Source organism: Rothia sp. HMSC068F09, from assembly GCF_001812775.1.
Lineage (GTDB): Bacteria > Actinomycetota > Actinomycetes > Actinomycetales > Micrococcaceae > Rothia > Rothia mucilaginosa_A.
The window spans coordinates 257,450-305,636 of record NZ_KV810430.1 but is presented as its reverse complement, the minus strand read 5'-3'; the positions used below and the strand labels follow the sequence as shown (position 1 = coordinate 305,636).

At 62.9% G+C, this 48,187-nt stretch carries 40 protein-coding genes and 1 tRNA gene; 21 read left to right on the top strand and 20 right to left on the bottom strand.

Annotation, left to right across the window (positions count from 1 at the left end; genetic code table 11):
* Positions 1-486: 486 nt before the first annotated feature.
* Positions 487-1,035, top strand: a complete 549-nt coding sequence (locus HMPREF2874_RS09540) for a DUF6609 family protein (protein WP_070649912.1) — start codon at positions 487-489, stop codon at positions 1,033-1,035.
* Between the two features lie 74 nt (positions 1,036-1,109).
* On the opposite strand, the gene HMPREF2874_RS08115 is transcribed toward HMPREF2874_RS09540, so the two are convergent.
* Complete coding sequence (locus HMPREF2874_RS08115; protein ID WP_070649911.1) at positions 1,110-2,519, bottom strand: chloride channel protein; 1,410 nt, start codon at positions 2,517-2,519, stop codon at positions 1,110-1,112.
* A gap of 369 nt (positions 2,520-2,888) precedes the next feature.
* Here HMPREF2874_RS08115 and proC point away from each other — a divergent pair, with 369 nt between their 5' ends.
* On the top strand, positions 2,889-3,734 hold the full coding sequence (proC, locus tag HMPREF2874_RS08110) for a pyrroline-5-carboxylate reductase (RefSeq protein ID WP_070649910.1): 846 nt from the start codon (positions 2,889-2,891) through the stop codon (positions 3,732-3,734).
* Positions 3,735-3,872: 138 nt separating this feature from the next.
* On the opposite strand, the gene HMPREF2874_RS08105 is transcribed toward proC, so the two are convergent.
* A complete protein-coding gene (locus HMPREF2874_RS08105) occupies positions 3,873-4,535 on the bottom strand; it encodes a potassium channel family protein (protein WP_049331713.1) in 663 nt (220 codons plus the stop codon).
* The gene (locus HMPREF2874_RS08100; protein WP_049346885.1) at positions 4,528-6,177 is read right to left on the bottom strand and encodes a TrkH family potassium uptake protein; all 1,650 of its coding nucleotides are present in this window, start codon (positions 6,175-6,177) and stop codon (positions 4,528-4,530) included. Before HMPREF2874_RS08100 ends, HMPREF2874_RS08105 begins: the two co-directional genes overlap by 8 nt.
* Positions 6,178-6,680: 503 nt before the next feature.
* On the opposite strand from HMPREF2874_RS08100, the gene HMPREF2874_RS08095 reads away from it, so the two are divergent.
* From HMPREF2874_RS08095 to HMPREF2874_RS08085, 4 genes are all read left to right on the top strand, one after another.
* A complete protein-coding gene (locus HMPREF2874_RS08095; RefSeq protein WP_070649909.1) occupies positions 6,681-7,928 on the top strand; it encodes an ArsR/SmtB family transcription factor in 1,248 nt (415 codons plus the stop codon).
* 85 nt (positions 7,929-8,013) lie between these two features.
* Positions 8,014-10,128, top strand: coding sequence for an FCD domain-containing protein (locus HMPREF2874_RS08090; RefSeq protein WP_070649908.1), 2,115 nt, complete (start codon positions 8,014-8,016; stop codon positions 10,126-10,128).
* Positions 10,129-10,379: 251 nt separating this feature from the next.
* A complete protein-coding gene (locus tag HMPREF2874_RS09070; RefSeq protein ID WP_005504750.1) occupies positions 10,380-10,478 on the top strand; it encodes a 30S ribosomal protein bS22 in 99 nt (32 codons plus the stop codon).
* Between the two features lie 95 nt (positions 10,479-10,573).
* Positions 10,574-11,263, top strand: coding sequence for a histidine phosphatase family protein (locus tag HMPREF2874_RS08085; protein WP_070649907.1), 690 nt, complete (start codon positions 10,574-10,576; stop codon positions 11,261-11,263).
* Positions 11,264-11,361: 98 nt separating this feature from the next.
* Here the strand turns inward: HMPREF2874_RS08085 and HMPREF2874_RS08080 are convergent, their stop codons facing one another.
* The 6 genes from HMPREF2874_RS08080 to gluQRS all read right to left on the bottom strand — a co-directional run bounded on the left by HMPREF2874_RS08080 (position 11,362) and on the right by gluQRS (position 18,483).
* The gene (locus HMPREF2874_RS08080) at positions 11,362-11,814 is read right to left on the bottom strand and encodes a PLD nuclease N-terminal domain-containing protein (protein ID WP_083309873.1); all 453 of its coding nucleotides are present in this window, start codon (positions 11,812-11,814) and stop codon (positions 11,362-11,364) included.
* A 111-nt stretch (positions 11,815-11,925) separates the two neighbouring features.
* Complete coding sequence (locus tag HMPREF2874_RS08075; protein WP_049343217.1) at positions 11,926-12,840, bottom strand: 1,4-dihydroxy-2-naphthoate polyprenyltransferase; 915 nt, start codon at positions 12,838-12,840, stop codon at positions 11,926-11,928.
* A 91-nt stretch (positions 12,841-12,931) separates the two neighbouring features.
* On the bottom strand, positions 12,932-14,257 hold the full coding sequence (locus HMPREF2874_RS08070; protein WP_070649906.1) for an AMP-binding protein: 1,326 nt from the start codon (positions 14,255-14,257) through the stop codon (positions 12,932-12,934).
* Positions 14,258-14,408: 151 nt separating this feature from the next.
* Positions 14,409-15,362 (bottom strand): 1,4-dihydroxy-2-naphthoyl-CoA synthase, encoded by a 954-nt coding sequence (locus HMPREF2874_RS08065; RefSeq protein ID WP_070649905.1) that lies wholly within the window; start codon positions 15,360-15,362, stop codon positions 14,409-14,411.
* A gap of 207 nt (positions 15,363-15,569) precedes the next feature.
* Positions 15,570-17,057 carry a sodium/proline symporter PutP gene (putP, locus tag HMPREF2874_RS08060; RefSeq protein ID WP_070649904.1) on the bottom strand — a complete coding sequence of 496 codons (1,488 nt, stop codon included), beginning with the start codon at positions 17,055-17,057 and terminating at the stop codon, positions 15,570-15,572.
* Between the two features lie 421 nt (positions 17,058-17,478).
* Positions 17,479-18,483 carry a tRNA glutamyl-Q(34) synthetase GluQRS gene (gene gluQRS, locus HMPREF2874_RS08055; protein ID WP_070649903.1) on the bottom strand — a complete coding sequence of 335 codons (1,005 nt, stop codon included), beginning with the start codon at positions 18,481-18,483 and terminating at the stop codon, positions 17,479-17,481.
* A 177-nt stretch (positions 18,484-18,660) separates the two neighbouring features.
* On the opposite strand from gluQRS, the gene HMPREF2874_RS08050 reads away from it, so the two are divergent.
* On the top strand, positions 18,661-19,569 hold the full coding sequence (locus tag HMPREF2874_RS08050; RefSeq protein ID WP_049331743.1) for an MBL fold metallo-hydrolase: 909 nt from the start codon (positions 18,661-18,663) through the stop codon (positions 19,567-19,569).
* A 163-nt stretch (positions 19,570-19,732) separates the two neighbouring features.
* On the opposite strand, the gene HMPREF2874_RS08045 is transcribed toward HMPREF2874_RS08050, so the two are convergent.
* From HMPREF2874_RS08045 to HMPREF2874_RS08035, 3 genes are all read right to left on the bottom strand, one after another.
* Positions 19,733-20,752 (bottom strand): glycosyltransferase, encoded by a 1,020-nt coding sequence (locus HMPREF2874_RS08045; RefSeq protein ID WP_070649902.1) that lies wholly within the window; start codon positions 20,750-20,752, stop codon positions 19,733-19,735.
* Between the two features lie 225 nt (positions 20,753-20,977).
* Complete coding sequence (menD, locus tag HMPREF2874_RS08040; RefSeq protein WP_070649901.1) at positions 20,978-22,870, bottom strand: 2-succinyl-5-enolpyruvyl-6-hydroxy-3-cyclohexene-1-carboxylic-acid synthase; 1,893 nt, start codon at positions 22,868-22,870, stop codon at positions 20,978-20,980.
* Between the two features lie 130 nt (positions 22,871-23,000).
* Positions 23,001-24,038, bottom strand: a complete 1,038-nt coding sequence (locus HMPREF2874_RS08035) for an o-succinylbenzoate synthase (RefSeq protein WP_070650021.1) — start codon at positions 24,036-24,038, stop codon at positions 23,001-23,003.
* Positions 24,039-24,437: 399 nt separating this feature from the next.
* Here HMPREF2874_RS08035 and HMPREF2874_RS08030 point away from each other — a divergent pair, with 399 nt between their 5' ends.
* Together HMPREF2874_RS08030 and HMPREF2874_RS08025 are read left to right on the top strand one after the other, a co-directional pair.
* Positions 24,438-25,862, top strand: a complete 1,425-nt coding sequence (locus tag HMPREF2874_RS08030) for a phosphatase PAP2 family protein (protein ID WP_053088798.1) — start codon at positions 24,438-24,440, stop codon at positions 25,860-25,862.
* Positions 25,863-26,050: 188 nt separating this feature from the next.
* Positions 26,051-26,428, top strand: a complete 378-nt coding sequence (locus HMPREF2874_RS08025; protein ID WP_049331751.1) for a cupin domain-containing protein — start codon at positions 26,051-26,053, stop codon at positions 26,426-26,428.
* Between the two features lie 196 nt (positions 26,429-26,624).
* Here HMPREF2874_RS08025 and HMPREF2874_RS08020 read toward each other — a convergent pair whose 3' ends face one another.
* From HMPREF2874_RS08020 to HMPREF2874_RS08010, 3 genes are all read right to left on the bottom strand, one after another.
* Positions 26,625-27,404 (bottom strand): amino acid ABC transporter ATP-binding protein, encoded by a 780-nt coding sequence (locus tag HMPREF2874_RS08020; RefSeq protein WP_070649900.1) that lies wholly within the window; start codon positions 27,402-27,404, stop codon positions 26,625-26,627.
* A gap of 34 nt (positions 27,405-27,438) precedes the next feature.
* Complete coding sequence (locus HMPREF2874_RS08015; protein ID WP_070649899.1) at positions 27,439-28,242, bottom strand: amino acid ABC transporter permease; 804 nt, start codon at positions 28,240-28,242, stop codon at positions 27,439-27,441.
* A gap of 126 nt (positions 28,243-28,368) precedes the next feature.
* On the bottom strand, positions 28,369-29,208 hold the full coding sequence (locus HMPREF2874_RS08010; protein ID WP_070649898.1) for an ABC transporter substrate-binding protein: 840 nt from the start codon (positions 29,206-29,208) through the stop codon (positions 28,369-28,371).
* 254 nt (positions 29,209-29,462) lie between these two features.
* Between HMPREF2874_RS08010 and HMPREF2874_RS08005 the strand changes: the two genes are divergently transcribed.
* The 4 genes from HMPREF2874_RS08005 to HMPREF2874_RS09065 all read left to right on the top strand — a co-directional run bounded on the left by HMPREF2874_RS08005 (position 29,463) and on the right by HMPREF2874_RS09065 (position 33,475).
* On the top strand, positions 29,463-30,194 hold the full coding sequence (locus HMPREF2874_RS08005; RefSeq protein WP_070649897.1) for a demethylmenaquinone methyltransferase: 732 nt from the start codon (positions 29,463-29,465) through the stop codon (positions 30,192-30,194).
* 104 nt (positions 30,195-30,298) lie between these two features.
* A complete protein-coding gene (locus tag HMPREF2874_RS08000; protein WP_070649896.1) occupies positions 30,299-31,360 on the top strand; it encodes a polyprenyl synthetase family protein in 1,062 nt (353 codons plus the stop codon).
* Between the two features lie 379 nt (positions 31,361-31,739).
* Positions 31,740-33,323: a sodium-dependent transporter gene (locus HMPREF2874_RS07995; RefSeq protein ID WP_070649895.1), complete on the top strand. Its 1,584-nt coding sequence runs from the start codon at positions 31,740-31,742 to the stop codon at positions 33,321-33,323.
* An 8-nt stretch (positions 33,324-33,331) separates the two neighbouring features.
* The gene (locus HMPREF2874_RS09065; protein ID WP_080974908.1) at positions 33,332-33,475 is read left to right on the top strand and encodes a methionine/alanine import family NSS transporter small subunit; all 144 of its coding nucleotides are present in this window, start codon (positions 33,332-33,334) and stop codon (positions 33,473-33,475) included.
* 108 nt (positions 33,476-33,583) lie between these two features.
* Here HMPREF2874_RS09065 and rarD read toward each other — a convergent pair whose 3' ends face one another.
* Positions 33,584-34,609 carry an EamA family transporter RarD gene (rarD, locus tag HMPREF2874_RS07990; protein WP_070649894.1) on the bottom strand — a complete coding sequence of 342 codons (1,026 nt, stop codon included), beginning with the start codon at positions 34,607-34,609 and terminating at the stop codon, positions 33,584-33,586.
* Between the two features lie 180 nt (positions 34,610-34,789).
* Positions 34,790-36,070 carry a DUF6882 domain-containing protein gene (locus HMPREF2874_RS07985; RefSeq protein WP_070649893.1) on the bottom strand — a complete coding sequence of 427 codons (1,281 nt, stop codon included), beginning with the start codon at positions 36,068-36,070 and terminating at the stop codon, positions 34,790-34,792.
* Positions 36,071-36,417: 347 nt separating this feature from the next.
* On the opposite strand from HMPREF2874_RS07985, the gene HMPREF2874_RS07980 reads away from it, so the two are divergent.
* Positions 36,418-37,752, top strand: coding sequence for an SseB family protein (locus HMPREF2874_RS07980; protein ID WP_049331777.1), 1,335 nt, complete (start codon positions 36,418-36,420; stop codon positions 37,750-37,752).
* 133 nt (positions 37,753-37,885) lie between these two features.
* Here the strand turns inward: HMPREF2874_RS07980 and HMPREF2874_RS07975 are convergent, their stop codons facing one another.
* A complete protein-coding gene (locus HMPREF2874_RS07975) occupies positions 37,886-38,482 on the bottom strand; it encodes a Fur family transcriptional regulator (RefSeq protein WP_193389308.1) in 597 nt (198 codons plus the stop codon).
* Between the two features lie 237 nt (positions 38,483-38,719).
* On the opposite strand from HMPREF2874_RS07975, the gene HMPREF2874_RS07970 reads away from it, so the two are divergent.
* Both HMPREF2874_RS07970 and htpX read left to right on the top strand, forming a co-directional pair.
* Positions 38,720-38,983: a hypothetical protein gene (locus tag HMPREF2874_RS07970; RefSeq protein WP_049343231.1), complete on the top strand. Its 264-nt coding sequence runs from the start codon at positions 38,720-38,722 to the stop codon at positions 38,981-38,983.
* Between the two features lie 146 nt (positions 38,984-39,129).
* Positions 39,130-40,014: a zinc metalloprotease HtpX gene (htpX, locus tag HMPREF2874_RS07965; RefSeq protein ID WP_049346850.1), complete on the top strand. Its 885-nt coding sequence runs from the start codon at positions 39,130-39,132 to the stop codon at positions 40,012-40,014.
* 207 nt (positions 40,015-40,221) lie between these two features.
* Here the strand turns inward: htpX and HMPREF2874_RS07960 are convergent, their stop codons facing one another.
* Positions 40,222-40,713, bottom strand: coding sequence for a YajQ family cyclic di-GMP-binding protein (locus tag HMPREF2874_RS07960; protein ID WP_049343233.1), 492 nt, complete (start codon positions 40,711-40,713; stop codon positions 40,222-40,224).
* Positions 40,714-40,853: 140 nt separating this feature from the next.
* Here HMPREF2874_RS07960 and HMPREF2874_RS07955 point away from each other — a divergent pair, with 140 nt between their 5' ends.
* The 3 genes from HMPREF2874_RS07955 (at position 40,854) to HMPREF2874_RS07945 (ending at position 42,184) form a co-directional block, all read left to right on the top strand.
* Positions 40,854-41,243 carry a hypothetical protein gene (locus HMPREF2874_RS07955; RefSeq protein WP_049343234.1) on the top strand — a complete coding sequence of 130 codons (390 nt, stop codon included), beginning with the start codon at positions 40,854-40,856 and terminating at the stop codon, positions 41,241-41,243.
* Positions 41,244-41,420: 177 nt separating this feature from the next.
* A tRNA-Tyr gene (locus tag HMPREF2874_RS07950) sits at positions 41,421-41,502 on the top strand.
* Between the two features lie 304 nt (positions 41,503-41,806).
* Positions 41,807-42,184 (top strand): thioredoxin family protein, encoded by a 378-nt coding sequence (locus HMPREF2874_RS07945; protein WP_049343235.1) that lies wholly within the window; start codon positions 41,807-41,809, stop codon positions 42,182-42,184.
* Between the two features lie 87 nt (positions 42,185-42,271).
* On the opposite strand, the gene HMPREF2874_RS07940 is transcribed toward HMPREF2874_RS07945, so the two are convergent.
* Positions 42,272-43,510 carry a DNA-3-methyladenine glycosylase family protein gene (locus tag HMPREF2874_RS07940; protein WP_083309872.1) on the bottom strand — a complete coding sequence of 413 codons (1,239 nt, stop codon included), beginning with the start codon at positions 43,508-43,510 and terminating at the stop codon, positions 42,272-42,274.
* Positions 43,511-43,679: 169 nt separating this feature from the next.
* On the opposite strand from HMPREF2874_RS07940, the gene HMPREF2874_RS07935 reads away from it, so the two are divergent.
* Together HMPREF2874_RS07935 and HMPREF2874_RS07930 are read left to right on the top strand one after the other, a co-directional pair.
* Positions 43,680-45,467, top strand: a complete 1,788-nt coding sequence (locus tag HMPREF2874_RS07935; protein WP_070649892.1) for a DUF2079 domain-containing protein — start codon at positions 43,680-43,682, stop codon at positions 45,465-45,467.
* Positions 45,468-46,111: 644 nt separating this feature from the next.
* Positions 46,112-48,187, top strand: a 2,076-nt coding sequence (locus tag HMPREF2874_RS07930; protein WP_083309871.1) for a DEAD/DEAH box helicase, incomplete at its 3' end; no start/stop codon positions are given.

Sequence of the window (48,187 nt, the reverse complement as noted above, 5' to 3'; positions counted from 1 at the left end):
CGGAAGTTGAAAGTTGTCCGCCCCAATCGACGGGAATCTTTGCAAAGTAAAAAGGGCTCATTTGTTAGGTGGATTATTCTGCGGATTTCTAAAAAGTGGGAATCCCTGAGCCGTGGTTAACAAATTTTGGCTAGACCCCCGTCCTCTACGGCTTCTCATCGTCAAGGAGCCATAACCCCCTCCAGGATTTGTACCATGGTTTTAGCGTCTTCTGCCATGGCTTTTAACTACGACCAAAGACACTAACCTATGGCACAACTTTCGGCGCAGTACCGCAAAAGAGAGTGGCCCCGGATGCACACGCATCCGGGGCTACCTCTTTCGTTTTTTGAAGGACTGTCTATTGTTATTTTTGATATAATCACAGGGGATGTAATTAACAGACAGAAGGACTGGGCAATATTGATATATTGCAGAATTTTTTCATATTAAAATTTAATGGCGCGACAATAGAAATAATCTCACGAGGGACTACTGGAGGTATCGATGGCTTTTCTAAGCTACAACAAAGACGAAAAGTTAGAATTTAATTACAAGAGGGCATGCGGTCTGTGGTTAATCGTGGTGGCGGCAGTTATAGCAATAGCCACCATGACCGGAGGAAAACAAATAATAAATATGCAAGTATTCAGCATTGGGTACGTCGTCAGCTTTTTCTCAATCAACATGAACAAGAAGGTGCTGAATAGACTAGCCGATGGACCTTCGAGCGAATTTCAAAAGAAAGTATCCTCGCGCGCCGTTATTCTATTATTTGTCTTAATGGTTTTGCTGGGTGGCCCATTCTTCGCAACTGAAAATTGGAGACTGATTTGGCTTGGAGCGCTGATGGCAACCGCGCTACACTTCTTCCCATACTATTTTGTGCATGGAAAGTCAATGATATACCTGGGTCTCGCCTGTGCCATTAACGTGTTTGCGGGATATATTTTTACCAACATTCCGTTAGAGGTAATTGCGTATATCGACGCGGCAATTAAGCTCGTATTCGGAGTCTATCTGCTATTCCTTTCAAAGCCGTCAAAGCAAATTTAAGGCAGTTCTTCGGCACAACAAATCAGGACGGCCCCGGACGCACACGCATCCGGGGCCGCCCCTATTTCTGCAATCTACTTCTTGGCTCCGAACACTCGCATCCACGCCCAGCGGGTCAGCACCGCCGTACCCACCGCAACCGCCATCGGCAGCCACGCACTCGCACCCTGACCCGTAAAACCAATCAACAGAGTCAGCGCAGACAGCGGCGCATTCATCGAAATACCCAAGAACGCCGCCGTACCCGTCAACGCCGCCGCATACAACACCATCGACGCGCCACCAGGCATCCCTCCCAAAGCAGGGAACGCCCACAGTACCAGCGCCGCAACGCTAAACGCGGCCGCCGCCCCCAACGCCAAACCCGGCGTCAGCGTGCCACCGTACGAGCCCGAACGCAGGCTCAACAGCACCACGGCAGCCTTCGCCACGCACAGAGCCACCACATACCAGGCCGCCACCGCAGACAGACCGCCAGCCGCCGCATCCAAAGACACATTAAACGTGTGCTGAGTCAGCAGACGACCATTACCCAGAATCTCCGGAAGCCACAGCGAAACCACCGCGACCAGCACAAACGCCACAGGAATACGCCACAGAAGAGAACGATCCTTCGCCTTCAACTTCTCCGCACGCTGCGATAGCGCCCTAAAACCCAACGCCAACGGAGCCAACACCACACCCGTCAGCGCCGCCACCGTCAGCGTCGTCGCATCCAACGGAAGCTGCGGCACCGGGTACGTCGGCTCATTGACAATCACTAGATTCGCCGTGACCGTCGCCGTCCACACCGTCACCGCACCCACATACAGCGACCGCAGGCTCAGATCCGCGGCCATCGCCTCCACGAGGTACACCAGGCCGCCAATCGGTACCTGATACACCGCCGCCAAGCCAGAGGCCGCACCCGCCGCCACCAGCAGGCGACGCTCGCGATCGCCCAGCAGCAGCGAACCATCCGGACGGGTGCCGCCAATACGCTCCAGCAGACGCGCGCACCGACCCGCGGCCAGGGCGCCCAGCTCACGCGGCGCGACCTCCTTACCCACAGGAGAGCCCGCACCCACAGCAACAATCTGAATCACCGAATGCGAAATCTGCCGCCACAGCGACGGGGTACGGTCCTCCTCGGTAGCACCCGCAATCTGCGCCTTCACGCCGACCACACGCCGCCCACCGGACTGCAGGTAGTACCACACCAGCGCCACAAACGGGCCCAGCGCTGCTAAAACCAGGGCACGACGCGCCGGATCGGCGCCGTCAGTCACCATCGGGTGATGCCCCTCAGACTGACCGAAAGTTAGCTCCTGCATAAAGTCCAGAACATAATGCAGAGCAATCGCACCCAAGCCGCTGAACACGCCCGTGACCAGCGCGGCAAGGGTCAGCCCCAGCAGGAGGCGAAACGAAAAAGAACGGGAACCCGCAGGATTCTGCGGGCTATTCGAGGAAGATTTCGAGGAAGAACCAGTATGAGAAGACATAGAAAAAAAGGGGTTTGCGTGTTGCGTGCTGTGTGGTTTGAAGGCTTCACAACCCGCGCGAACCGCGGCGAAAGCCGTGGCGCAAACCGGATGGAAACCGCAGCGAAATCGGGGGAGACAAAGCCGATTTAATTTTACGCCCGCGCTTTTTGCGCCTCAGCAACGGGGGCAACGCGAAAACCCGGTTTCGGATGGCAACACGAGCCTCGCCCACGGGGTCGGCGCATCAACTCTCGGCTTTCACGCGTTGGTTCGGTGTGCCCCAAACCACCCGCACCCGCTAAGCTGGAAGGGTACGCCTCCATGCGCCCGCCGCACACTGTGCAAAGTAGCCGCCGGGCGCAGGCACCCCATTAGGAAGGATCAACGATGACCGCAACTATTGCTTTTCTCGGCACCGGCTCCATGAACGGCTCCATCGCCGCAGGTCTGCTCGCTGCAGGCCACGACCCCGCCCACATCCGCGCCACCGTGCGTAGCGAAGAATCACGTGCCGCCCTCGCCCAGCGCCTCGGCGACAAGGTAGAAATCATCACCACCGGTGGCGAAGCTGACGGCAACCATAGGGCAACCGCCCACGCAGACGTCGTGCTGCTCGGCGTGAAGCCCTACGGCATCGTTGAGCTTGCCCGCGATATCGCACCCGCCCTCGCGCCGAATGCTGTCGTGGTGTCCGTTGCTGCTGGCGTGACCCTCGAAACCCTCGCCGAGTGCCTTCCCGCAGGTCAGCCCATTGTTCGCTGTATGCCGAACACCCCCTCCTCCGTGGGCAAGGGCGTGCTTGCCATCTCCACCACCGACACCGTGAAGGACGAGCAGAAGAAGCTCGTCGAAGAGGTCCTGGGCACCGTCGGCCTGGTCGTTGAGGTCCGCGAAGATCAGATGGATGCGGTCACCGCCGTCTCCGGTTCCGGCCCGGCATACGCGTTCCTGCTTGCGGAGGCGATGGCAGCCGCCGGTGAGAAGCTCGGCCTGGACGCAGACACCGCCCTCAAGCTGGCCAGCGCAACCGTTGCCGGTGCGGGCTTCCTGCTCGACACCAACCCGGATGCGCCCGCCCTGCGCCGCGCCGTGACCAGTCCGAACGGCACCACCGAGCGTGCGCTGAACACCTTCGTGGACGGCGGCCTCTTCCAGCTGACCGAGCAGGCGATGCGCGCCTGCGCGGCACGTTCGGCGGAAATGAGCAAGCTGTACACCGCTGACGAGGACTAATACCGTTCGGTAGCGCCGCCCGCACTGGGTAAAACTACTGGGGCAAAACTATGAAAACAGCCTCTTCCCGGAACTTCGGGAAGAGGCTGTTTTCTATGTATATTCGCGGGCTCCTCAAAGTAGCGAGGAAAAGTGCTTTTAGGGCCGCGCCGCGAAGCGCTCAATCAGGTCCACCTGACCGGACACAATCAGAATATCGCGCGAGTGAATACGAGTCGTGGCGTCCGCGTAGGTGAAGTCCTCGCCGGGGGACTTGATACCGACCACGGACACGCCGTACTTGGCGCGAATATCCGACTCCGCCAGCGTAAAGCCGTGGGTCTCCTTCGGCGGGCGCATCTTCGCAATCGCGAAGTCGTCGTCGAACTCGATGTAGTCCAGCAGGCGACCTGAGACCAGGTGCGCGGCGCGGCGGCCGGCGTCAGCCTCCGGGTAGACCACGTGGTGCGCGCCGATGCGCTCTAGAATCTTGCCGTGCGCGGGGGTGATGGCCTTCGCCCAGATGCGTTCCACGCCCAGGTCCACGAGGTTTGCGGTAATGAGCACGGACGCCTCAATCGAGGTGCCCACACCCACCACGGCGGACCCGAAATCATCTGCACCCAACTGGTGCAGGGTGTCGATATCGGTCGCGTCTGCAGAGACCACGTGGGTCAGCACGCCCGACCACTTCTGCACCAGCTCGGGGTCCTTCTCAATCGCGAGGACCTCCTTGTTCTGCACGCGCAGCTGGGCGGCCACCGCGGAACCGAAGCGGCCCAGGCCAATCACGAGGACGGGATCGTTATGTGCACTAGCCAATGGTGGGCCTTTCTTCGGGGAACTTGTAGAGGCGGCGGCGTGAACGTAGCGCCAGGCCGGTCGCGGCGGTTGTTGTACCCACACGGCCGATGAGCATCAGCACGCTGAGAACGTAGATGCCCGACGGCGGCAGGTTGGAGGAGAGGCCGTCTGAGAGGCCGCAGGTCGCGAAGGCAGAGATGACCTCGAAGATTACTTCCTTGAGGTCCGCGCCGCTAATAATCAGAATTGCCGCTGAGCCAACACCCACCACGGTAGCACCCATAACAATCACGGAGATAGCAATGCGCAGGGAGGACTCGGGGATGGTGCGGTTGAACGCGACGACCTTCTGATCGCCTCGCGCTTCGGCAAGAATCGACAGGGCAATGACCGCGATGGTGGTGACCTTCACGCCGCCCGCGGTGGAGCCGGAGCCGCCGCCAATGAACATGAGCATATCCGTCAGGAGCGTGGAGACGGGGGCGATACTGCTCATATCGACCAGGTTAAAACCGCCCGAACGCATCATCACGGAGGCGAATATCGCGTTGAGAACCTTCTCTCCGGGGGAGTAGCCGCCGATGGTGGCGGGGTTATTCCACTCGAAAAGACCCCAGAAGAACGCGCCAAAGACGAAAAAGAACAGGGTCGTGACGACGGTCAGCTTAGCCGTGAGCGACCAGTGCCGGGGGCGGAAAGGATTGCGCTGAATCGCAATGAAAACGGGGAAACCGAGCGACCCCAGGAACACGGCAATACAGATGGGTACGAGTAGGAAAAGATCGTGGCCGTAGGGCACAATGCCGTCGGAGTGTGGGGTGAAACCGGCATTGTTGAAGGCCGAGACAGAGTAGAAAATGCTGTGCCAGATGGCTTGAAAGGGGTCTTCACCCAGGGTCAGGAAACGCGGAATCAGCACGAGCGCAATGATCGCCTCAATGGAGAAGGAAGCATAGGAAACGCTCTTGACGATGCCGCCGACCTCGCCGAGACGGCTGATGTTCAGGTCTTCCTGCGCGATGAGCTTGGTGCGCAGGCCCATCTTGCGGCCGATGGCTAGTGCCAGCAGAGAGGTGATGGTCAGAGTACCCAGACCGCCCACCTGGCAGGCCACCAAAATCATGGCCTGTCCGAAGGTTGACCACTGCTCGGCGGTGGAGACGGTGGTCAGACCCGTAACGGTTACCGCGCTGGTAGAGGTAAAGAAGGCATGGTGGAAGGGGGCCGGCTGCCCATCGTTGGAAGAGATGGGCAGCAACAGGGCAAGCGTGAAGAAGATGATGACCAGAAGGAACGCGCCGATTGCGGTACGCGAGGGCGAGGATAGAACGGTTGCGTCAATGAAATCGCGGAAGCGTTCGAGGGTATACCGGTTGAACCCGAGAGGGCCCTTCGGCTGACGGCGGGTACCGGAGTGCTCGTGACGGTCGCGTAACGCGGGCAACCTGTCCAATTTGAGACCCGGGACGCTCGCGAGGACGCTCAGGCCTTCAAGCTCTTCGATGCGCTCGCGGTAGCTCTCGTTATGCTCGCCGGGGCGGTACTTATGCTGAATACCGCTGAGGGAGCTCCAGCGGGGGTTGAGAAGATTCTGCGAGCCGTTGCGACCGCGATAAGGGCGTCGAGGACGGCGCCGGGGGTGACGGAATATGTTTCCCATGCGCCTCCTTCATGAGCTCGTGGACGGGGTGCGCGATGCGGGTGCGAGGATAGAGAAAAGCACAAAATGGTGCCTTCCTAGTGTATCGCGCCGGGCGTTCAGAACCGAGGCGATGGACAGGAGCGAAGGCACACGACGCGGGAACCTTCGTGCGGGGCCGATGGTTCTTCTGCGGGCTTGCCTTCGCACTTTTGGGAATTCGAAGGCTATTGAGCCTCGGAACCTCCAGAAATCCACGGGAAACACTATATTCTCTTATAAGAATATTCTGTCTAAAAATTGCCGTGATAACCGTGTATGCCCAATTTCTAATGCTCTGAAACGTTTGGTGGCTATCAAAAGAGCATGTGCCGTGGATCTGGTCGAGATTTCTAGAGAAGACGAGCCGAAACGAACGTGCGAGAGGTTCTTATGGGGTGCAGAGCATAAAAAATTTAAGGGGATTCTCCGCATCACCCTCATTCTTAGCTTGAGGTGCCCCTTTTATATGTCATAATCGCTATATGCATTCTGATGTTTTTTCTGTCATCGCGGACCCTACCCGTCGTCGAATCGTGCGTATCCTCGCCGAGCAAACCCATACGGTGGGTGCTGTTGTTGAAAAGCTGAGCATGAGCCAGCCGACCATCTCAAAGCACCTTAAAGTCCTCCGCGATGCAGACGTCGTCTCCGTGACGGTGGAGGGGCAGCGTCGCCTCTACTCGCTGAACCCCGAGGTGTTCGCAACCGTCACCGATTGGATTAACGAGACGGTTCAGATTGCACGCCGCGCCAGCGAAGCGCCGGTGGCCCTGCCCGGCGGTGCCACCCTGTCTAGCGAACACGCCCCCACAGAAAAGGCCGAAGCCGTCGCCACCGAGCCGGCAGCCGAGAAGGTCGCCGAGCCCAAGGCTGTTGAAGCCCCCGAGGAAAAGCCCGCGGCACAGTCCGCAGAGCAGCCTGCAGCCGAGGCCCAGCCCACCGCGGAGGAACTGGAGCAGGAGCGAATCCGTCGTGCCCGCGCCCAGTACATTACCCCCAACACGCGCATCATCGCCCGCCCGGCGCACCCGGCACCCGCCGAAGCATCGCCCGCCGCCGCAAGCGAGACCACTCGAGACTCTGAATCTCAGGGCATCCCCGAGCGTGAGGAAGCGGTAGACAGCACCCCGATGCGTCCCTTCACCCCCGCCTCCTATGGCTACGACGCGGGCCGCACCGCCCACCCCGAGGTGCAGGTTGCTCCCACTGCCACCGCAGAACCCGTCGAGGAACCCGCAAAGAGCGAAAAGCCCGTCGAGAAGACGGAGAGCCCTGCGGTTTCCGTGTCCTCCGGTTACGGCTTCGACTCGGCCTCTTCCTACGGCATCGACCCCGCTGCCGTGGTGGGCGGATCGGTTCAGCCCATCGTCGAGGAAAGCGCAGCTGAGGAAGGCACCGCTGAGGCAAGCGCCGCCGTGGAAGACTCCTCCGAGCGCTCCGAAGAAGCTACCGTAGCAGCTCCTGCAATTGAACCCGCAGAAGATTCCGCAGCTGCTCCCGCAGAGGATTCTGCGACGGCAGAAGAGGCGTCGGAACAGGCCGAGGGCTCTGAAGAAGCCTCCGAGGAAACCCCCGAGGAACCCGAATCCGCACCTGCCGAGCCCGCGCAGAGCGAACCCGAATACCAGACGATGCCCGCCTACAACTCGGCGTACGTCCCCGCCCAGGAGTCCAAGGAGAAGGAACACCGCGGTGGCCTCTTCGGCTTCCTGCGTGGCCGCCGCCGTTAGCCTACGCATCCTGCGCCCTGCGCGCTACCCCCTGTCCTCAAACACCCACTCTCACTCACCTCTTTAAGCGAAAGACAGCATACACGTGGCTATTCATCGTAAAATTCTGCGCTGGCTCGAGAACGAATTGTTCGAAGGTAATATTCAGCTGGGCCAGGACCTGCCCACGGACAGCGAGATTGCGCGCGCGGTTGGCGTGGGACGATCTCGCACCCGCGACGCCCTGCGAACCCTTGAAGACATGGACCTGGTGCAGCTCTACACCGGTCGTGGCAAGGAGATGCTGGTTCACCTGAGTGATGAGCCTGCCGCCGCCGCAAGTGCCGCCCTGCGCCTGCACATGTCGAGCTCGCGCTACCCCACGCGTGACCTGGTGCAGACACGAATTCTGCTGGAGAGCTGGGCGATTGCGCGTATTGATCCGAAGACCGTGTCCTTTGCCGAGATGGACGACGTCCTCGCCCAGATGGAAGACTTCGACCTGTCCATCCGCGATTTCCTGGAGCTTCTGCTGAGCTTCCACCACCAGGTGATGCGTTGCGCCGGCAACGAGCTACTGGTCGGTCTTCTGGCGTCCGTGCGTCAGCCGAGCTTCGAATCGATGCTCTCCCTGGTTGGCCGCATGCCGCTGTGGAGTAGCGCCGTGGAGCGTCTGCGCGCCGAGAGCCGGGCCATTGCCGAGGCCCTGAAGGCCGGCGATGCTGCGACGGCGCGCGCACTGGTGATTGGCCAGCTACGCGGCATGTATTCCGAGGCGGGCATTGACCTGGAGGAAGAAGCGACCTCCGCGAACGGGCTGCCCGGTGAGCCGGCGGCGGCCTCCTTCGCCCCGGTTGAGCTGGAGGATTTTGAGGCCGACGACCTGGTTGAAGATTTTGACGAGGCCATTGCCGATGACCCCTCATTCCCGGATGCAGATTTTGCGGTTGCCGGCGTTGAGGTTTCCGGCGATGCACAGCCCGTTTCGGATGGTCCCGCGGAGGAACCCCGGAGTGAGACCGTTGCGCCCGTGGTTTCGGCCCCCGCACCTGCCGAGGTGAAGGCTCCCGAGCCCGTACAGTCGGTTCAGGCGCAGCCCGCCCGCTCGAAGACCGAGCCCCAGAAGGCCGAGTCTCCGCGCGCCGAGGCCCCCGCCCGCCCGGCGCGCTCCGTGAGCGCGGATGTGCCGCTGAGCTTCGGCACCCCGCACCCCCGCACGGCGACCCGTGCTCCCCAGGCTCAGGTAGCCCAGCCCGCGCAGAGTGCCGGCGCCCCGTGGCAGGGCGGCTCCGCGCAGAACCTTTCCGCGCAGAACACCCCCGAGCCGGCTCGGGCCGATGCCCGTGACGCTCAGCGGACCCTGCAGTCCGCTCCCGCCGAGGAGCCGGCGGAACCCGCAAAGGTTCTGCGTGCGGCATCCGGTACGTCCCGTCGCCGTAGCGGCCAGATTATTTCCCCGGTGCGCGCCACCATCATCAAGCCCGTGGACCGTAGCCACACCCTGGTTGCCCCGAGCGTGCTTGCGTCCCGTGCCGCCGAGCCCGCCGCTTCCTCCGGCGACCGCGTGCTGCGCGCCCCCTCGCGCGAAAGCGTGGAGGCACCCGCTCAGAAGACCGCCGCCCCCGAGTCCGCCCAGCCGGCCGCTCAGCAGGCGCATGAGGAGCCCTCGGCCGAGCCCTCGAACCGTCTAGAGGCGGCCGCGACGCTTCAAGATACCTACGCGATGCTCCCGCACGAGCAGGATCAGGAGCCGGAGCGCCGCGGTCTGCTGTCCAAGATGAAGCGATTCTTCGGCGTGGATGTGTACGAGCCCGCCTCGCGCGGTGACGAGGAGCAGGCCCCCGAACCGGCTGAAGAAAAGGACGCCGAGGAGAAGGTAACCGCACCGGACGCCGAGGCCCTGGCCCGTGCCGAGGCCGAGCGCGCCGAGCGTCTCAAGGCTTTCCACGCCGCCGCATCCGAGGACTCCGCCGATGAGGAGCCCGAGCTCGCTACCGCTGATTCTGGTGCCCTCGAGGAGCCCGCGGTGGAGGGCTCCGAGGCAGAGCCGGTCGAATCCGTCGAGCCCGGCGAAACCTCCGAGCCCGAGGAAACTACTGAGCCCGGCGAAACCTCCGCACCCGCAAATGCCGATGCCGCTTCTTCGGATCACACCTCCGGCTCCGCCCTGTCGAGGGGCCGTTCCAAGGGCTCGAAGAAGTCCAAGAAGAAGCGTCGCTAGGCTTTCGGAAACACCGTTTTAGCCCGGCTTAGCCCCGGGAAGATCCGGAAAAACGGGGAAAAACTCCTCAAAACCGGCTCTCGAATGGTGAAAATGGGTGCAAACCTAGTACTCTAGGTAGGTAGCGCTCCGAAACGCAGGGTATTTCTGTGCCTAAAATGCGTTCCGGATCGGTTATACCGGTATACATATTCCCGGGTAGCTACCGAGTCGAATGGCTCGGCCGGGTACGAGTAAAGTGAGGAAATCCTATGGGTTCCGTTATCAAGAAGCGCCGCAAGCGTATGTCCAAGAAGAAGCACCGCAAGCTGCTTCGTAAGACCCGCCACCAGCGCCGCAACAAGAAGTAAATAGGCTTCTTCAGCCCCGCCCTCTTGCACGAGGAGCGGGGCTTTCGCGTTCTCGCTGTTTGGGGGTGGGGGCCGCTATCTGAGAGACTGGACCCATGACTGAAACTCACACCGTTAAAGTTCATCTCATGCGCCACGGTGAGGTGCACAACCCCGAACGTATCGTGTACGGCCGCCTTCCCGGTTACCGCCTGTCCGAGAAGGGCCGGCAGATGGTGCGTCTGAGCGCCGAGGAGTTCGCGGCACGCGCTGAAGACGGCGCCCGCTTCGTGCACCTGGTCTGCTCACCCCTGCAGCGCACCCGCGAGTCGGCCGCACCCGTCGAGGAGCTGCTGGGGCTGACCGCCCAGCCCGACGAACGCGTCATCGAGGCCGATAACTACTTTGAGGGCCTGCACGTGAACGCGCAGGAGCTTCTGCGCAACCCGCGTCACTGGACGAAGCTCTACAACCCGGCCCGTCCCTCCTGGGGCGAGTCCTACCTGGAGCAGGTACGCCGCATGGCCGCGGCCGTTCAGGATGCCGCCCGTCGCGCCTACGAAATCGGCGGCGAGGGTGCGGAAGCAATCATCGTCTCGCACCAGCTGCCGATCTGGATTACCCGCCTGGGTGTGGAGGGTCGCCTGCTGCAGCACGACCCGCGATCCCGCGAGTGCAACCTCGCCTCGGTTACGACCCTCGCGTTCAACACCGTGGACTTCGAGCACGAGATGCCGCGCTTCGTGGGCTACTCCGAGCCCGCCGCACCGCTGTACGGTGGCGTTATCCAGCTTCCCGGAAGCTAAGTCACGCGCGTTATTCGCGGGTATAGCTAAGGCTGCGGGGCGCATCCATTGAGGGATGCGCCCCGCAGCCTGCGTTAAGAATGGGGAATCGTACCGGGCTATCGGCTCGGGTCGTCCTCGGGACGTTCGCCTTCGGTCCCTTCATTTTCGGACCGTTTATGTTCGGGGTTAGAATCCTCGTGCCCGTCGGTGCCGGCCTCTCGAGATGCGCGCTCCGCCTCGCGGCTGGCGCGTTCGCGCTCGGCCTTCGCCTTGAGCCAGCGCAGGTAGGCCTCATCGTCGTCGGGGGAAGCCATCGAGGGGGCGTTGCCTCGCTGAGCCGCGCCGGGCAGAGAGATAGAGCCGCGGGCGCCGCGCTCCCGCTTGGGGCGGCCCAGCAGCAACCACAGCACGGGACCCACCACAGGGAAGAACAGGGTGACGAGAACCCACAGCCACTTGGGCAGGGTACGCTCCTCGCGCGCGGGGGTGCGCACGGCATCCAGAAGGGCGTAGATGGTCAGGCCCACCACGAGGGCGCCCGCACCAATAATCAGCATGGCTCGAAACATAGAACCACTATGACATATCGCGGGTCGTCGCCAAAAGCGAGTCAGCTCAGGACTGATTCACCGCTGCCGTGCGGTATCGAAACGACAAAACTTTGGGAGGGATCCGGCGGCTTAGTAGCCGGTGAACACCTGAATTTCGTGGCTGATGATATCCAGCGAACCCAGCCACACGGCCAGCGCCAGGAGCACCGAGTACACGAGCGCCACGATGCCAGCCTGCTTCAGCACGGGAATCAGCTCGCGGCCACCACGCATCCACACGGTCGTGCAGGAGTGAACGGTCGGGCCCACGAGCACGAAGACCAGCATAAACCAGGGGTTCTGGTCGAGCAGCAGGACGGTCAGGAGCAGCGCGAGGGCCATCTCCGCGATGTAGGCGACGCGCGACCAGCGCTCGCCCAGGCGCACCGCAAGGGTCAGCTTGCCGGCCTCGATATCGGTGGGGATGTCACGCACGTTATTCGCCATGAGCAGTGCGCAGGAAATCAGGCCAATACCGATAGCCCCCACCCAGCCCAGCAGGGTCAGCGTGTGGGCCTGCGTGTAGAGGGTGCCCAGGGTGGCGACCAGACCAAAGTAGACGAAGACAAACACATCACCCAGGCCCATGTAGCCGTAGGGGTGCTTGCCGCCCGTGTAGCCCCAGGCCGCAAAGACACTCGAGGCGCCAATCGCCAGGAACCACCACTGGTTTGCCAGGGCCACCAGCACCAGGCCCGCCAGCATTGCCGCACCGAAGCACGCGAATGCGGCGTACTTGACCGAACGGGGGCTGGCCACGCCCGAACCGACCAGGCGCAAGGGCCCCACGCGGTCTTCGTCGGTACCCTTAATGCCGTCGGAGTAGTCGTTGGCGTAGTTCACGCCCACCTGCAGGAAAAACGCGACCAGGAAGGCCAGGAAGGCATACAGCGGCTTGAACTCGCCAATCTCGTAGGCAGCGGCCGAACCGGCAATAATGGGAGCGACGGCAAGCGGCAGGGTGCGCAGGCGCGCGCCTTCAATCCATTGAGCGGCAGTGGCCACGGGGATTCCTTCCAGGGGTTGATGCGTTTGCGGTGAGGAGGGCTACGGGAGGTACGGGACGGCGCCGTGAGGCAGAACCTCGGCGCGAATACTATCCGCGCGAGGCCTCCCGATAGTCCCTGTCCAGGATACTGTATATTTCGCGGCGGTCCGGCTTGCCGGTGCTGGTAAGCGGGAAGTCAGGCAGGATGCTCAACAGCTTGGGTGCCGCCGCCACACCCAGGCGTTCGATGCAGAGGCTCCGCAGGGCCTCGCGCAGCTCCGCGTTCTCGGCGAGGGCCGCAGCCGCGCCCTCGGCCGGGGACACGAGCGTGAGGGCGGCCGTCACGGCGGAGCCCCAGCGTGCATCCGGCAGACCGCACACGAGGGCTTCGCGCACGGCGGGGTGGCTCTCAAGAGCCTCAGCTACCGCGCGGGCCGAAATTTTGACGCCGCCGGTGATGATGATGTCGTCACTACGCCCCAGCACACGCAGAACGCGTGGCTTACCGGGGGCGTGAGTGCTCAGCAGGCCGTAGTCGTCGGTGCGGTACCAGCGGGTGCCGTCGGCAGCGGCGAAGAAATGCTCTGCGGTACGACCGGGGTCGCCCAGGTAGCCCTGCGCCAGATGCGCGCCGCTGATCCAGATGCGACCAACCCGCGCCGGGTCCTCATTCGTTAGCTCCGTACCCGCGGAGGGCACACTCGGCATGCCCTCTTCGGGCACGAGCTCCACCCGCACGCCGGGCAGCACCCGGCCGGAGTAGACGCATCCGCCGGCGGTCTCGGCGCTACCGTAGGTGGTCACGACGTTGAGCCCCAGCTCTTGGGCAGCTGCGAGCAGGTCAGCGCTGGCGGGGGCACCTCCGAGCAGAATCCCGGTAAAGGAGCAGAGCGCGGCGTGAATCTCTTCGCCCGTGCGCGGCTCGTTCCGGGCCGTCTCGAGAAGCTTGTGCAGCTGGGTGGGCACGAGCGAAACAAAGCGACAGGTGGAGCTCAGCTGCTCGACCGCCCGCAGGAAGACATCGGGGCTAAAGTGCACCGGCTCGGTCACGGAGCGTGCGATGACGGGCTCGGTTCCGGCCAGCACCGAGCGGGCCAGAACCTGGGCGCCCGCAACATAGTGCGCGGGCAGGGCCAGCAACCACTGGGAGGCCTCGCTTCCCGCGCTCTTGAAGAAGCCCTCGGTAGCCTCCGCGCTCGCCCGCAGGGCCCGGGCGCTCAGCGCGGTGTGCTTGGGGGTTCCGGTGGAGCCGGAGGTACCCACGAGCAGGGCGACGGAATCCTGATCGTTCCCCGCGAAGATTCGCCCGAAAGAATCCAGAAGGGCCCGCGGATCGGCGGGTCGATCGGCCCGCAAGCGTACCGCGTGAGGGTGCAGGGCATCCTCCCCGGGGGCGGGTAGGGGCTCGAGTCCGGGTACGGGGGTGGTAATCATAGAAAATCCTTAGCGGCTGGTTTTAACGGCTGCGTGCGGGCATGTCATGCGCCGGGGCAGCAATAACGCGCCCAACAACGCGCCGGAGCCGGATTCTTAGCTGAGGGTCTCAGGGTTGAATCCGGCTCCGAGCCTGTGTTTCAGAAACTACTTAGAAGTAGTAGGGGTAGTTGGACCAGTCAGGGTCACGCTTCTGCAGGAACGCGTCGCGGCCCTCCACGGCCTCGTCGGTCATGTAGGCCATGCGGGTGGCCTCACCGGCGAAGACCTGCTGGCCGAGCATACCGTCGTCGGGCAGGTTGAAGGCGTACTTGAGCATGCGGATTGCCTGCGGGGACTGGCGGGCGATGTGCGCCGCGTACTCCAGACCCTTGTTCTCGAGCTCTGCGTGGGGAACCACGTCGTTGACCGCGCCCATTTCGTACATGCGCTGTGCATCGTACTCCTTGGCGAGGAAGAAGATTTCGCGGGCGAACTTCTGCCCCACCTGGCGGGCGAGCAACGCCGAACCGTAGCCGGCGTCGAAGGAGCCGACGGTTGCGTCGGTCTGCTTGAACTTGCCGTACTCCTCGGAGGCGATGGTCAGGTCGGCCACCACGTGCAGGGAGTGACCGCCACCGGCTGCCCAGCCGGAGACCAAGGCGATAACGACCTTGGGCATGGTACGGATGAGGCGTTGCACCTCCAGGATGTGCAGTCGGCCCGCGCGTGCCGGGTCGATGCTTTCTGCGGTCTCGCCGCTGGCGTAGTGGTAGCCGTCGCGGCCGCGGATGCGCTGGTCGCCACCCGAGCAGAAGGCCCAGCCGCCGTCCTTGGGGGAGGGGCCGTTGCCGGTGAGCAGCACGGTGCCCACGTTGGAGGTCATGCGGGTGTGGTCGAGAGCGCGGTAGAGCTCGTCCACGGTGTGCGGGCGGAATGCGTTGCGCACCTCGGGGCGGTCGAAAGCGATGCGCACGGTAGGCAGATCGCGCAGAATCTCGCCGTTTTCGTCGCGTTCAACCTGGCGGTGGTAGGTGATGTCGGTGAAGTCCTCGAAGCCCTCAACGACGCGCCAGTCGGCGGGGTTGAAGATGTCCGAGACCTTTTCGGGAAGTTGTGCAGTCATAGACCCTATTTTACGGTGCCCGCGGTGCGGCTCGTCGAGACCGGGGAACGAAGCACGCTCAGTATAATATTCCGATAACAGAATATGATGCGCGGGGAACGGTCTCTGCCCTTGCGCTCACGCCTGTATCTTGGCCGGTTAAGACCCTGTAAACAGGCCAAGGCCCGGACCGCGTGTGTGCGGCCCGGGCCTTGGGGGAGAGGCCCTTTACTTGACCTTGGCGAGCTCAACCGCGCGGTCGAACTCTTCGTCAATGGCGTCGTTCTTCTTGTAGGTCATGAGCGAAACCACGATGGCGATAAGCAGCGCCGAAGCGAAGCCGGGAACCATTTCGTAGAGCACGGACTTCATCGGGCTCTGGCCCCATGCGAATGCCACAACGGCACCGGTAATCATGGAGGCCAGTGCACCCTGGGTGGTCAGCTTACGCCAGTAGAGCGAGAGCAGAACGGTCGGGCCGAAGGCCGAACCGAAGCCCGCCCACGCGAAGGCAACCAGCTGCAGAATGGAGCTGTTCGGGTTCCACGCCAGGGCACCTGCGACCAGTGCCACGATTGCCACGCCTGCACGGCCGAGCCACAGGGACTTGCCGGCGCTGAGCTTCTTCGAGGAGAAGATGCCGTAGAGGTCCTCCACCAGAGCGGAGGAGCACACAATCAGCTGCGAGGAGAGGGTGGACATAATAGCCGCCAGCACCGCTGCCAGAATCAGACCGGCGATGAAGGGGTGGAAGAGAATCTGCGAGAGGTCCAGGAACACGGACTCTGCGGTTTCGGGGTTGGTGAGGGACGCCTCGGGGTGGCGTGCAAAGTATGCGATGCCCATGAACGCGCCGCTCAGTGCACCGAACACGGTCAGGACCATCCAACTGATACCGATGCGGCGACCGGACTTAGCGTCCGAGGGGGTGCGCATCGCCATGAATCGCACGATAATGTGCGGCTGGCCGAAATAGCCCAGACCCCATGCGAGGGAGGAAATAATGCCGGCGAAGGTGGTGCCCGCGAAGATGCTCAGCGCGTCGGGGCGTACCTGGCTGATGGACTCAACCACGGGGCCTACACCGCCAAGATCGATGATGGTGATGACCGGAACGGCAATCAGCGCTGCGAGCATGAGCAGACCCTGAACCATGTCGGTGTAGGATGCGCCCATGAAGCCGCCGAAGAGCGTGTAGAACACGGTGATGCCTGCCAGCAGGAGCATACCGGTGTGGTATTCCTGACCGAAGGAGGACTTGAAGAACAGGCCGCCGGACACCATACCGGAGGAGACGTAGAAGGTGAAGAACACCAGAATCACGACACCGGAGACGATGCGCAGCACGCGCTTGGTGTCCTTGAGGCGGTTGCTGAGGAAGACAGGGACGGTCACGGAGTCGCCTGCTACTTCGGTGTAGCTACGCAGTCGCGGTGCCACGAACTTCCAGTTGCACCACGCGCCGATGGTCAGGCCGACGGCGAGCCAAGCCTGGGAGAGGCCGCTGAGGTAGACGGCGCCGGGCAGGCCCATGAGGAGCCAGCCGGACATGTCGGATGCGCCAGCCGAGAGCGCGGCGACGGTGGGGGAGAGCTGTCGTCCACCCAGCACGTAGTCGTCGAGGCTGTTGTTCTTGCTATTGGCCCACAGGCCGATCGCAATCATGGCGACAAAATATATCGCCAGCGCGATGATTTGGTAGGTACTCGCGGCCATTGTTGTCCTTCTCTCCTGGTGTTAGTGAGCGTCTGTGTGTATTTATACGCTACTCCATAACTTTATAAGTGGTCTGGGATACATTCTAGATTCTTCGGGGCGGAAAATAAAACCATTGCCCCAAAATTTAGTTATGCGGTAAACAAATAAATATACATTTATGGAATATTGCGGGTAACCGTATGCGTGGGAGACAGTGGGATTGCGTGCGAAAAAATACCCGAAAATCCCCTAGAACTAGAGGACTTCGGGTATTGAATCGAAAGTGTCAAGCGGTAAAGGCAACTTAAACGCTTAGAGGCATATTCGCTTCAAACGAAGAAAACGAAAAGTTTAAAAACCTTGACGGGGTGTCGTCTAACGTGTCGCCCATAGAAGGGGGTACGGGGCAGGAAGAGCCCGCGTTACGTGGTGTGAAGGTCTAAAGATTACGCACGACCCAGGGCTCACGCGACATGAGGGCCGGGTCAAAACGCTCCAGAATCACCGAAGCATCCGGCACCGGAACCCGAGCCTCATGCGGGCGGCCCGAATCGTCCAGCACCGGAATGGAGGCAGCAATCCAGCCGAGCACCTCGGGGATGGTCACCCCCGCCTCCTGAAGCTGAGGCAGAGTGACCGCGCCGTCACGCTTGGCCAGGCGCTTACCCTCTTCGTTCAGCGCCAGGGGAACGTGCGCGTAGCGCGGCTGCGGCAGACCCAGCAGGCCCGCCAGATACGCCTGGCGAGGCGCGGAGGGCAGCAGGTCATCGCCGCGCACAATCTGCTCAACCCCCACGAAAGCGTCGTCCACCACGGAGGTCAGGTTGTACGCGTAGGTGCCGTCGTTGCGTACCAGCACGAAATCGTCCACCAGCCCGGTGTAGGGGCCGTAAAAATCATCATGCACCGTGTAGCTCGTGCGCTCGGCGCGCAGGCGTAGAGCCGGCGGGCGCTGGGCGCGGCGCTCCTCGCGCTGCGCCTCGCTCAGTCCGCGACAGGTGCCCGGGTAGGCGCCCGGGGCACCGTGCGGTGCGCTCGAGGCCTCCTGAATCTCGCGACGGGTGCAGTAGCACTCGTACACGAGGCCCGCCTCGCGCAGGCGCTGAACCGCACGCTCGTAGGCGGCAAGGCGCGTGCTCTGGTAGAGGACGCCGGCCTCCTTACCCTCGGTACTCTCTGCCGCGCTGCCCGGGCTGATATCCCAGTCCAGGCCCATGGCTTGCAGATCGGCCAGCTGGCGTTCCGCAGCACCGGGCCGCACACGATCCAAATCCTCAACGCGCACGTAGAAGGGCTTACCGCCGCGGCGAGCCATCGCCCACGCCAGAATCGCGGTGCGCAAATTACCCAGGTGCAGGTCGCCCGAGGGGGAGGGGGCGTAGCGTCCCGTGCCGCTGGGGAAAACCGCACCGGAAACATCGTTCGAAGAATCTGGAGAAATCATGGTTCCATCCTACGCGGAAAGCACTGCAACCAAGGCGGATCCGGGCCGGGCGGCTGGGGCTCCGGAACCCGAAAACCTCTCGGAGTGTGCCCAATTTCCTTTTCCAAAAAGGGAAATCTTGCTCTCTGAGAGTGCAATGGCGCAACATCGCTCAAAAATTCCAGTAGGGTTGTATCTATGGCTCGCACAATTGAACTTGCCGACGGCGTGTATCGCATCGCGACGGATAACTACCGACTCAATACCGGACTGGTTCTCGGACTGGAACGGGCACTGGTCGTAGACACCGGCGCCGGTCCCCGTCAGGCCACCGAAATTTATGATGAGGTTCGCCGCCTCACCCGACTTCCGATTACCGTAGTGAACACCCACGGCCACTACGAACGATTCTTTGGTAACGACGTCTTCGCGGCTATGGGGGTCGAGGAGTTCTGGGCGCACCCCCGCGCCGCTCGCGCCATCCGCAAGTACGGCGCGGCGCAGCGATCCTACGTTGAGACCCTCGAGCCCGAGATGGCGCACCACCAGGGTGCCGCCACCGATATCGTCGTGCCCAACCACCTGGTCGCTAACAACGGCGACGGCATCACCTTCACCCCGATCGACCTGGGCGAACGTAGCGCAACCCTCATGTACATGGGTCCCGGCCACACGGACGGCGACATCATGGTCGGCGTTGAGGACGTGCTCTTCATGGGTGGCCTCATTGAGGAAGGCACCGACCCGTACTTCGAGGATTCCTTCCCCGATCGTTGGATTGACACCCTGGGTGCCGTGCTGGAATTCGACCGCTACCGCGTGTTCGTGCCCGGTAACGGCGAGCCCGTGGACCGCACCTTCGTGGAGCGCGAACGCAACACCATGATTAGCGCGATCAAGTCAATTCGTGCCTCGACCCTGGACCGCGAGGACGAGGCGACCACCGCCGCAATGTACCAGCTGCCCTATGCGCCGGGCGCGACCCGCTTCCTGCTGGACCGTTTGGCCCAGCTCGAGAACGCCCCCGACTCTGAGAGCTTCGACGTGGAGCACCCGGACACGAGCGGCTTTACGGGCCCGATTACGCTGGGCAAGGCTGCCTACTAGGCCCTGTACTCCGCGATGGGTGGGGGACGTAGAGTGCCCCACCGCCTTACCGGAGTCTCAGCGTATTCAATATAGCCGATACGGCATAAATGCAGGTGCGGGCCGGTTTCTTCTTAGAAGCCGGCCCGCACCTGCGTTATATATCAGTCGTGCGTTAGGGGATCTACGCCGCGGCGTACTCCGCGCGCATGGCCTCACAATCGGTCTTCAGCGCGGCGGGAACTTCGCCCATCGCGCCGCAGAGCTCCACGAAGCGGTGGCGCCAGTCCAGGTGCTCCAGGGCGCGACGAATCTGACGTTCACCCTGTTCGGGGGTCCAACGCGAGACAGCCTCGGCAACCTGGGCGAGGCCCACGCGAGCATCCGCGTGGTCGATGTCGACGGTCGCACCGTCCCAGAGAATCTCGCGTACGGTGGTCGTGTTCGGAACCTGACCCACCACGGTGACGCCGGAGGCCAGAGCATCGGTCCAGCGACCGGTGATGTACTCCTTCGTGGGGTGGGTGTAGGGGGCGGGGCTCACCGAGGTGGAAAAGGCCAGCAGGAACTTCGCGCGGTTCAGCGAATCCTGCAGGTGCTGCGCCGACTCGCGGTCGGTAGCGCCAAAGGGTGGGCGACCCTCGAAGCTCAAACCCAGCTCCTTGGCCAGGCGAGCGGTTGCCTCGTCGTCCTCGTAGGCAGCGGGCTGTCGGCCCACGCGTAGCAGATCGGTGGTCTTGGAGGGCAGGGTAGCAAGGCGCTCCGAGAAGGAGCTCCACACGTCCGCGCCCCAGGGCAGCACGCCCGGGGTCTTCACGCCAGCCGCGGTCCACGGCTGAACGTCGTCGGCGTCGGCGACGAAAATGCGGTCGTAGACCGAGGACTTCGCAATGGCGGGAATACGGTCGTCCCAGAAGCTGTCTATGACCCAACCGTAGATGGCGCTGTAGCGGCGGAACGCGAAGGAACGCTGCGCAACGGCGTAGAGCTGGCCGGGGTCGGAGGCGATGACCACACAGCGGCGAGAGCCGCCCTTGAGCCGCGGCAGGCGAGCCAGAAGCTTCGTTTCCTTGGACAGAGAAGCCCCCACGTTGACGGTGTGGACGGTGCCGCCGGTATAGCGGGCCAGGAGGTCCGCCATGGCGTGCACCGGAACCCAACCGGCACCGGAGGGAACGGCAACAATAATATCGAGTGAGCTCATGAGATTCCTTGAGAGGGATCCGGCCCGGGAAAATGCGCGCAACGCTCATCACAATTGGCGATACGAGCGGCACGCTCCCGGAGCGGATGGACGATAGATATCTAAGCGGGAAAATCCCTTGCGGCGGCCCGATACCGGGTATTTGCCGGGTAAACCCGCGGTGGGGCGCATACAGTCTTCAGTATATCCGCAGCCCGTGGTTCTCCGGGGGTTCAGCCTCACCCGCTAGGGTGTGTGAATACGCACCTCGATACCCGATTCGGCGCCGAACCCGGCGGCCATGCGCGCCAGGTTGGTGTTCGGGGCGGCCGCGACCGTGAAGAAGCGGCTCACCGCGGCGGCGAATTGCTCGTCGCGGGCCAGCTCTCCGTGTTCCAGGGTTGTGAAGATGCCGCCGCCGGCGTCGTCGAAGACCTCGATGCGCAGGTCGGGTAGCAGCTCGGTGCTCGGCAGGTTGAGCGACGCAATGTCGTGCTGGAAGGTCAGGTCGCCGCAGAGCAGGGTCACCGGTAGGGCGGAGCCGCCGATGACGGGGCGGCCCTCGGAATCCGTCCCGGCGGGGTAGTAGCCCGAGAGGGAAACGCCGATGGCGGTTGCCGTGGTGCCGTCGATACCGGCCAGACCGCGGTTGGCGAAGACGCGCGCGGGGGCGGGCTCGCCCAGGGCGGGGGCCGCCGCCTCCAAATCGCGCACAAGGTTGGAAGACCCCAGCACGAGGAGCCGCTTCTGCTCCACGGCCTCCCGCCAAACGCGGCGGGCGTAGGAGCGTCCGGCGGTGCGATTGCGGTAGTCGAGGTAGCGTTCCTCATCCTCTTGGCTATTGCCCGAGGCACCGTCCGCGCGGTGCTCGTAGGTCTCAATTTCGCGCAGCGCGGCCTGCTGCAATTGCTTGCCGGCACGCATCCACTGCTGGACCCAGGTCTCGGCGGTTTCACCGGTTTCTTCTTCCGCGGGCTCGGGGCCCCTGGCCGGGGCGTCCTCGACACCGCGCGCGAACTCGGCGAGCCGCTGCGGGCTGGAGATTTCGATGAAGGAACGCGCTCCGGGCTCGTACCAGCTGGCGCGGCGCGGCGCGTAGTAGGCGCAGGTCACGCTCTCGTCGGCCAGTAGAGCGGTCACGGGGCGCGAAAGGGTCGGGTGACCGAAGAGCACCACGCGCTCAATACGTGCGGCAGGCTCGAATCCCTCTGAGGAGAGCAACTGCGGGTAGTGCGGAATGGCGGTTGCGCCGTGGCGTGCCTCGGAGGAGGGCTCGGCCAGCAGCGGCAGGTTCAGCACGCGCGCGAACTCGGCGGCAAATTCCCCGGCCCCGTCGGCGGCCACCACGACGGTACGCGAGGTGGTGGGGGGTGCGGGGGCCTTCGCCTCAATGGTTTGGGCCCCGGTGCTGAGGGAGCTCAGAAGCCACTCCCTTTCTAGCGCGGAAAGCCCCGACCCCTCGGCGCGGTCAGTGCGCAGGCGAGCCTCCTCCTGCGGATCGTAGTCCTCGAGCAGGCTCTGGGCCCACTGCGGCAGGGCGTGCGCGAACTGCCCCGAAGGGGTGAGTGGCGTATCGAAGCAGAGGTTCAGATGAACCGGGCCGATGGGCTCGGCCGAGGGACGGGCCCAGTTTTCTGTGGCGCGGCCGGTCAAAGCGTTGAGGCAGGCGGCGAAGGCAAAGGTCTGCTCGCCTTCCTCCTGCTCGGGATAAGCGGTCAGGTCGGCCTCGGCGCGCACAAAGGGAGAGAAGAACCCGGCCTGGTGGGTGGTCTGGTTGACGCCGCTTCCACGCAGGCGCTCGGGGCGGTCTGCGCTCATGATTGCCAGGGGCACGCCGGCGTGGTAGGCCTCCATGACGGCGGGCATGTACTCGCCCAGGGCGGTACCGGAGGTGCACACAAGGCCCACCGGGCGGCCCGAGGCTTTGGCGATGCCGAGAGCCGTGAAGGCGGCGGTTCGCTCGTCCACTCGCACGTGAGCGATGAGTGCTCCGGCTTCGGCGGCCGCGGCGATGGCGTAGGCCAGGGGCGCACTGCGGGAGCCCGGGGACACGACAATATGCCGCATTCCGGCGCGAATCAGTGAGTCAAGCACGGAAATTGCGGTCAGCATGGCGGGGATGGAGCGATGTTTAGTCACCGTACCATTCTAATGCCGCGCCCATATCGGACCGGTATGGGTTACCTTCGCGCGCTGGTTCATGACGCACGGTTCGTGACGACGCGCGGTTCTTGAGAGGCTCACCCCCCCCCCATGCTCTAGCGGCGGTCTAGCCGCGGTAGATGCGTTCCAGCACGCGGTAGCAGCGGCTCACCCGTTCAGCCCACCACCGGCGGGTCGGCTCATCGGCGGCCAGATGCTCGAGGCGCTGTGGGTCGGGCTCGACGGCTCGCACCCGCATGAGCCCGTCGTGGGCGATCATGGGGTCCTCGGCGACGTCCTCGGCCATGAGCGAGACGGTTCCCAGGCCGCACCCGTACTTCAGGGTCGGCAGGGAGGCCGCCAGGGCGGCACCGGTTGCGATGCCCACCGAAGTTTCCAGGGCCGAAGAGACGACGGCCGGAAGCTGGGCCTGCTCAACGATGGCCAGGGCACGGCGAACACCGCCCAGGGGAGCGGCCTTGATAATAATGAGGTCGGCGGCATTGGCACGGGCCACGCGCAGCGGATCCTCGGCCTTGCGAATCGACTCGTCGGCGGCGATGCGGACCGGCAGCCCCTCCTTGGCCACGGCGTAACGGAGCGACGCCATCTCCTCGATGGTGGCGACCGGCTGCTCGGCGTAGATGAGGCCGTACTCGCAGAGTTTGCGGAGCGCCTCGAGAGCGCCGGAGGGGGTGTAGCCCATATTCGCATCGATCTTGAGGCGAGCCTCGGGGAGCGCCTCGCGCGCGGCGGCCACGCGGGCCACGTCGTCGGCGAGGCTCTGGCCCTTCTCCGCGACCTTGATTTTGAGCTCCCGGATGGTGCCGTCGTAGCGGGCGAGTACCTCGGGCACGCGTTCGGCGGGGACGGCGGGCAGGGTTGCGTTGAGCGGAATACTTTCGCGCACCGGCTCGGGGGCGGGGAGCCAGGCCGCTTCGAGGGCGCAGGCGAGCCAGGCGGCCGCCTCTTCGTCGCCGTATTCGAGGAATGGCGCGAACTCGCCCCAGCCTCGGGGGCCGCGAACGAGCGCGCTCTGGCGACGGTTCACACCGCGGAAGGTGACGTTCATGGGGATATCGACGACGGCCAGGCGCTCGAGCACCTCGTCCAGCGGGGGTAGCGGAAGCCCCGCGAGGCGGAAACCGTAGCCCAGGGGCGGCACGCCGCCCGGGGTGGACTCTGCGGGTGATGATTTGTGATGCACGCTCACTGTTGTCCTTTCCCGCTAAAAATTTTTTTAGCGGTTCAAGCCCCTCGATATGGGGCACGTCCCAACTCGAACCGGGCGCTCGGCACGCCGCTGACCAGGGCTTTTAATGGGGAGCTTGGGGAACTTTCGATACCTCTCGCGTTAAGCCTGCGTATTTTGCGGAAACTCTCAGCTTAGCGACCCAAAAACTTTACCTTTTCATAGCTTAACCTGAGATAGTGAGGTAGTTACTCTATCAACGCGGTGACCGCATTCGACTCGCGCGAAGGCTTGGGGGTCTTCGCCGCCGGGTGGACCGCCGCAAGGTAACGCCATGAGGGAGAAGGTACGAAACGAAGTGTGGAGGGGCTTATGAGCTATCGATGGAACGCGCACGAAACCGTCGCGAGCGGCGCGGTGAGCGATTCTGAGGCAACCCGCCCGCTCCAGACCGGCGATAATGCCCCTACCCTGCCCTTCTCCGCCGAGGCCGTCGCGGACCGCGCGGCCGAGCTCTCCGATACCCAGCCTATCTCTGCGACCCAGCCGATTTCGGCCACCCGTTCCTCTTCCGCGCGCGCGTACGCGCACGATGCACAGGACCCCACCGAGGTGCTCCCCGCCCGAAGCCCCGACACCCGCTTGCTGTCGAACACTGACGGCTCCACCCGCCTCATGCAGGCCACCCAGACGCTTGAGGAACCGACCATTCAGGCTTCTCGCTCGCCCTATGCGGCCCCCAGGGTTGAGCCCGCGACTCCGGCTGCACCCGCCGCGCCGGTGCCGCCTCGCGCGGCGAACCCCAACGTTTCCTACGGGGGAGCCTCGTATTCCGGCGTTCCCTACCCCAACGAGGCCTTCCCTCCCGCTTCTCAAACGGGCAACGTCTATTCCCAGGTTGGAGTGACCTCGATGAGCCCCATGGGCAACCCGATCCGCCCGGGTGAGGGCGACCCGAAGAGCTTCCCGAGTACCGGCCTTCTGATGCGGCATCTCTTTGCCCTGCTCTTCTTGGGGGCCTCGCTTTTCGGGGCCTTCCGTTTCTTCATCTACACGCACGTTGGCCAGCAGGTGGATGAGCAGGCCTACGCCGAGTACACGAACCAGTTCCTCAACTATCGCGGTCCGACCCTGACCGCGCTGGACTCGTTGCCGACGATTGTCGGTGTGGTGGCGGTGCTCGGCCTGATTGCGGTGCTGGTATGGAAGCACCGGTTCCTCCCGGCACTGGTGGGGGTGCTCTGCGGCGTGGGAGCCTGCGTCACGACCTACGCGCTGAAGAACTACATCATCGTGAAGCCGGACTGGGGTATTCAGGAGGCGGTGAGCAATTCGGCGCCCAGCGGCCACACGACGTTCGCGGCGGCGGCCGGTGCGGCCCTCTTCCTGGCGGCTCCCCGGCTGATGCGTCCGACCGTGGCCCTGTTGGCGGCGGTCGCGACCTGCCTGACGGGTGCCTCCACGATCATTAACGGCTGGCACCGCCCGGTGGATGTTGTGACCGCGATTCTCGTGACCTCCATGTGGACGGTACTGGGCATGGCCCTGCTGCGCTACGTGCGTCGCGGTGACTTTACGATTGCCTCGCGCGGAGGCCTGGTGTTGGTGCCGTTGTTGACGATTGCGACGCTTTTCCTTTCCTTCTGTTCCGTGATTCTGTACCTGATTGCGATTTTCTCGCCCATCCCGGGAGGCGCGTTTACCGCAGCGACCTGCATGATCGTGGCGGTGAGCTTCGGTACGACGGCGCTGACGGTGAATCTGCTGCGCGCACGCAATAGCAAGCGTCAGGCGTAACCCAAATGCGTGCCTCGCCCTCATGCGGCGGGGCACGCGTTTTTATTGGCTTTGTGTGTGGGCGTTGCCTCGCGGGGGGAGCGCAGAATACAATGGAAATAATTGGTATTTTTGATACCAAATAACAGTATTGGCGACTAGCCGCCGGGCCGCATGCTCCGCCCGGCTCGAGTAGAAAGGTGCGTACCATGGCAGGTACCCATGAAGGCCGCGTCATCATTTTCCCCCAGCTCACCGAGGAGCTAAAGCCCTTCGAAGACAAGCCCCAGGCTCGCAAGATTGTGGACGCCGACGGCGGCAACCTGACCCTCATGGAGCTGGCGGCCGGCCAGTCCTGGCACGAGCACCACAGCGTGCACCCCATCTTCGTGCAGGTGCTCAAGGGCGAGGTGATCTTCCACGTGAAGGATCGCGATATCACCCTGGTCCCGGGCAAGCCGATTCACGTGACCGCCAAGCTTCTGCACTCCCTGCGCGCCGTCAAGGATTCGACCCTGCTGGTGACCATGCTGACCGGCGAGTCGCACCCCGAGCCCAAGCTCACCGTTGAGGTGGAGGAGGTCTAAACCCCTCTGAAGGCTCTCCCAAGCCAACGAATCCCGCGTTCTCCACGACTGGAGAGCGCGGGATTCTGCGTTTCTGGGCGGTCGGCGGTGCTATCGGTGGCTGAGCGCAAAGGTGCCGGGCATGGAAAAGCGGGCGGTGCTGCGCGAAACAGAATGTTTCGTACAGCACCGCCCGCTATATTTTCAAGAGCTAGTACTAGTTTACAACCGCGTGGGTCGGATCGAGCACTCGAGCCAAGAAAGCCCGGGTACGTTCGTGCTTGGGGGCGCCAATCACCTGGTCGGCAGGGCCTTCCTCCACGACCACGCCGTCGGCCATGAAGACGACCTTGTCGGCCACCTCGCGGGCGAACGCCATCTCGTGGGTCACCACAATCATGGTCATGCCCTCGTCGGCCAGGTTACGCATAATGCTCAGAACCTCGCCGACCATCTCCGGGTCCAGCGCGCTGGTGGGCTCGTCAAAAAGCATCAGGTCGGGGTGCATGGAGAGCGCACGGGCGATAGCCACACGCTGCTGCTGGCCGCCGGAAAGCTGAGCGGGGAAGCGGTCTTCCTTGCCGGCCAGGCCCACCTTAGCGAGCTGCTCGAGGGCCACCGCCTCCGCCTCCTCCTTGGAGCGGCCCAGCACCTTAACCTGGGCAATCGTGCAGTTATCCAGGATGTTCAGGTGACCGAAGAGGTTGAACTGCTGGAACACCATGCCCATGTGGGTGCGCACGCGGTTAATGTCCACGTCCGGGTCGGTGACCTCGGTATCGCCCACCATGATGGTGCCGTCGTTCGGCTCCTCCAGCAGGTTCACGCAGCGCAGCAGGGTGGACTTGCCCGAACCGGAGGGGCCGATGAGGCACACGACCTCGCCGGGGGCGACCTCCATATCGATGCCCTTGAGCACCTGGACCTTGCCGTAGGACTTGTGCAGGTTAGAAATGCGCACCGAGGAGGCGGCCATGGATGAAGTTGAAGCGGTCATAGTATCCGTAATCCGTTCTGTCTCGTCGTTGCGCTTACTTGCGGCCGGTCAGCTGGGTGCGGCGCTCAAAGTATGCGGAGAGCTGGCCCAGCGGGACGGTGATGATGAGGTAGCACAGGCCGGCGACCACCAGGGGAGTCAGGCCTGCGTTAGCGGCGGTCAGGCCCTCACGGCCGAACTTTGCCAGCTCGTACTGCGATACGGTCACGCCCAGCAGGTAGACGAGGGAGGAGTCCTTGGTCAGCAGGATAACCTCGTTGGTCAGCGGGGGAAGCACCACGCGGAAGGCCTGCGGGATGATGATCGAGATCATCGCGCGGGTGTGGGACATGCCCAGGGAGCGTGCCGCCTCCATCTGGCCCTTCGGAATGGCCTGCAGACCCGCGCGCAGTACCTCGCTGATGTAGGCAGCCGAAACCATGCCCAGGGACAGGGTCACAGGAATCAGGTTATCCACGAAGCGGATCTTGAAGGCCAGCGGAATACCGTAACCGAAGGCGAAGAAGACCAGCAGCGCCGGGATGCCGCGGAAGAGCTCCACGTACAGGGTGGCAATCCAGCGGTACGGGGCAATGGAGGAAATACGCATGAGCGCCAGCAGCAGACCGCCGGAGAGGCCCACAGCAAAGCCCAAAGCGGTGTAGAGCAGGGTGTTCTTCAGCGCCACGGTGATGACGTCGGGGAACTGCTTGGCTGCCACATCGAGGTTGAAGACCTGCTGGCTGAGGGTCTTCCAGTCAGCCAGCAGAATGGCAGCCAGGGCAATAACGGCCAGGATGGCGTACTGTGCGTAGCGGAAGAGCTTCTGCTTCTGGCGGGGGGAAAGTTTAGAGGACATGCGCTTTCTTATCCAGTGCTGTTCGGTCAGAGCGTACTAAACGCTCGCGGGAAAAGGCTGGGACCTCCCCAACCCAAAAGTATTAGAGTACTCCTGAATTGGGGGAGGAACTAACCGATGAGGGAGTTAGGACGCGGAGGAGGAGGCGCTCGCGGAGGCCGAGGAGGTGGTGCCCACCCACTTGGCCTTCATCTTGTCGAGCTCGCCGTTCTTCTTGAGCTTGTCAATGGTGGCGTTGGCCTTGGCCAGCAGTGCCTTGTTGTTGGAGGAGACGGCTGCCGCGATTTCCTCGGTGTTCTCGGAATCCTGGTAAGCAATCTTGAAGGAGTCCGGGTCGTTGGTCAGGGCCTCGGAAATCACGGAGAGGTTCGCGGCGACTGCCTTGACCTGCCCGGTCTTCAGGGCGGAGAACATGAGGGAGGTGTCTTCGTACTGGATGACCTCTGCACCGTTTTCCTTGGCGTAGGTTTCACCGCTGGTTGCCTGCTGGGCGCCGACGGCCACGCCCTTCAGGTCGGCTGCGGAGGTGATGGAGGAACCCTTGGGAACCAGGATGGCCAGGTTGTCGTCGAAGTAGACGGTGGTGAACTCCATCTTGCTCTTACGTTCGTCGGTCACGCCGATGCCCGCCAGCGCGATGTCGCACTGGCCGGTGGACAGGCCGGTGCCAGAGTCCAGGCCCTCGAAGCTGATGGAGGTCAGCTGTGCCTTCACGCCCAGGTCGGAGGCGATGGCGTTGGCGATGTCTGCGTCCAGGCCCACGATGGTGCCGTTCTCTTCGTATTCGAAGGGCTTGTAGGGGGTGTTGGTGCAGACGCTGAGCACGCCGGACTTGACGAGGCTGACCTCGCCGTTGGCGTCGGAGTTTTCGTCGGCGGTGGAGACGCAACCGGTCAGTGCTAGAGGCAGTACTGCCAGCAGGGCCAGCGGCTTGAGGGATGCCTTCTTGAGGATTGCGGTGTTCATTGGGGTGCTCCTATGTGCGGTGTGTTCTATGAAATCTACGGTCTATTGTGCGCCTCCATGTTAAAAAATGCAAGTATATACATAAATATTCATAATATTTTGCTGAATACGCATAAATTTACCCTCGAGGAATGAATAAAACCCCGACTATGCGGACCAAAAACCATCCGAGCGAGCCTGCGAACCACTCACATGACGTAACTACGGTTCACCCAACTATCGAATCCCCCAACCTCCATGCCACAATTGAGAACGTGAACGCAGAGAAGAATACCCGCGCCACCCGCGCCACCCTGGATAAGAAGACCAGCGACATCGCCGCAATGTTCGATACCGTCGCCGAACGATACGACCTGATGAACGGCATCCTTTCCCTCGGCCAGCACATCTACTGGCGCAAGCAGGCCGTCGCCGCCGTCGACGCGCACCCCGGCCAGAAGGTCCTGGACGTAGCCGCAGGAACCGGCGTCTCATCCGAACCCTTTGCGGACGCAGGTGTAGATGTCATTGCTGCCGACCTCTCCGAGGGCATGCTGGACGTTGGTCGTCGCCGCCGTCCCGACATGACCTTCGTGCAGGCCGACGTCACCGCCCTGCCCTTTGAAGACGGCACCTTCGACGCGGTCACCATGTCCTACGGCCTGCGCAACGTCGCAGACTACCCCAAGGCGCTGAGCGAAATCTACCGCGTGCTCAAGCCCGGCGGCCGCATCGTCATTCTCGAGTTCTCGACCCCGACCTTCGCCCCCTTCGGCGCGGTGTATAAGAACTACATCATGAAGGCGATTCCGCCGATTGCGCGCGCAATTTCCTCCAACCCCGAGTCCTACGAGTACCTCGCCGAGTCCATCATCGCCTGGCCCAACCAGCAGGCACTGGCCGAAAAGTTCAAGGAGGCGGGATTCACCTCGGTGCAGTACCGCAACCTGACCGGCGGTATCGTTGCCATTCACCGCGGCTTCAAGCCTGTGGAATCCAACGCATAACGTTCACACCACCCCGACATACCCACCGCACCGTTTTCACGCCGCCCCGATAGGACATTCCGAGGGACGGACCACTAGAAAACACCAAGAAGATAGAAGACACCGTGACCAACGCAGAGCAGCCCATCGCCGCCACCGACCTGCTGGGAGACCTCGATCTGAAGCTTCCCGCGGGATTCGAACTGATCGCCGCAGACCCCAAGCTGGGTCCGCAGATCCTCTCGTCCCTTGCCCGTATTGAGGAGCGCCTGGGCGAGGCCATCGCGCAGACCGACCACCTGGCCGACGTCGCCTCCCGCCACCTGCTTCTGGCCGGAGGCAAGCGCGTGCGCCCGCTGCTGGCCCTGCTCTCGGCAGCCGTGGACGGCGAGATTAACGACGAGGTGATTGAGGCCGCCGTGGTGGTGGAGCTGACCCACCTGGCAACCCTCTACCACGACGACGTCATGGACGACGCCCCCAAGCGCCGCGGCGTGGACAGCGCCCAGATGATTTGGGGTAACTCTGTCGCAATTCTGACCGGCGACCTGATCTTCTCCCGCGCCTCCCTGCTGGTGTCCGAGCTGGGTACCCGCCCCATGAAGATCCAGTCCCAGACCTTTGAGCGTCTGGTGCTCGGTCAGCTCTTCGAGACCACCGGCCCGCGTGAGGGCCAGGACCTGCTCGACCACTACATCGCCGTCATCGAGGGCAAGACCGGTTCCCTGATTGCCGCCGCCGGCGAGTACGGCTCCCTGCTTTCGGGTGCCTCCGAGGAAGTCATCTCGATGGTCAAGACCTACGGCGAGCTGGTGGGCGTGGCCTTCCAGCTGGCGGACGACGTGATTGACATTGTGAGCGACGGCAAGACCAGCGGTAAGACCCGCGGCACCGACCTGCGCGAGGGCGTTCCGACCCTGCCGACCATCCTGCTGGACCGCGCTGTGGCGGCCGGCGATGAGTCCGCCCGCGAGGTACGCGCCCTGCTGGATGCCGACCTCAGCTCCGATGAGGCGCTGGAGACCGCCGTGGAGGCGCTCGCCGCCCACCCGGTCACCCAGGAAGCCTGGCAGATTGCCTACGACTGGGCCGATCGCGCGATTGAGGCGATTGCTCCGCTACCCGATTCCACCGCGAAGGCTGCGCTGGAGTCCTTCGCCCACGCCGTGGTTCACCGCGAAGGCTAAAACGCCTCGCCGTGTAGCGCATGCTTGAAAACTTTCACGTTCAAGCGTCTCATACTTCAAAACCCCCGCTGAATCTACCCGGATTCGGCGGGGGTTTTCTGTCTTTAGGCTAGTCAGCGCCGGTTTTTGGGAGAGCTAGGTGCAGTCCCTGCCTCCCGAAAAGTTCCGTATGCTGGGGTCTCCTTGACCGCCATATGCCTTTAAGGTAAACCTTATAGGCATGCCTGAGGTGCACATCCACCCCTCAAGCCTTCGACGGCTCCCACGCCCAACCTGTGTTGGAGAGCCGTTTACTATTTCTGGACGCGAGCAAGTCCCGCCACCCCGCGGTTCCCCTCGCACCAACCATCCGCGTCCCCACATCTAGAGGTTTACAACAATGGGAGCATCTACCCCTAAGGCGCCCGCGAAGCGCGAAGGCTTCTCGAGCCGCCGCGTCTTCATCTTTGCCGCCATCGGTTCTGCTGTTGGTCTGGGCAATATTTGGCGTTTCCCCTACATCGCATTCGACAACGGCGGCGGCGCCTTCATGATCCCCTACATTGTCGCCCTGCTGACCGCCGGCCTGACCTTCCTGTTCTTTGACTACGCCATTGGTCACCGTGCGCGTGCTTCGTCGCCGCTGGCCTTCCGCCGCCTGAACCGCAAGACCGAGTTCATCGGCTGGTGGCACATGGGTATTAACTTCGTCATCGCTATCTACTACGCCGCTATTGTGGCGTGGTCGCTGCGTTACATGGTTTTCTCCTTCACTAACGCGTGGGGTGATAACCCGAAGGCATTCTTCCAGGGTGAGTTCTTGAAGGTTGCGGACACCCCCGGTGTCTCCCTGGACTTCAACATGAACATCCTGATTCCCATGGTTCTCGTCTGGGGTGTGCTGCTGGCTGTGATGGCCCTGGGCGTGCAGAAGGGTGTTGGCGCGGCCAACATCGTCTTTATCCCGCTGCTGCTGGTCATGTTCGTGGGCCTGGTGATTTACTCCCTGACCCTGCCCGGCGCAGTTGACGGTCTGAACGCGCTGTTCACCCCCAGCTGGGATTCGCTGGCTAACCCGGATGTGTGGGTTGCCGCCTACGGCCAGATTTTCTTCTCGCTGTCCATCGGCTTCGGCATTATGATCACCTACTCCTCCTACCTGAAGCCCAAGGCTGACCTGACCGGTTCGGGTGCCGTGGTTGGCTTTGCAAACTCCGGTTTCGAGCTGCTTGCGGGTATTGGTGTGTTCTCGGCTCTGGGCTTCATGGCTCAGGCTGCGGGCACCCAGGTGAGCGATGTCGCGACCAGCGGCATCGGCCTGGCGTTCATCGCGTTCCCGACCATTATTTCTCAGGCCCCCGGCGGTGTGCTGATTGGTATTCTCTTCTTCGGCTCCCTGCTCTTCGCGGGTTTCACCTCCCTCATCTCGATTCTTGAGGTGATTATTGCGGGTGTTCAGGATAAGTTCGCCACCTCGCGTCTTGCTTCCACCGCCCTGGTGATCATTCCGGTCGCCGTGATTTCGCTGCTGCTGATGCCGACCACCACCGGCCTGTACGTGCTCGATATTCTCGATAACTTCGTGAACCTCTTCGGTATTCTGGCTGCCGGCCTGTGCGCCATCATCGTCGTGGCGTACGTGGTGCGTGCGCTGCCCGCCCTGGCCGAGCACTTGAACCGTTACTCCTCCATCAAGGTCGGTAAGATCTGGATGGTTCTGCTGGCCGTCGTGACCCCGCTGGTTCTTGGTTACTCTCTGATTCAGAGCGTCATCAAGCTGATTCAGACTCCGTACGAGGGTTACCCGGCGGATATGCTGGCAATCTTCGGCTGGGGTATGAGCGCGCTCCTGCTGGTCGGCGCGATCGTTGTTTCCCTCTTGCCCTGGTCGAAGAAGTCTCGTGCCGCTGAGAAGCCTCCGGCACCTCCGGTGATTGCCGGTCAGGTGGAGCACGACCACGTCGATACGACCATTACCCGTTAGGAGCCCTCATGTCTATCTCTGCAATTGTGATGCTGATTGTGGCCATCCTGATTATCTGGGGTGGCCTGGGCCTGGCGATGCTGAACCTGCACCGTCATCCAGACCTGGATGCCCTGGACGAAGCGGCTGAGGCTCAGGGCTCCGAGCTCTAGAGCGTAAACGCGACATACAGTGATGCCCCGCCGGCTTATAGCTGGCGGGGCGTCACTGTATTTTATGCGGGTGTTGAGCGTGCCGAAGGGGCAGAACGGGGGAGGGAACTATTTGTTCCCGGAACGCTGGGTTTGCTCCTGCTCTTCCAGAAGAATCTGCGCATCCTCAGCCTGTACGTTTTCCGCCTGAACCAGCGGAATCATGCCGGTCTCCGGATCCGACAGCGCGGAGGCGCGGTAGGAACGAGAGGCACGCAGAGCATCCACCGTGAAAATGATGAGCGCAACCCAGATGAGGCCCAGACCCAGCACCTTATCGGGGCTCATGTGCTCGTGCAGCACGGTGATGGCCAGAACGAACTGGATGGTCGGGCCCAGGTACTGCACCATGCCGATAACCGAGAGCGGCAGGGCCTTAGTCGCTGCGGCAAAGAGCATGAGCGGCACAACGGTGACCACACCGGTGGACGCCAGGAGCCAGAAGTGCCCGGCGCCCTCGCTGAAGAGGGTCATCTGACCCTGCGCGTTGAGGACGAAGAGCGCAATAACGCCGAAGGGAGCCAGGATTAGCGTCTCGAGGGACAGCGAGACGATGGGGCTCACCTCGTGGGCGATACGGGCCTTGAGCAGGCCGTAGATGCCGAAAGTAAAGGCCACGCCCAGGCCGGTCCACGGCACCTGCCCGTAGATAAGGCTCATCATCAGCACAGCGATACAGGAAATAGCCACCGAGACCCACTGCGCGGCGCGCAGCCGCTCCTGCAGGAAAATTACGCCCAGCACCACCGAAACCAGCGGATTGATGAAATATCCCAGCGACACATCAATCGTGTGGCCGGTCGTCGTCGCCACCACGTAGATAAGCCAGTTTGCGCAGATGAGAATGGAGGCGGCCGTCAGCACCAGCATGATGCGGCGGTTCCGCAGGATTCGGCGGAATTCTGCGGTTGCCCGAACAAGAGGTAGCAGCAGGGCACAGAAGATGAGGGAGAAGACCACTCGGGCCACGACGATTTCAATCGGCCCGGCCGGCGCCATGACCACAAAGTAGAGGGGGAGCAGACCCCAGATGAGGTAGGTACCGATGATGGTGATAAACCCGTTACGCGTGGCGTGTTTCTGCGTCTCTGACATGGTTTCTTCTTGAGCTACTTTCTTCTGCGCGTGTTCTTTGAGCGTTATTCGTCGGGTTGTGGCCGCAATCAATCCCGCGTACTGCAGACATCCTCGTGGGGACTGGATAGAGGTGCTCCGGACGCCGTCAGGCGCGGTACCACGAGGATACCGCGCCTGACGGGGTGTTGTGTATTCGGTTTAGAGGCCGAAGAAGCGGGAGAAGAAGCCCTTCTTCTTGGGCTCGGGCTTCTGCTGCTCTTCCTCGCTGCGCTCCTCGAAGTGCTGACGCTCGTACTCTTCGTGAGCGGCTTCTTCGTGCTCGGCGGGCAGGTCGGGGGCGTCGCCGGCGTTGTGAATCGGCTCCACGTACTCGGCAATTTCCTCTTCGGTGTACTCGCCCTGTGCCTCGTAAGCTTCGGGCTCCTCGGCGTGCTGCTCTGCCGGTGCCTGCTCGGCGGGAGCCTCGTGAGCCTCAACGGGCTGCTCGTCCTCGGCGCCAATCGAGGCATCGGTGTAGACGCGGGCCTGCTCGGGCTCGTGCTCCTCGACGGGCTGCTCTGCCGGGGCAGGCTGAGCCTCGACGGCGGGTGCCTCGTAGGTGTCAGCAACCGGTGCGTGCTCCGCAATCTCGACGGCGCGCTCGGCCTCGGCACGGGCGGCGGCGCGCTCGGCGGCCTCCTGCTCGCGCTGGGCGCTCTGAGCGGCGGCCTCGGCTGCGGCGATGCGCTCAATCTCGGTACGGGCGGCTGCGAGCGACTCGCGACGCTGGGCCGCGGCGGCGGCGCACTGCTCCAGAACCTCGGGGCCGACCTGCGGCTCGGCCTCCTCAATACCGCTGATGCGACCGTCGTCGAACCACAGGCGCAGTGCACCGTCGGTTGCGGTCAGCACGGCGGTTGCCTCGGTATCCCAGGCAATGTGGAAGCCGCGCTGCTGGGCGTAGGAATCCACCGCCAGAACCTGGTTGTGAATCTCTTCGCTCTGCAGGGTCTTGGCGATAACACGGCCGATGCCCTTGTAGGTGGGGGCCTCGAGTGCCAGCTCGTGACCCTCCAGCAGAGTCCACGCGCGCACACCGGCACCGGCGGGCAGCGGGTAGTGGGCGTAGAGACCGCTCAGGGTCTTGGCCGCCAGGGTGAGCCGGCGGGCCAGGGACTCCGAGAGGGGAAGCTCATCGGTGGTCAGCTCGACCAGGCCGTCGCGCTCGCCAGCTTCGCGGGCCTGAATGGCCGCGGAAACCACGGAGTCGGGGAAGTAGCCCAGCTGCTGCCAGGACCAAATCCAGGTGCCGCGGTTTTCGGATTCGGTGCCCAGCAGGTGCGGCTTGAGCGAGAGCGGGGGAACGGTCTCAAAGTCCAGGGACTGAGAAGTGAAGTCCACGTTCCACTCGGAGGTACCCACGAGCTCGGCGAGTCGAGCCTGGTACTCGGTGGAGATAAAAATCGATGCGTCGATAAGATCCTGCAGAGAATTCGTCATGATTTAAGATTATCAACCTTTTGAGGGTGTATCTGCCCTGTATCCCCCGTTTCGGGCGCTCTTTCGACGGATGCGTGGCGGGCAGGGCTCGACGGGGGAGGCCGCGGATCTCGGTTCAGCCTCTTGCTGAGGTTGAGGGCGGGGGTCTGACTCGGGGTTTTAGGGAGCGTTGAGGAGAGGGCGAACATGCATCTTTCGGCGTAAACTATCACCGTGAAGCTGACACGTTCGTTAGAATCGAAGTGAGCGGCTTTTTCCGGCACCACTGCAAGCCCATAGATCTTTCACCTGCAATCACGGATGCACTCCGCCGCGCCGTAATTCAACACTCAAGGATGTATGAACACATGACTGAACCCCGCCTCACCGAGACGAGTAGCCGCGCTGCGCGCATCCAGGACGCGCTCAATAACATTGGTAGCTGGCTGCTCGACGTTGTGAACGCCGACCCCGGCTGGAGCGAAATGGTACTCGACGTGAAGCCTCTCGCGGGGCAGATTTTTGTGCGGGTGCGCGAATTCCGTGACGGCGAGGAGTACATCGGTACGGTTGGTCCCCTCAAGGAGGGTTCGCCCATTATCGCTGAGGTGCGCAAGCTGCAGCGCGCAGCCTACGACGGTAACCGCGGCACCTGGTTCACCGCATCTATCGTGGTGGCGGCTACCGGCTGGCCCAACCCGCAGTTCAGCGTCGGCGCATCGTACAACCGCGACGACGAGCCGGACAACTGGAAGAACGAAGGCACCCTGACCGCCACGGACGTGCGCGAGCACCTGGCTGAGTTCCCGCGTGATGCTTCCCGCGTGCCCGAGTGGGCCCGTGAACGTATGGAGGGGCGCGCCCGCCACTCGGCCGCAGCGGCTCTGGGCTCGAGCGAGCACGAGATTCCGAATCCCTACCTGGTGGCTGCGCTGCAGACCTTCCGGAACGATGTGCAGGAACGCACCCTCATTAACGTGGTGCGCACGATGCTCGGCGGCGACGTTCTGCTGGACGCGACCGGTTCGCTGCTGATTCCCTCGGAGACCGACCCGATGGGCCCCGAATCCGTGCTGACCCACCAGGTGATTCGCATGCCTGAGACCGGCATGCAGGCCCTGTGCGTCTTCTCGTCCTCGGAGCACGTGGGTAAGAGCTACGTGCGTCAGGAATCCGAGGGTGAAGAGCTGATTCTGCGTGAGCCCGCGATGAAGGTCTTCATGGATTTCCTCGCGAACGAGGCGCTCGACCTGATTGTGGTCGATCCCGGAACCGACCACGAGTGCTACATTGAGCGCGCTCAGGTGCAGTGGATTGTGACCTCTCCTCGCAACGATGGCGCGAAGATGGCGCTGACCCAGGACAATATGCAGATGCTGCTGGGATCGCTCGTGTCTCCTGCTTCGGTGCTGCTGGTGGGCGTGGACCCGAACGACCCCTCGGGTTCCTCGTTCGTGTTCGATCCCGACGAGAACGGCAACCCGCAGAGCCTGCTGGTCTTCACCTCGCCGATTGAGATTGCGGCGCTGGACCCGCATATTGAGGTGCGTTCGGCGAACGCCCTGGAGATTCTGCGCTACGCGCTGGAGATTGGCGCCCCGAGCGTGAAGGTAAACGCGATTAACCCCTCGACCGTGCTGAGCGCCCAGCAGATTCGTGAGCTGCTGGAGATCGTGGATTCGCAGCCCCGTCCCGGCATGTAGCTTCAACATACCTAAAACAGCTGACCGCTAGCGGCGACCCGATGGTCGTCTCTAGCGGTCAGTCTTTTAATGGGCGGGGGTGCCCCGGAATCCGTCCGACGCGTAGGATGCGGGGCGCCGCCGCGCTTAACGGTTAGCTACCCAGCAGGTGGGCCGCCGCCTCACGCTGGGCGCGGGCGAGCTTGGCTTCTTCCTCGGTCTGGCAGTCGGTGCAGACGCCCTGGTAGAGCACATCGGCGCTGAAGAGCGCCATTCCGTGAAAATCGCTGGGGGTCAGGCAGGGGGCTGAACCCACGGCGCAGTCGACGTCCTCAACCTTGCCGCAGCGCACGCAGAAGGCGTGGTGGTGGTTGTCGCCGGTACGGGTTTCGTACAGGGCGGGGGTTCCGGGCGGTTCGAACTTGCGGAGCAGGTCGATATCGGTCAGGTCCGCGAGAATGACGTAGACGGACTGGACCGTGATGGCGGGGATGCGCTCGCGTACGGCCTGCACGATGGTGTCCGCGGTGGAGTGCGGGTGGTCCTGCACGGCGTGGAGCACTGCGAGTCGCTGCTTGGTGACGCGGCGTCCGCGGGTGCGCAGGCCGGTGGTCCAGGCTTCCTCGAGCTGCTCGTCGCTCATGGGGGAGAGGACGGGTAGCCCGGTGAGGTGTGCGCATCCGGGCCCGGCTAGTTGTTGTTCTGGGATGGGGGTTGTCTTCAGGTCTGTGGTGTTGTGTACGTCGGTCATGGTCCCATTTTACACGTTATTATGAGGTATTCATCATTATATTATGATGAATTCATAATAAATCTCCGAGGGGTCTCAGCGGCAACTCACCGTTTTTCAGCCCCCCTTCCAGTTCTCGAGGAATCGGCGGCGACTCCCGTTCCCGTACCGAGCGATGCCGTACAATCGGGAGCGAAGGGCCGCGCAACGAAGGCGCGACCGATAAGTCATCGAGGAGCCACCGGGGAGGGTACGAGCGTGGTCTACAACTTCACGAACCCCATCTACATCCTGCTGATGGTTCTGCTCTTTGGCGCGCCCCTCATAACTCCCGTTCTCTACGCCCACTACCGTAGCGTCAGGTCCGGTTTCGACCTGGAGGGGCAAATTATGCTGGGCCTGCTCTTTACTATCTTTCTGGGTGCCTACGGCACCATCCTCCTGCTGGGTATCTTCCCCACCGCGACCGCGCAGGTTCTGGAGCAGGTGCCGCTCGTGACCATCCCCGGGGCCATTCCTTAGCCATTCGAATTCCCGGTCGCGTTCTGACGCTCTGGGTGAATCTGTCGCTTCCGGAGATGCGCGCGGCGGGCCGCTTCCGTATCCTGAAGAGTCAAGCGCGGTTTACCGCGCTGTCCACCCGCACTTTGGAGCTCAGGAGGTTCCTCATGCATCGTCACCACAACGGCCTTAAAACCACCCTTCTTATGGGGTCCATGGTGGGCCTTATGCTGCTCATTGGCGGCCTGCTGTCGGCAGCCTTTAAATCCTCATCCTTCATCTGGATTATGGGCCTGCTGAGCCTGGGCGGCGTCGCGTACACCTACTGGAACTCCGATAAGCTGGCTCTGCGTTCGATGAACGCCTACCCGGTCACCCGCGATGAGGTGCCGGTGCTCTATGACATCGTGGAGGAGCTCTCACGCACCGCCGGCCAGCCGATGCCCCGCCTCTACGTGGCCCCCACGATGACCCCGAACGCGTTCGCAACCGGCCGTAATCCGCAGAACGCGGCCGTGTGCTGCACCGAGGGTATTCTGCAGCTGCTGGACGAGCGTGAGATGCGCGGCGTGCTTGGCCACGAGCTCATGCACGTGTACAACCGCGATATTCTGACCTCCTCCGTGGCGGCGGGTATCGCCTCCATTATCGGCATGATCGCCCAGGTGCTTTCTTTTGGCGCGATGTTCGGCGGCTCGAACCGCGACGATAACCGGGCCAACCCCCTCGCGGCGTTCGTGATCGCTCTGCTGGCTCCGATTGCCACCCAGGTGATTCAGATGGCCATTAGCCGTACCCGCGAGTATGACGCGGACGAGGATGGCGCACGTCTGACCCGCGACCCCATTGCCCTGGCCTCCGCCCTGAATAAGCTCGAGCACGGCGTCTCTCTGTACCCGATGGACCCGAACAACCGCAGCACCCAGGCGGCAAGCGCCATGATGATTGCGAACCCCTTCGGATCCCTGCAGAACGTGATGTCCACCCACCCGCCGATGAATCAGCGCATTGCGCGCCTGCAGCAGATGGCCCGCGAAATGGGTCAGTACTAGGCTGGGCAAGCCCGCATAGTTTTTTCGTCAAACCCGCCGAGTCGGAAGATGACCCGGCGTGACGATTATGACCCGCGATGACGGGGCTACAGACAAAAATCCTCGGGGTGGCTACTGTGGAAGTAGTCGTCCCGAGGATTTTTTGCGCTCGATGGTGCGCGTCGGATGCGACGGGTGCATCCGCCGGCTCCATTGGACACCGAGCGCTTAGCGGTAGTTGACGAACTGGAGGTCGACGTCGAGGTCGGCGGACTTGAGCATGGCGATAACGTCCTGCAGATCGTCGCGAGACTTGGAAGAAACGCGCAGCTCGTCGCCCTGGATGGTCGCCTTCACGCCCTTGGGGCCCTCCTCGCGGATCATCTTGGAGATCTTCTTTGCCTGGTCCTGGGCGATGCCTTCCTTAATGGAGCACTCGATGCGGGTTTCCTTGCCGGAGGCGTAGGGCTTGCCCGCGTCCAGGGACTTCAGGGAGATGCCGCGCTTGACCAGCTTCGACTGGAACACATCCAGTACGGCCAGGGCGCGCTCTTCGGCGTTTGCCTTAATGAGGATCTTGTCGCCGGAGTAGTCGATTTCTGCGCCGACGCCGCGGAAGTCGTAGCGTTGGGAGATTTCCTTCTGGGCCTGGTGCAGGGCGTTGGATACTTCCTGCTTGTCGACCTTGGAGACGATGTCGAACGAAGATTCGCTAGCCATGGATATTCCTTTCGTGAACGGGGTGCCGGGGCACCGGTTAGTACTAGCCTACCGGGTCTACGGAGCTGTTCACAGCTAACTAACAGAAATGCCGACCTGTTTTACAGGTCACTCTAATCTTTGAAGAGGATAATAGAAGTATGACCACTTATGACCTGTCCGTGACGGACGTGCAAGCGAGCGAAGAAGCTCGAGACCTGCAGACCCTTCTCTTTATGGACTTGCATAATTCTCTGAGTCCTGAACCCGAGGATATTCCCGAGGCCGAGCGCCTCGCCCCTGAACCTTCCCTGGAAAGCCTTCAGTTCGAGCTCCCCGACGAGGATTCTGAGCCCTCCCCCTTCGACGGTATTGGTATCACCCTGACGGAGCCTTCGCTTGTAGCTCGATTCTGCGGCGTTCGTCGCGACCTGGAGCGCGAAATTTCCGGCGGCATGTGCACGGTTGAGCAGGCGCGCCGCTACCTGGAGCACCTTGAGATTGTGCTGTTGCTTGAGCAGGACGGCGATATTCCTTCCCGTTCCTTCTAGGCTGGGTGCCTCCCAGACTGATAGTCGTGAGGTTTGCCGTTCTTGCGGGGTTCCGGGCCAAGAGCCATCATCGAGTATAACCTTCGTCACAAATTCAGCTCTGAAGTGTACACGGCTCGTAATCTGCTGTAGAGTAGTCTCTGTTCGCGTGAGCGAGCAACTAGCACCTAGCTAGGCGGCAGGTTACCCGAGCGGCCAAAGGGGGCTGACTGTAAATCAGCTGGCACTGCCTACGGGGGTTCGAATCCCTCACCTGCCACAAATAGCCCGGTTACGAAAGTAACCGGGCTTTTGTGCATCTAAAACCAAAAGCTTAGCGGTGAGGCGCATCTGCGCGATGATGCTCCTCAGCGAAGTCCCGGTACGGTTTGTGCCTGCCGGGTAGCGCGCCTCCACAATCGGCCACAGGAACCTTCACTGGAGTTCCCGCGACACGCCTAAAACTCGGCAGAAACTACCGCGTAAAGAGCCAACTATGACGGCTGCTTGTCATATCTTTCACAATGTTTGAATCCCAGGGCGAACAATTAGCGATTGGGGTGTAGAAGGTGTAGCGTTATCACATGGCTACTATTGAAATTACTCAGCAGAACCTGACTTCTACCGTCGAGGGCAACGACATCGTCTTCCTGGACTTCTGGGCAGATTGGTGCGGTCCCTGCAAGCAGTTCTCCCCCGTCTACGAGGCGGCTTCGGAGAAGCACAGCGACATCGTTTTCGGCAAGGTTGACACCGAGGCCCAGGGCCAGCTCGCCCAGGCCGCAGGCATTACCTCCATCCCCACCATCATGGGCTTCCGTGGCGGTATCCTGGTGTACCAGCAGGCTGGTGCACTGCGCGAGGACCAGCTCGAGACCGTGATCAGCTCGATCCGCGAGCTCGACATGGACAAGGTCCGTGCAGAGATTGCAGCGGCTGAAGGTTCCGCAGAGAAGAAGTAAGCTCAACCACGCATCAGAGCTTGAACGGGGCGTACCCACCGGAGTAACCGGAGGGTACGCCCCGTTGCTTGTGCTCTCACCGGGCACTCAGCGCTCGCGGTGATCCTCGATGCTCATGCGCGCGCCGAAGCGCTGCTTCCAGAAACCCGAAGCGTACATGTAGCGCACCACGCGCTGCCGGTGCGGGCTGTAGGGGGCGAGCAAGGCGAGCATGCCCGCATCATCGGTGCGGCGGCCCCCGAGCAGTTCGCCAACCGAGTGGGCCAGATGGTAATCGCCGACGCTGATAGCGTCCGGATGCCCGCAGACGCGCTGGAGGGTTTCGGCAATGCTCCACGGGCCTACTCCGCGTAGCGTGTTGAGCGCCCGGGCCAGGGCGGTGATATCGCCGGTGCCGGCGACCCGAGCGATGGCGGGGGCGGAGCCAGCGTAGGCGCGCACCGCATCGTAGCGGCTCTTATCCACGCCCGCCCGGTGCCAATCCCAGGTGGGGATGGCCGCCAGGGTGCGGGCCGTGGGGTAGACGCGCATGCCCTCGGGCTGAGTGGGTAGGCCACTGGCCGGGGCAGGTTCGCCGTGCCGGTACAGAATCCACCGCAACGCCCTGAAGGCTTCGGTCTGCGTGATGCGCTGTTCCACAATGGCGTTGAGTACGTGCCGGTCCAGCTGGCCCGAGGCGCTTAGCCGTAGCCCGGGGTTGGCCCGCCACGCGGTACGGACGCGCTCGGGGAGCTCCCCGAACGAGGGAAGGGACGCGAAATCCTCGGGACGGTCGTGCAGACCCAGCCAGTAGGTCATCTCATCGGCCAGCGCTCGTACGTCGTGGCGTGCCGCCAGCTGCCGCTCGGCGGAGTCGTAGGAAGCCCAGATGCGAACGCGGACGGGGCGCATCAGCAGCCGGTGCAGGGCCGGAAGGGCGGCCGCCGCGGAATCGGGAGAGCCCGTCGCGGAATCGGGAAGGCGCTCTGCGAAGAGCACCGCGGGAAAGTTATGTTCCGGCGTGCGGGCCGTAATCCAGATGCGTTCGGCTCCGGCCTCTCGGCTGAGCGCGCGGTAGGCCGGATCGCTCGCGCCTCGGCTCAGCGCGCCCAGCGTCTGCGCCAGGTGCACGGGAACCTGCGGCTCGACGATAACCTCGCAGGACTCGGGCGCGAGGGTGCCCGGCAGGGAGCGCGTACCCGCGGGGGAGAGCGAGCGAATCGTCACGCGTGGCTCGGCACGCAACGGTCCCGGGGCATAGGGCAGGCGCGCCGCGGCCAGCGGGTGCGGGTTAGTGCCCGCTGCCGGAGATAGCGTCCGGGGGGTCGAGGGGGGTTGCGTGCTCACAGCACCAGTCTACGCGGCCGGGTTCTGGGCTTCGAGCCGACGGAGTCCGGCGATGGAGCGTCCCGGACTCATACGCTACCCTAGAGTGATAAGGAGTGTGTACAGTGCATCACAGGGCTGGCGGTGAAACCCGGGCTTCGACGGATGCGCTCCCGAAGGAAGGAAGCCCATGGCATCGGAAGAGACTGAAGTAGCCGCCCAGAGCGCGGCTCCGACGAAGCCTCGAACCACCGGCGGCTCAGCTTCCCGTTCGGGCGTCGCCGGGGGCCTCCGCGAGCGCTTCAAGCGCATCCGTCTGCTTGACCTGTTCCCCGGACTGGTGCTGGGCGTGGCCGTTATGGCGCTGTACACCTACTACTCGCTGCAGCAGGTTAAGCACTGGGTGACCCCCTCGTGGGACCTTGCAATCTTCACGCAGATGGCCCAGGCGTACTCGCACTTCTCCGCACCAATCGTGCCGGTTAAGGGGCCCGGTTTTAACCTCTGGGGCGATCACTTCCACCCCATTCTGATGCTGCTGGGGCCGATTTACGGGATGTTTCCCTCGCCCACGACCCTGCTCGTTGTGCAGAACGCCCTAATTGCGGCCGCAACGAGTGCCATCGTCTTCTTCACCCAGCGTGCCTTTACCCTGGCTCGAGCCTCCCGAACCGGTGAGGAATCTGAGCCGTCCCGGTTCCAGCGGTTCGTGCCGACGCTGACCGGTCTTCTGCTCGGTGCGGGCTTCGCCCTGAGCTTTGGAGTGCAGCAGGCCGTCGCCGCGCAGTTCCACGAAGTGGCCTTTGCCGTACCCCTGCTGACCGTGGGCCTGGGCTATCTGGTGCTCGCCTCGCGCGTGAGCGGCGACGAACGAAACCGATACCTTGCCCGCGCCTGCTGGTGGGCGCTGCCCATCGCCTTCGTCAAGGAGGATATGGGCGTAACCGTGGCCGTCATCGGCGTTGTGGCCCTGATTCGTAGCGGCTGGTTGGGTGTCGCGTACGATATTCTGCTGCCCCGCCTCTCTGAGGGAGAACCGGCTTCGTTCCGCGTTCGCCTGCGTTCCCTATACCACTCCTGGGCCCGCACTCGCGCGGTTGCCGAGTCGAGCATGGTAATTGCGTGGGGCATCTTCTGGTCGGTGGTCTCAATCGCCGTGATTCTGCCCTACTTCAACAGCGGCGGAACCTTTGACTACGCCGACAAGGTGAATGTTGCCGCTGCCGTTGGGGATCCCTTCGGCTCCCTGATTCAGATGATGAATAACAACACGAAGATGGCGACCCTGGGCCTGCTACTCATCACGGGTGCGGTGCTGTGGGTTGGCTCGCCCCTTGCGCTGGTGGCTCTGCCGACCATCGCGTGGCGTCTGCTCTCCACGATGGAGTCCTACTGGGCCAGCACCTGGCACTACTCTCTGGTGCTGATGCCGGTCGTCTTCTGCGCCCTGCTGGATACCGTGCTACGGATGCGCTACGGTGCGATTCCGGCCCGCAAACTCGCGGAGCCCGCCGAGGTTCCCGACGCCCCCAAGGAGCCTTCCGGTCGCAGCCGCATCCAGGTTCGCAACCTGCCGGTGTGGATTCTTCCTGTCGTAGCGCTTTTCTTGGCCGCTTCCCCGATTTTCGTGCCGGGCTCTACGCAGCCTCTCGCAGCCCTGGCGAACTCGCAGTTTACCGACTCTGCTTTGACCTCCAGCGATCAGATGAAGCTCAAGGCCGTGCAGCAGGTGCCCGAGGGCGTTACCGTGGCCTCGGATTTGTCCATTCTGACGCAGCTGATTCCGGGTCGCACCGTCTACTGGATTGGTCATACCGGCGAGCCGGCCCCCGAGTACGTGGTGATTGACCGCAGCAATAACTCCTGGGGTGGTAATCCTCCGGCGAATGTGGCCCAGTACGCCGCTGACCGCTACGGCCACTCCTACGCTAAGCACGCGACCGTCGGCACGATCGATATCGTGCGCCGCGTCGACTAGCCCCTCGGCTAAGCCTCTAGATGAGCGCCCACCCTCCAAGAGTGAGGGTGGGCGCTCGTGCCTAAGAGATGAGGTTTTAAGCACCTTTTTATAGCCGAGGAAGGGACCCTGCGGTACACTGTATAAACACGGGAACCCCCGATGAAGGTCTTGTGCGCACCGAGCACCCCAGGTGGTGTCATTTCGGAAAGTGCGCCGTACTCACCATCACCGATTGATACGTCCCGAAAGTTGCGGCTCCGCCGCACTCGGGCTTCTCTGAACGATCTCTGGTCAAAGCCTCCTGACGCGTCTGCTGTTACAGACTGATACACCATACGGGTGAGGCCCCACGCCAGGAATACGTGACGCCTTATGTGAGCACAATTGACCGTACCCCTCTCCGCCCCGCGCGCCCGGTGCGCGTTCTCGGCGCGATGACGTACGAGTCTCCAATTGTGTAGCGAGAAATTCAAGACCGCTCCCAGCAGTAACCCTCACACCCTCACTGTGCCCTCTGCGCCCCGCGCGAGGGGATAACCGGGTGTGTGCGGTGAAACCGTCGGCTGAACAATACGCCGGACGCATGTGGCTGGGCCGTGAAGGGGACACCCGGTAAGCGCCGAAGAGCGTGCGCTATCCACCCCTACCGTATAGAGGAAAAATTGACTGAGAATACCGCTACCCCGGCCGAACTGAACGCCGAGGCAGAGACCGTTGTGACCGCTGAGAACAACGTTGAGACCCCCGCCGCGGAAGAAACCACGGCGGAGACTACCGCAGAAACCACCGCAGACGCCCCCGCCGAAAAGGCTGAGGAAGCGGGCGTGCGCTTTACCGACCTGGGCCTGGACGCCCGCGTCCTGGCCGCTCTGGAAGAGGTCGGCTACGAGAAGCCGTCCCCCATTCAGGAACAGACCATCCCGCTGCTGCTCGAGGGCCGCGACGTGGTCGGTCTGGCGCAGACCGGTACCGGTAAGACCGCAGCCTTCGCGCTGCCGGCCCTCTCCCGCATGGCTGAGCTCGCCGACATCAACGGCGTCTCCCGCGACACCCAGGTGCTGGTCCTGGCCCCCACCCGCGAGCTGGCCCTGCAGGTTGCAGAGGCCTTCTCCTCCTACGCAACCCATATGGAGGACTTCACCGTGCTGCCGATTTACGGCGGCTCCCCCTACGGCCCGCAGCTGGCCGGCCTGCGCCGCGGTGCGCAGGTCGTCGTCGGTACCCCCGGCCGCGTGATTGACCACCTGGAAAAGGGCTCCCTGGACCTGTCCAACCTGCAGTACCTGGTTCTGGACGAGGCCGACGAAATGCTTCGCATGGGCTTCGCCGAAGACGTGGAGAAGATCCTCGAAGGCACCCCCGACAGCAAGCAGGTGGCCCTGTTCTCCGCCACCATGCCCAACTCGATCCGCAAGATCGCTCAGCAGTACCTGACCGATCCGGTCGAGATTCGCGTGAAGGCTAAGACCACCACCAGCGCCAACATCTCCCAGCGCTACATGCAGGTCATGCACTCCCACAAGCTGGACGCCATGACCCGAGTGCTCGAGGTTGAAAACTACGACGGCATTATCGTCTTCGTGCGCACCAAGAAGGAGACCGAGGAGGTCGCCGACAAGCTGAAGGCCCGCGGCTTTGCGGCGGCTGCCATCAACGGTGACATTCCCCAGCAGCTGCGTGAGCGCACCGTGGATGCCCTGCGCGACGGCCGCATCGACATCCTCGTGGCAACCGACGTGGCGGCACGCGGCCTGGATGTGGAGCGCATCTCCCTGGTCGTCAACTACGACATCCCCCACGATACCGAGTCCTACGTGCACCGCATTGGCCGTACCGGCCGTGCGGGCCGCGAGGGTGCCGCCATTCTGTTCGTGACCCCGCGCGAGAAGTACATGCTGCGCCAGATCGAGAAGGCTACCCGCCAGAAGGTCGAGCCCATGCACATGCCGACCGCGGAGGCCGTGAACGAGACCCGTAAGCAGCGTTTCGCCCAGCAGATTACCGAGACCATCGAGTCCGAGGACCTGAGCTTCTTCCGCCAGATTATTGAGGACTACGAGAACGAGCACGACACCACCGCCGAGGATATCGCGGCCGCACTGGCCGTTATCGCCCAGCAGGGTCGCCCGTTCTTCCTGGACGAGTCTGAGGACATCGCCCGCAACTCCCGCCCCTTCTCCGACGATGATTCGGACCGCGGCGGCCGCAAGGGCAAGCGCGTGCACAACGACGAGGGCATGGTCAACTACAAGCTGAACGTTGGCCGTTCCTCCCGTGTGACCGCGGGCGCCATCGTGGGTGCGCTGGCTAACGAGGGCGGCATCAAGGGCTCGCAGATTGGCTCGATTGATATCCGTCAGCACTTCACCATTGTGGGCCTGCCCCAGGACCTGCCGCGCGACTTCTTCGATCGTCTGCGCGACACCAAGATTGCCGGTGAGTTCATCAACATCCGTAAGGACAACGGCCCCAAGGGTGGCGGACGCGGCTTCGGCGGCGGCCGTCGCGAGGGCGGCTACCGCGACTTCGACCGCCGTGAGGGTGGCCGTAATAACCGTCGTGACGATAACCGTCGCGAGGGCGGCTACCGCGGTAACCGTGACGGTGGTCGTGACTTTGGCGGCGACCGCGACTTCAAGCGTCGTGACGACCGCGGTGCTCGCCGCGATGACCGCGGCGGCCGCGAGTACGGTAACCGCGACTTCGGCGGCCGTAATAACCGTCGTGACGATAACCGT

Coding starts and splice junctions, on each gene's coding strand:
- HMPREF2874_RS09540 (WP_070649912.1), top strand. CDS start 487: ATGGCTTTTCTAAGCTACAACAAAGACGAAAAGTTAGAATTTAATTAC.
- HMPREF2874_RS08115 (WP_070649911.1), bottom strand. CDS start 2,519: ATGTCTTCTCATACTGGTTCTTCCTCGAAATCTTCCTCGAATAGCCCG.
- proC (WP_070649910.1), top strand. CDS start 2,889: ATGACCGCAACTATTGCTTTTCTCGGCACCGGCTCCATGAACGGCTCC.
- HMPREF2874_RS08100 (WP_049346885.1), bottom strand. CDS start 6,177: ATGGGAAACATATTCCGTCACCCCCGGCGCCGTCCTCGACGCCCTTAT.
- HMPREF2874_RS08095 (WP_070649909.1), top strand. CDS start 6,681: ATGCATTCTGATGTTTTTTCTGTCATCGCGGACCCTACCCGTCGTCGA.
- HMPREF2874_RS09070 (WP_005504750.1), top strand. CDS start 10,380: ATGGGTTCCGTTATCAAGAAGCGCCGCAAGCGTATGTCCAAGAAGAAG.
- HMPREF2874_RS08085 (WP_070649907.1), top strand. CDS start 10,574: ATGACTGAAACTCACACCGTTAAAGTTCATCTCATGCGCCACGGTGAG.
- HMPREF2874_RS08080 (WP_083309873.1), bottom strand. CDS start 11,814: ATGTTTCGAGCCATGCTGATTATTGGTGCGGGCGCCCTCGTGGTGGGC.
- HMPREF2874_RS08070 (WP_070649906.1), bottom strand. CDS start 14,257: ATGATTACCACCCCCGTACCCGGACTCGAGCCCCTACCCGCCCCCGGG.
- HMPREF2874_RS08065 (WP_070649905.1), bottom strand. CDS start 15,362: ATGACTGCACAACTTCCCGAAAAGGTCTCGGACATCTTCAACCCCGCC.
- putP (WP_070649904.1), bottom strand. CDS start 17,057: ATGGCCGCGAGTACCTACCAAATCATCGCGCTGGCGATATATTTTGTC.
- gluQRS (WP_070649903.1), bottom strand. CDS start 18,483: ATGATTTCTCCAGATTCTTCGAACGATGTTTCCGGTGCGGTTTTCCCC.
- HMPREF2874_RS08050 (WP_049331743.1), top strand. CDS start 18,661: ATGGCTCGCACAATTGAACTTGCCGACGGCGTGTATCGCATCGCGACG.
- HMPREF2874_RS08045 (WP_070649902.1), bottom strand. CDS start 20,752: ATGAGCTCACTCGATATTATTGTTGCCGTTCCCTCCGGTGCCGGTTGG.
- HMPREF2874_RS08030 (WP_053088798.1), top strand. CDS start 24,438: ATGAGCTATCGATGGAACGCGCACGAAACCGTCGCGAGCGGCGCGGTG.
- HMPREF2874_RS08025 (WP_049331751.1), top strand. CDS start 26,051: ATGGCAGGTACCCATGAAGGCCGCGTCATCATTTTCCCCCAGCTCACC.
- HMPREF2874_RS08020 (WP_070649900.1), bottom strand. CDS start 27,404: ATGACCGCTTCAACTTCATCCATGGCCGCCTCCTCGGTGCGCATTTCT.
- HMPREF2874_RS08015 (WP_070649899.1), bottom strand. CDS start 28,242: ATGTCCTCTAAACTTTCCCCCCGCCAGAAGCAGAAGCTCTTCCGCTAC.
- HMPREF2874_RS08010 (WP_070649898.1), bottom strand. CDS start 29,208: ATGAACACCGCAATCCTCAAGAAGGCATCCCTCAAGCCGCTGGCCCTG.
- HMPREF2874_RS07995 (WP_070649895.1), top strand. CDS start 31,740: ATGGGAGCATCTACCCCTAAGGCGCCCGCGAAGCGCGAAGGCTTCTCG.
- HMPREF2874_RS09065 (WP_080974908.1), top strand. CDS start 33,332: ATGTCTATCTCTGCAATTGTGATGCTGATTGTGGCCATCCTGATTATC.
- rarD (WP_070649894.1), bottom strand. CDS start 34,609: ATGTCAGAGACGCAGAAACACGCCACGCGTAACGGGTTTATCACCATC.
- HMPREF2874_RS07985 (WP_070649893.1), bottom strand. CDS start 36,070: ATGACGAATTCTCTGCAGGATCTTATCGACGCATCGATTTTTATCTCC.
- HMPREF2874_RS07980 (WP_049331777.1), top strand. CDS start 36,418: ATGACTGAACCCCGCCTCACCGAGACGAGTAGCCGCGCTGCGCGCATC.
- HMPREF2874_RS07975 (WP_193389308.1), bottom strand. CDS start 38,482: ATGACCGACGTACACAACACCACAGACCTGAAGACAACCCCCATCCCA.
- htpX (WP_049346850.1), top strand. CDS start 39,130: ATGCATCGTCACCACAACGGCCTTAAAACCACCCTTCTTATGGGGTCC.
- HMPREF2874_RS07960 (WP_049343233.1), bottom strand. CDS start 40,713: ATGGCTAGCGAATCTTCGTTCGACATCGTCTCCAAGGTCGACAAGCAG.
- HMPREF2874_RS07955 (WP_049343234.1), top strand. CDS start 40,854: ATGACCACTTATGACCTGTCCGTGACGGACGTGCAAGCGAGCGAAGAA.
- HMPREF2874_RS07945 (WP_049343235.1), top strand. CDS start 41,807: ATGGCTACTATTGAAATTACTCAGCAGAACCTGACTTCTACCGTCGAG.
- HMPREF2874_RS07935 (WP_070649892.1), top strand. CDS start 43,680: ATGGCATCGGAAGAGACTGAAGTAGCCGCCCAGAGCGCGGCTCCGACG.